Below are 55990 nucleotides of genomic sequence, written 5' to 3' on the forward strand. Positions count from 1 at the left end.
GCCGAGAAGGTCAGTAAGCACCGGCATCTTTTCTTCCAGCTCGCTGGCGCCGAATTTCTCGACGATGCGACCGTGCTCCATCACATAAAAGCGATCGGCCAGCGGCGCAGCAAAGCGGAAGTTCTGCTCGACCATGACCACCGTATAGCCACGCTCACGCAGCATGATGATCATGCGGGCCAGTGCCTGCACGATGACGGGTGCCAAGCCTTCCGAGATTTCGTCGAGCAGCAGCAGCTTGGCGCCGGTGCGCAGGATGCGCGCCACGGCCAGCATCTGCTGCTCGCCACCCGACAGGCGCGTGCCCTGGCTGTTGCGGCGCTCTGCCAGGTTGGGGAACATGGCGTAAATTTCATCGATCGACATGCCCTGCGCGTCGGTCTTGAGGACCGGTGGGAGCAGCAGGTTTTCTTCGCACGACAGACTGGCAAAAATACCGCGCTCTTCCGGGCAATAACCCACGCCCAGGTGCGCGATGCGGTGCGTTGGCATGTGGATGGTTTCCACACCATTGATCTTGACGGAGCCCTTGCGTGCGCCAGTGAGGCCCATGACGGCACGCATGGTGGTCGTGCGCCCGGCGCCGTTGCGCCCGAGCAAGGTCACCACTTCGCCGGGCTGCACCACGATGTCCACGCCGTGCAGCACATGCGACTCGCCATACCAGGCTTGCAGGTTGCGAATTTCCAGCGCGGGGGTTTTGGAGGCAGAGGTAGCCATGTCAGTGGGCTCCCTGCAGTTGGCCGTCGGTCGTGCCCATGTAGGCTTCCATCACTTGGGGGTTGTTCGATACTTCGGCGTAAGGCCCTTCGGCCAGCACGGCGCCACGCTGCAGCACGGTGATGCAATCGGCAATGGTGGATACCACTTTCATGTTGTGCTCCACCATCAGGATGGTCCGGCCGGCCGACACTTTCTTGATGAGCTGCGTGACACGGTCCACGTCCTCGTGGCCCATGCCCTGTGTAGGTTCGTCGAGCAGCATGAGCTCGGGCTCCATGGCCAGCGTGGTGGCAATTTCGAGGGCGCGCTTGCGGCCATAGGGCAGATTCACTGTGAGCTCGTCAGCCAGGTCTTCCAGACCCACTTCGGTGAGCAGCTCCATGGCCCGTGCATCGAGCTGGCGCAGGCTACGCTCGCTGCGCCAGAAGTGAAACGCCGTGCCCAGCTTGCGCTGCAGCCCGATGCGCACGTTTTCCAGCAGCGTCAGGTGCGGAAACACCGCCGAAATCTGGAACGAGCGGATCACGCCACGTCGTGCGATTTCTGCGGGCTTCTCGCGGGTGATGTCCTGGCCGTTGAAACGGATCGACCCCGAGGTCGGCTCCAAAAACTTGGTCAGCAAGTTGAAGCAAGTGGTTTTGCCGGCGCCATTGGGCCCGATCAGGGCGTGGATAGAGCCGCGGCGCACCGACAAGGTCACATTGCTGACCGCGGTGAAGCCTTTGAACTCTTTGGTCAGGCTTTGGGTTTCAAGAATGACGTCGCTCATTGCGCCTTGATCGCTCCATGGGGATGCTGAGGAAAGAGCCTTGCCACAAGGTCTCGGTGGGTGCGTTTTGTTGCAATGCATCGTAAGTGCCGCGATAGGGGCCAGATACTGGGACAAATGCCTATGTATAAATGCCTACGTAAGAACGATTCCTTTCTCGCTGCGCCACTGCGTCCGGCAAGTCGGAATGCGCGCAAGCCGACGGTGCATGCACTTCAGTGGACGCCTACACTGCCCTGATGACAAAAAACCACTCCCAGGCCGCGCAGGGCTCACCCCACTCGCTGACCGGTCTGCTTCTTTTTCTCAGGCCCTACCGCGCCCGCATTGCCTTGTCTGTTGTCTTTCTGGTGCTGGCCGCTGCGGCCACGCTGGCCTTTCCCCTGGCGTTACGCAATCTGATCGATGCTGGTCTGATGGCGTCCAATCAAGGTAGCCAGGCGATGGCACTGCGCGGGCATTTTCAGGCGCTGTTTGCCGTCGCCATTGCACTCGGGGGTTTTTCGGCAGCACGCTTTTATATGGTGAGCTGGCTGGGAGAGCGCGTTACTGCCGACCTGCGCAACGCCGTGTACTGCCATGTGCTGCAGCAAAGTCCGCAGTTTTTTGAAACCACGCAGACCGGCGAGGTTTTGTCACGCCTCACGGCAGACACCACCCTGGTACAGACGGTGGTGGGCTCATCGTTCTCCATGGGGCTGCGCAATGCGGTCATGGGCATCGGTGCCCTGGCCATGCTGGTGTGGACCAACCCCTATGTCATGGCGGTGGTGCTGCTTGCAGTGGTACTGGTGGTGGTGCCCACGATGTGGATTGGACGGCGCGTGCGGCGCCTCTCGCGCGACAGCCAGGACCGCGTGGCTGACTCGAGTGCCATTGCCGCCGAGGTGCTGAATGCCGTTCCAGTGGTGCAGAGCTATACGGCAGAGAAGCGGGAATCCCTGCGTTTCGCCCAGGCCACCGAAAGCGCTTTTCAGACCGCCGTGCGCCGCACGCGAGCGCGCGCGTTTCTCGTGGCGTTCATCATCAGTGCCAACGCCGGTTTGCTGCTGTGGGGGCTTTACCGGGGCACACAGGCGGTTCTGGCGGGCCAAATGACGGCGGGCCACCTGGGGCAGACCGTGGTGTATGTCATCTTGCTGGCGGGCGCAGTGGCGGTGCTGGGAGAGGTCTACGGCGACCTGTTGCGCGCCGCGGGCGCCACGGAGCGGCTGATGGAGCTGATCGCGGGCGAATCCCCCGTGAAAGAACCGGAGCACCCCAAGCCGCTGCCAACGGGCGACCAGGGCCTGAAGGTGGATTTTGAAGGGGTGAATTTTCACTATCCCTCCAGACCCGATCATTCGGCCCTGCACGACTTCACGCTCCACCTCGAACCGGGTGAAACGGTTGCCCTGGTAGGTGCCAGTGGAGCAGGAAAGACCACGGTGTTCCAGTTGCTCCAGCGCTTCTATGACATCGACCAGCGTCCCGACGCAGCAACGCGCGGCCGCATTGCAGTCAACGGCGTGGACATACGGCAACTGGCGCTCAAGGAATTGCGCGCCAATATTGGCACCGTGCCGCAGGACGCCGTGATCTTCTCGGCGTCGGCTTTGGACAATATCCGCTACGGCCGCCCCGATGCCACCAAAGAAGATGTGATCGCCGCAGCCCGGGCAGCCTTCGCCCACGACTTCATTGAAGCACTGCCCCAAGGGTATTTGACCTTTTTGGGAGAGAGCGGCGTTCGCCTATCTGGCGGACAGCGCCAACGCATCTCGATTGCACGCGCAATGCTGAAGAATCCGCCCTTGCTGCTACTGGACGAAGCCACGAGTGCACCGGATGCGGAGAGCGAGCGCATGGTGCAGGCCGCACTGGAGATAGCCATGCAGCGCCACACTGGCCGCAGAACCACCCTGGTCATTGCGCATCGACTGGCGACGGTGCAGAACGCAGACCGGATCGTGGTGCTGGAAAACGGACGTATCGTCGAACAGGGAACCCATGCCGTGCTGCTCACCCAGGGCGGCGTCTATGCCCGCCTGGCAGCATTGCAATTCACAGCATGACCGTTGCTGCGCATCGCCTGCCGCGCAGTCCACGTCACCTGCGCGGCGAGTCCAGCCGGGCACGTTGCTTACTGCAAGGTTTCCTTGGCTGCCTCGGGCAACAGAAGTGGCAGCACTGCAATGCCTTCGTCGAGCAACTGCATGGTTTCTTCAGCCGACGCCCGCCCTCGTATGGCCCGCTGCTCTGCCTCGCCATGGTGGATGCGCCTAGCTTCCTGAGCAAACTGTGGGCCCACGTCCTCTGTAGTGGCCAACACCTTGCGCGCCAGCGACAACCATGCTGCCTGCTGATCCACACCCGACGCTTGCGTTGTGCTGTTGACTGAAGGCAACGGCGCAACCGGTGCAGACGACTCTGAGGCGGGTTGCCGTGCACCCAGGTTCAACCGTGGCGCACTCAGTCTTTTGGAGATGTGGACGTCGGCGCACAAGGGGCATTGCACCAGCGCATCGCGCAACTGCCCCTGAAAATCGTCTTCCGAGGCGAACCATCCCTCAAATACATGGCCCTGCCGACAATGCAGGTCAAGCACCTTCATGACGGAAACCTCGGCAAAGCCACGTCAACCGTGGCGACGCAGCAGATAGCGGTAGACAAAACCCGGAAAAGCCAGCGTAAGGAACAAGGTGCCCGTGACAGCATAGAACTCCCAACCCTGTGGAGCAATTTGCCCGGCACGCCGCTCCAGCAGGAGCGCCATGGCCCCCACCAGCAGGTACAGCACTACCAGCTCCACGAGCCGAACCAACAGGGCCTTCTTTGGCTGGGCCAACGGACCAATGGCCATCAACCGATGGTTGATGAAGGGAAGATTGGCCGCAATAAACGCGGCCACGATGACGAGCCAGATCGACCCAGTTTGAGACACAGAAATATTTGGATGGAGTTCAGGTGGCCAGGGCTCGCACGATGGCATCTGCACACAGCGCCATCAAGCCACCGGGCAACAAACCCAACACCAGCACCAGCGCGCCATTGACGGTCAACACCACCCGGACATCCAGGGGCGCTGACACACTGGTTGCGGTCAGGGGGGCATCAAAATACATCACCTTCACCACGCGCAGATAGTAGAACGCACCGATCAGGGACATGATGACCGCAAACACGGCCAGTGCAATATAAAGCCCTTGTCCCGATGCCATCAAGGCCTGCAAAACCGACAGCTTGGCATAAAACCCTACCAGCGGCGGAATGCCGGCCAAGGAGAACAAGCAAACAGCCATCACGCCTGCATACAAAGGACTGCGCTGATTGAGACCTGCCAAATCGGCGATCTCTTCGCTTTCAAAGCCTTCGCGGGCCAGCAGCAAAATCACGCCAAACGCGGCCAGGGTGGTCAGGACATAGCTCACCACATAAAACATGGCAGAGCTGTAGGCGCTTTCCACCGCAGCGGCATCCACATTGCCGTTGATCACACCCGACAACAGGCCCAGCAAGACAAAACCCATTTGCGAAATGGTGGAATAAGCCAGCATGCGCTTGAGATTGGTCTGTGCAATGGCGGCCAGGTTACCCACCAGCAGCGAGCCAATGGCCAGCACTGCCAGCATCTGCTGCCAATCAATCGCCAGCGGCAACAAGCCATCCACCAGCAGACGAATGGTGATTGCAAATGCGGCGAGCTTGGGGGCGCCACCGATCATCAGCGTGACGGCCGTAGGTGCACCTTGGTAGACATCAGGAATCCACATGTGAAATGGCACCACGCCGAGCTTGAAAGCCAGGCCGGCGACCACAAACACCAGCCCGAACACCAGCACCTGGTGCCGGATCTGGCCAGAATTGACGGCCTTGAACACTTGCCCGATGTCCAGCGAACCCGTTGCACCGTACAACATCGACAGGCCATACAGCAAGAAACCGCTGGCCATGGCACCCAGCACGAAATACTTCATAGCGGCTTCCGTGGCCGTTGCGTTGTCGCGGCGCAAGGCCACCAGGGTGTAGCTGGACAAGGTCAGCAGCTCCAGGCCCAGGTAGAGCACCAGAAAATTGTTGCCGGAGATCATGATGAACATGCCCAACAACGCCAGCATCGACAGCGTGAACAACTCACCGCCCCGCAACATGCCGCGGTCGGCCGCATAAGGGCGCCCGTAAACCAGAGTGACCATCACGGCCACGGTAGCAAAGCATTTGAGCCAGTTGCCCATGGCATCACTGACCACCATGTTGCCAAAACCGTAGAACGTGTTTCCGCTGCTGGCATACACCCCCTGCAGCACAGCCACCACGCCCAGCGTGAGCATGGTGAGCACGTAGGTGCCGGTACGGCGCGGACTGTGGACCCCCAGGTCCACCAGCATGATCACGCAGGCCATGGCCAACAGCACGATCTCAGGGTAAATGGCAAGCCAGCTGATGTTGTCAATCATCTCGAATCTCTCAGTTCAGTCTGGTCAGTTCAGCTTGGACAGGGCCACATGCTTTAGTAACTCCGCCACGGAGGTGTCCATCACGTCGGTGAAGGGCCGCGGATAAAGACCCATGCCCAGCACGGCAATCGCCAGCAGCGACATCACGAGGAATTCACGGCTGTTGATGTCGGTGAGCGCCTTGACGTGGTCGTTGGCAACGGGGCCCAGATAGACGCGTTTGAACATCCACAGCGTGTAGGCGGCACCGAAGATCAAGGTCGTGGCAGTTGCGCCACCCACCCAAAAATTGGTCTTCACCGCACCCAGGATCACCATCCACTCACCGACAAATCCGGCGGTTCCCGGAAGCCCGAGGTTGGCCATGCAAAACAGCAAGGCAAATGCCGTGAAATTCGGCATGGTGTTGACCACGCCGCCATAGGCCGAAATTTCGCGCGAGTGCACCCGGTCGTACAACACACCAATGGACAGGAACATGGCACCCGAAACAAAGCCATGCGCGATCATTTGCACCAAGCCTCCCGAAACGCCCAGATCGTTGAAGATGAAGAAACCAAGCGTCACAAAACCCATGTGAGCGACGGAGGAGTAAGCCACCAGTTTTTTCATGTCCTTCTGGACGATGGCCACCAGGCCCACGTAAATCACGGCCACCAGTGACAGGGCAATCATGAGCCACGCCCACTCACGCGACGCATCCGGAGCAATCGGCAAAGAGAAACGCAGGAAACCGTAGGCCCCCAGTTTGAGCATGATGGCCGCCAGCACAGCGGAGCCACCTGTCGGGGCTTCCACGTGCACATCCGGCAACCAAGTGTGGACTGGCCACATCGGCACCTTGACGGCAAACGCCGCAAAAAAAGCAAAGAAAAGCAAGGTCTGGGCAGTGGAACTGAGCGGCAACTGGTGCCATGCCGCGATGTCGAAACTGCCGCCCGACTGGTTGTACAGGAAGATGAGCGCCACCAGCATCAGCAGGGAGCCGAGCAAGGTGTACAGGAAGAACTTGAACGCCGCATAGATCTTGTTGGGCCCACCCCAGATGCCGATGATGAGGTACATCGGAATCAGGGTGGCCTCAAAGAACACATAGAACAGCAGGCCGTCGAGGGCGCAGAACACACCGATCATCAACCCCGAAAGGATCAGAAAGGCGCCCATGTACTGGTTAACGCGCTCGGTGATCGACTCCCACGAGGCAATCACCACAATGACCGTGATGAACGCTGTCAGCGGCACAAACCAGAAAGAAATGCCGTCCACGCCCAGGTGGTAGTGCACATTGAAGCGCTCAATCCAGACGGACTTTTCAACAAACTGCATCGCCGCGGTACCCAGCTGGAAGCCATCGTACAGAGGCAGCGTTACCAACAAGCCGATGACGGCGCCAATCAGGGCGATCCAGCGGACAGCACGGGCATGCTCATCGCGCCCCACCGCCAGCAGCAAAACACCAAAGACGATCGGCGTCCAGATTGCAAGACTCAACAGACCCATTTTGTTCTTTTCCTTATTTGATGAGCTGCAGGAAATAGTCGCGCCAGACAAACCAGGTCATCAGCGCAAACACACCCAGAATCATCACCAGGGCGTAGTGGAAGACGAAACCCGTCTGCATCCAGCGCACGATGCCAGAGACCCAGCGCACCAGCTTCCATGATCCGTTGACCACTGCACCGTCAATGATGGCCTGGTCTCCCACCTTCCACAGACCGGTGCCAAGCGCCCGCGCCCCACGCGCCAGGATGTTTTCGTTGATCCAGTCGAGGTAGTACTTGTTTTCCAGCAGGGTGTAGATCGGCTGCACCCGTGCCTTGATCGCGGCAGGCAACGCAGGATTGACCATGTACATGTAATACGACACCGCAACACCCGCCAGCGCCAGCCAGAACGGTGCTGTCTGCAGCCCGTGCAGCGCCATGGCCATGGGGCCGTGGAAGATCTCGGCCAGTTGGGCCATGGCGGGATGCCGGGCTGCATCGACAAAGATCACGTCCTTGAAGAAGTCGCCAAACAGCATGGGCTGGATGAACATGAAGCCGACCACCACCGAAGGGATCGCCAGCAGCACCAGGGGCACCGTCACCACCCAGGGGGATTCGTGCGGTTTGGCAGCATGGCCATGGTGGTCATCCTGCGCGTGGTGGGGATCGCCATGGTGCGCATCCGGATTCTGGTCATAGCGTTCCTTGCCGTGGAACACCAGGAAATACATGCGGAACGAATAGAACGCCGTGACGAACACCCCTGCCAACACGGCAAAGTGGGCAAACCCTGCCGCGGGCAAATGGCTGAAGTGAACCGCCTCGATGATGCTGTCCTTGGAGTAGAAACCCGAGAACAGGGGCGTGCCGATCAGTGCCAGTGAACCGAGCAGCGAGGTGATCCAGGTAATGGGCATGTACTTGCGCACGCCACCCATCCAGCGGATGTCCTGGTTGTGGTGCATGCCCATGATGACCGAACCAGCACCGAGGAACAGCAAAGCCTTGAAGAACGCATGCGTCATCAGATGGAACACCGCCACCGAGTAGGCTGACGCACCCAGCGCCACCGTCATGTAGCCGAGCTGCGATAAGGTGGAATAGGCGACGACGCGCTTGATGTCATTCTGGATGATGCCCAGAAAGCCCATGAACAGGGCCGTGATCGCACCAATTACCAGGATGAAGTTGAGGGCGGTATCCGACAGCTCAAACAGCGGCGACATGCGAGCCACCATGAAGATGCCCGCCGTGACCATGGTTGCCGCGTGAATCAGCGCCGAGATGGGGGTGGGGCCTTCCATGGAATCGGGTAGCCACACATGCAGCGGGAACTGGGCCGACTTACCCATGGCGCCAATAAACAGGCAGATGCAGATGACCGTGATGAGCATCCAGTCGGTGCCCGGGAACGCCAGCCCGCCCAGCTCGGCCGTTTTGCCAAACACTTCGCCGTAATTGAGGGTCCCGGTGTATGCCGCAATCAGGCCGATGCCCAGAATGAAACCGAAGTCACCCACCCGGTTGACCAGGAATGCCTTCATGTTGGCGAAGATGGCCGACGGCTTGTTGAACCAGAAGCCGATCAGCAAATACGACACCAGCCCCACCGCTTCCCAGCCAAAGAAAAGCTGCAGCAGGTTGTTGCTCATGACCAGCATGAGCATGGAGAACGTGAACAGCGAAATGTAGGCAAAGAAGCGGTTGTAGCCGTCATCCTCCTCCATGTAGCCAATGGTGTAGATGTGCACCATGAGCGACACAAAGGTGACCACAACCATCATCATGGCGGTGAGACTGTCGATCAGGAAGCCCACTTCCATCTTCAGTCCACCCACCACCATCCAGGTGTAGAGCGTCTCGTTGAAGCGCGCGCCATCGAGGGCCACGCTCTTGAGCGTCATGGCCGACAGGATGAACGCGACCAGCACACCCAGGATGGTCAGCGTGTGGCTGAGGCGCCGGCCAATCCAGTTGCCGCCAAACGTGGTACCGAAGATACCGGCCAGCAAGGCGCCCGCCAGCGGCGCCAACGGAACCGCCAGAAGCGTTGAAGCAGAGAGGGTTTGACTCATTCTTGAGAACCTTGGGATGACGGGCGACTCAACCCTTGAGGGTGTTGAGTTCGTCCGCGTTGATGCTGGACTTGTTGCGGAACAACAGCACCAGAATGGCCAGACCGATGGCCGACTCGGCCGCCGCCACTGTCAGGATGAAAAACACGAACACCTGACCGTGCATGTCGCCCAGATAGTGCGAGAACGCCACGAAATTCATGTTGACCGCAAGCAGCATCAACTCGATCGCCATCAGCAGAACAATCAGATTCTTGCGATTGAGGAAAATGCCGATCACGGCGAGGGCGAACAACATCGCGCCCAGAGAAAGAAAGTGTCCCAGCGTCAATGTCATGCTTTTTTCTCCTCGCCCGCAGGCTCGCTGGCAACCTCGTGCCCAGGTTTCTGGGTTGCCGCAAGCTTCACGACCTGCAGACGATCGCGGGCCCGCACCCTGACCTGCGTCGAGGGGTCGATCGCCTTGGTGTCCTTGCGTTGTCGCAGCGTCAGTGCAATGGCGGCAATCATGGCCACGAGCAAAATGACGGCGGCAATTTCCACGGGGTACAGATATTCCGTGTAGAGCAATTTACCCAGAGCCTTGGCGTTGGAATAGGGAACCACCTGCCCCGCCGCATCCAGCACCACCGCTGCGACCTTGGGTTCATCCATGCCCCGGAATCCGCCCATGAGCACCGCCGCCATTTCCAGGGCAATCATGGCGCCCACGAAGGCGGCCAGCGGGAAATGCTTCCAGAACCCCTTGCGGATCGTGTCGATGTGGATGTCCAGCATCATCACCACGAACAGGAACAACACCATGACCGCGCCCAGATACACAAGGACCAGCACGATGGCCAGAAACTCCGCCTTGAGCAGCAACCAGATCGCAGCAGCCTGAGAAAAAGCCAGGATGAGGTGCAACACCGCATGCACGGGGTTGCGCGCGGTAATTACCCGGAAGGCTGCAAACAGCAGCACCACCGAGAAGAGATAGAAAAAACCAGTCTTGGCGTCCATGAATCGGTTCTTTGTAGAAAGTCTGGCCTAAGGAAGTCGCAGCAAGACCGCGTTAGCGGTACTTGGCGTCAGCGGCCTTGGCCGCAGCGATTTCACCTTCATAGCGGTCACCCACCGCCAGCAGCATGTCTTTGGTGAAATACAGGTCGCCCCGCTTTTCCCCGTGGTATTCGAGGATATGCGTCTCGACGATCGAGTCGACCGGGCAACTCTCTTCGCAAAAGCCGCAGAAGATGCACTTGGTCAGGTCGATGTCGTAGCGCGTGGTACGGCGAGACCCATCCTCACGCACATCCGATTCGATGGTGATGGCCATCGCAGGGCAGACAGCCTCGCACAGCTTGCAGGCAATGCAACGCTCTTCGCCGTTGTCATAGCGGCGCAATGCGTGCAACCCCCGAAAGCGAGGTGACAAGGGCGTTTTTTCCTCAGGGAACTGCACGGTCACCTTGCGGCGAAAGGCATAGCGGCCGGTCAGGGCCATGCCCTTGAGCAGCTCAACAAGCATGAAGCTCTTGAGAAAGTCTTTGAACGAAAAAGGTGCAGCAGCAGCAACAGCAGTCATTTGTGTCCCCGCTTATTTCCAGATATTCCACGGCGAGAGCAACCACCCGCCAACGATGAGCAGCCACACCAGCGTGACTGGAATAAAGATTTTCCAGCCCAGACGCATGATCTGGTCGTAACGGAAACGGGGGAAAGTCGCCCGGATCCAGATGAACATCGACACCACCACAAAGGTCTTCAGGCCCAGCCAGATCCAGCCTGGAACCCAGTTGAACAATGCGCTGTCAATTGGCGAGAGCCAGCCACCGAGAAACATCAGCGCAGCCAGGATGGACACCAACCACATGCTGGCGTATTCGGCCAGGAAGAAGATGGCGAAACCCATGCCCGAATATTCAACCATGTGACCCGCCACGATCTCGGCCTCGCCCTCGACCACGTCAAAGGGATGGCGGTTGGTTTCTGCCACGCCGGAAATCAGATAGACCAGGAAAATCGGCAGCAGCGGCAACCAGTTCCAGGACAGGAAGCCCAGGCCCATGTCGGCCGCCATGCCGCGCCCCTGCCCCATCACGATCTCGGTCAGGTTCATGCTGCCCGACACCATGATAACCACCAGGAAGCAGAACCCCATGGCGATTTCATAGCTGACCATTTGCGCAGAGGCACGCAGCGCACCCAGGAATGCATATTTGGAATTGGAAGCCCAGCCGGCGATGATCACGCCATAGACTTCGATGGACGTGATGGCCATCACCAGCAGCAAACCCGCATTCACATTGGCCAGGGCAACGTCCGGCCCGAAGGGAATCGCGACCCAGGCCGCCAGCGCAGGCATGATCGCCATGACAGGGCCCAGCACAAACAAGCCCTTGCTGGCTGCGGTCGGCTGGATGATTTCCTTGGTCAACAGTTTGAGTGCATCCGCAATGGGTTGCAGCAAACCCATCGGGCCGACACGATTGGGACCGTGGCGCACCTGCATGAAGCCAAGCAGCTTGCGCTCCCACAGCGTCAAATAGGCGACAGCCCCCATCAATGGCGCCAGGATCACCACAATCTTCAAAAGAATCCAGAGAACCGGCCAGACGATGGCAGTCCACCAGCCATAGCTCAACAGGTTCAGCCCCGCGTTGTGGATTGCATCAATCATGCCGCAGCTCCTTCCTGTGCACGACGGGCATCCGCCGTCAGTTGCAACGAAGTGGCCCGGCGCACCAGTCCATCGAGCTGGTAGATGGATGCCACGGCCGGCTCTCCCACCGCAGGCCCTTCAGCCTGGGGAAGCATGGCCTGGGCGTTACTCAACTGCGCGGACGAAACCGCTGCAACGCCGCCCGCCGGGGTGTTGGTAGCCCGTGCCAGCACGTCCTGGGAGGTCTCGAAATCAATGCCCGGCACGTTCAGCAGATTGGCCAGGACCCGCAGCACCTTCCAGGCAGGACGGGTTTCACCCAATGGCCGGACGACGGCATGGAAACTCTGCAAACGGCCTTCGGCGTTCACGAAGCTGCCCGACGTTTCGGTGAATGGCGCGATCGGCAGCAAGACATCGCTGAAAGCCATGTTAGCCTTGAACGGGCTCAGTGTGACGACCATGTCGGTGCCGGCCAGCGCCTGGCAGGCCGCCTCGCCACCGGCCGCGTCAAAGGCCGGCTCTGTGTTCAGCAAGAGGGCTGCTTTCAGACTACCACCGAGCATCTGGCCGGCATTCAGGCCGCCATTGCCGGGCATGGCACCGGCAAACTGCGCCCCCACCGTGTTGGCAGCCTCCGTGAGGTAACCCACCGTGGCCCCCGTCTGCTCTCCGATCCACTGTGCCAGCGCCAGAATGCGACTGGCATGCGCATGGTGGGCGGCAGCGTTGCCCAGCAAGATGGCCTTGCGCTCGCCTCCCAACAGGGAGCGGGCAATGGCCAGCGCGGAATCACTCACCTGAACCGAGCCATCGGGGACCTGAACGCCTTTTTCCTGGGCAATCGCGGCCGCCACGCTGGCCAAGGCTTGTTCCCAAGCGCTGGGCGGTTGCACCAGCGCCTGCACCACAGGCATGGCCCAGTCATAGACTTCTGAATTGATAGCACTCACCGCACAGCCATGGCGGGCTGCCTGGCGAATTCGCTGGGCAAACAGCGGATGGTCCTTGCGCAGGTTGGAGCCCACCACCAGAACGCGTTGCAAGGTGGACAAGGAAGCAATGGAAGTTCCCAGCCAGCGAATCCCGGATGGAGCAGCGAATTCGGCGTTGCGCAGCCGGTAGTCGATATTTTCACTGCCCAGGCCACGCACCAGCGCGCCGGCCAGATACAGCTCTTCCAGCGTGCTGTGCGGGCTGACCAAGGCACCGATGGCAGCAGCGCCATGGTCATTCTTGATGTTCTTGAGGCCGTTCGCGACGTATTCCAGCGCAGTCTGCCAGTCCACCTCTTGCCATGTTCCGCCCTGCTTGAGCATGGGCCGGGTCAGGCGCTCGTCGCTGTTGAGTGCTTCGTACGAAAAGCGGTCGCGGTCAGCGATCCAGCACTCATTGACTTCTTCGTTCTCCAAAGGCACGACACGCATGACCTTGTGATTTTTCACCTGAACGATGAGGTTGGCACCGGTGGAATCGTGCGGGCTGACCGACTTGCGGCGCGACAGCTCCCAAGTGCGGGCGCTGTAGCGGAAAGGCTTGCTCGTGAGCGCACCGACCGGACAGATGTCGATCATGTTGCCCGAGAGCTCGGAGTCGATCGTGTCGCCCGTCACGGTGGTGATCTCGGAGTGCTCGCCCCGGTGAATCATGCCCAGTTCCATCACGCCAGCCACTTCCTGGCCGAAGCGCACGCAGCGGGTGCAGTGGATGCAACGGCTCATCTCTTCCATCGAGATCAACGGGCCCACATCCTTGTGGAAGACCACGCGTTTTTCTTCTTCGTAGCGCGACGACGACGCGCCATAGCCCACGGCCAAGTCCTGCAACTGGCACTCACCGCCCTGGTCGCAAATGGGGCAATCGAGCGGATGGTTGATGAGCAGGAACTCCATCACCGACTGTTGGGCTTTGATGGCCTTGTCGGTCTTGGTGCGCACGATCATGCCCTGCGTGACCGGCGTGGCACATGCAGGCATGGGCTTGGGAGCCTTCTCGACATCGACCAGACACATGCGGCAATTGGCCGCAATCGAGAGCTTCTTGTGGTAACAGAAGTGAGGAATGTAGGTGCCGGCCTTTTCGGCAGCATGCATCACCATGGAACCCTCGGTGACTTCTACCTTCTGACCGTCCAGTTCAATTTCAACCATATGCTTTTCTCGCGATCAGGCAGAGGGCGCGGCCTGAGGGGTCTTGTTCCGGATCAACGCGTCGAACTCGGGGCGGAAGTGCTTGATCATGGCGCGCACGGGCATTGCGGCGGCGTCGCCCAGCGCGCAGATGGTGCGGCCCATGATGTTGCCGGCCACGGAGTCGAGCACCTCCATATCGGCAGGACGCCCTTCGCCGCGGTGGATGCGGTCCACCAGGCGCCAGAGCCAGCCGGTGCCTTCACGGCACGGGGTGCACTGCCCACACGATTCATGCATGTAGAAATACGACAGACGCTTGAGCGACTCGACCATACAGCGCGAATCGTCCATGACGATGACCGCACCGGAGCCCAGCATGGAGCCGGCCTTGGCAATGGAGTCGTAGTCCATGGTGCATTCCATGATGATGGATGCCGGCAACACGGGCGACGACGATCCACCCGGAATCACCGCCTTGAGCTGGCGCCCGGTGCGCACACCGCCAGCCAATTCAAGGAGCTTGGCAAACGGCGTGCCCATAGGCACTTCATAGTTTCCGGGCCGTTCCACATCGCCGCTGACCGAAAAGATCTTGGTGCCACCGTTGTTGGGCTTGCCGCAGGCCAGGTAGGCAGCGCCGCCATTGCGGATGATCCACGGCACCGCAGCGAAGGTTTCGGTGTTGTTGATGGTGGTGGGCTTGCCATAGAGGCCAAAGCTGGCCGGAAATGGCGGCTTGAAGCGGGGCTGGCCCTTCTTGCCCTCCAGCGATTCGAGCAAGGCGGTTTCCTCGCCGCAGATATAGGCACCAAAACCATGGTGCGCATGCAACTGGAAACTGAAACCGCTGCCCAGGATGCCGTCGCCCAGATAGCCCGCGGCACGCGCCTCTTCCAGCGCGGTCTCGAAGCGTTCATAGACCTGGAAGATTTCGCCGTGGATGTAGTTGTAGCCCACGCTGATGCCCATCGCGTAGGCAGCAATGATCATGCCCTCGATCACGATGTGCGGGTTGTACATCAGGATGTCGCGGTCCTTGCACGTACCTGGCTCGCCCTCGTCCGAGTTGCACACCAGGTACTTCTGCCCGGGAAACTGGCGCGGCATGAAGCTCCACTTCAGGCCCGTCGGAAAGCCCGCGCCACCACGGCCCCGAAGGCCGGATTCCTTGACGGTCGCGATCACCTGGTCCTGCGTCAGCCCCTCGCCGCCATCCTTGCCCAGGATGGTGCGCAGCGCCTGGTAGCCGCCGCGCGCTTCATATTCCTGGAGGCTCCAGTTGGAGCCATTCAGGTCGGCGTAAATCTGGGGCGTGATGTGCCGGTCGTGAAAGCAGGTTTCGACCCCTGCCGCCTGGAATTGTGCAAGCACCTGGGCTGCCGTGGTCATTGCTTGGCCTCCGCGGCACGCAGGCTGTCAACCAGTTGGTCGAGCTTGTCGTTGCCCATGAAACTGCACATGTGGCGGTCGTTCACCAGCATCACGGGCGCATCGGCGCAGGCACCGAGGCACTCGCTCTGCTGCAGGGTGAACATGCCGTCCGGCGTGGTTTCGCCCATGGCGATACCCAGCTTGTGCTCCAGATGCTCCAGCGCCTTGCCGCCATCGCGCAACAGGCATGGCAGGTTGGTGCAGACGTTGAGCTTGTATTTGCCCACCGCTTGCTGGTTGTACATGTTGTAGAAGGTGGTGACTTCGTGCACGGCGATCTGCGGCATGCCCAGGTACTCGGCAATGACCGCCTCGCTGGCTTCGCTCACAAATCCCTGCTCCTGCTGCACGATGGACAGGCAGGCCATCACGGCCGATTGCTTTTGCTCCGCCGGGTACTTGGCCACTTCACGCGCAAACCGCGCCTTGGTCGCTTCGGTAATCATCGATCAATCTCTCCGAACACGATATCCATGGTTCCAATGATGGCCACGGCATCCGCAATCATGTGGCCCCGGGCCATCTCATCCAGCGTGGCCAGATGCGCGAAACCGGGGGCGCGGATCTTCAGGCGATACGGCTTGTTGGCACCGTCGCTCACCAGGTAGATACCAAACTCTCCCTTGGGATGCTCGACCGCCGCATAGGCCTCACCCTCGGGCACATGGAAACCTTCAGTGAACAGCTTGAAATGGTGGATCAGCTCTTCCATGTTGGACTTCATGGATTCGCGATCGGGCGGGGCAATTTTGTGGTTGTCCGTGATCACCGGGCCCGGATTGGCGCGCAGCCAGTCCACACACTGCTTGATGATGCGGTTGGACTCGCGCATTTCCTGCATGCGGACCAGATAACGGTCGTAGCAGTCGCCGGTCTTGCCAACCGGCACATCGAAGTCCATGCGGTCGTACACGTCGTAGGGCTGGGTCTTGCGCAAATCCCACGCAATGCCGGAGCCGCGCAGCATGGGGCCGGTCATGCCCAGATTCAGCGCTCGCTCGGGCTGCACCACACCAATGCCCACAGTGCGCTGCTTCCAGATGCGGTTGTCGGTGAGCAGGGTTTCGTACTCATCCATGCAGCCAGGAAAGCGCTGCGTGAAGTCGTCGATGAAATCAAGCAATGAACCCTTGCGGTTCTGGTTCATGGCCTCCAGGGCCTTGGCATTCTTGATCTTGCTGACCTTGTACTGCGGCATGCTGTCCGGCAGGTCGCGGTATACACCGCCTGGACGGAAATAGGCCGCATGCATGCGCGCGCCGGAGACGGCTTCGTACATGTCGAACAGGTCTTCGCGCTCGCGGAAGGTGTAGATCAGGATGGTGGAGCTGCCGCAATCGTTGCCGTGCGAGCCGAGCCACATCAGGTGATTCAGCAAACGCGTGATTTCGGCAAACATCACGCGGATGTATTGCGCACGCAGCGGCACCTCGATGCCCAGCAGCTTTTCAATCGCCAGGCAGTAGGCGTGCTCGTTGCACATCATCGAGACGTAATCGAGCCGGTCCATGTAGGGCAGCGACTGGATGTAGGTCTTGTGCTCGGCCAGTTTTTCGGTGGCGCGGTGCAGCAGTCCGATGTGCGGGTCGGCGCGTTGCACGACTTCGCCGTCCAGCTCCAGCACCAGACGCAACACACCGTGCGCGGCCGGGTGCTGCGGACCAAAGTTCAGGGAATAGTTCTTGATTTCCGCCATGATGGATCACATGAGACGCCCAGCGGCTCAGTGCAGGCCTCCGTACTTGTCTTCGCGAATGATGCGGGGCGTGATTTCGCGCGGCTCGATGGACACGGGCTCATAGACCACGCGCCGTTGCTCGGCGTCATAGCGCATTTCCACATGCCCGGACAGCGGGAAATCCTTGCGGAAGGGGTGACCGATAAAGCCGTAGTCGGTCAGGATGCGGCGCAGGTCGTTATGGCCGTCAAACAAGATACCAAACAGATCGAACGCCTCGCGCTCGTACCAGTTGGCAGAATTCCACAGATCGGACACCGAGGCCACCACCGGGAAATCATCGTCAGGGCAGAACACCTTGACGCGCACGCGCTGGTTCAGGCTGACGGACAGCAAGTGCGACACCACGCAGTAGCGGGCGCCTTCGTTCACAGCGTCGGCATATGCGGAATAGTCGACACCGCACAGATCGATCAGCTGCTCGAAGCGGCAGCCCTCGGCATCGCGCAACACGCGCATCGCGTCCAGGTAGTCGGCAGCGGCAACCACCACCGTCACCTCGTCCAGAGCCACCGTGATCTGACGCACCTTGGCGCCCAAGGCCGCAGCAATGTTGTCTTGGAGTTTTTCAGGCCGAATGGCAACAGCAGTCATCATCAACCCTTCAGGCACGAGCAATGGTGTTGGTGCGGCGAATTTTCTGCTGCAGCTGGATGATGCCGTAGATCAGCGCTTCGGCCGTGGGCGGACAGCCCGGCACATACACATCGACCGGCACGATGCGGTCACAGCCACGCACGACGGAATAGCTGTAGTGGTAGTAACCACCACCATTGGCGCACGACCCCATCGACAGCACCCAGCGGGGTTCGGACATCTGGTCATACACCTTGCGCAAAGCGGGGGCCATCTTGTTGCACAAGGTGCCCGCCACAATCATCAGATCGGACTGGCGCGGACTGGCGCGAAACACCTCGGCACCAAAACGCCCGATGTCGTAGCGCGCAGCGGCGGCATGCATCATTTCGACCGCACAGCAAGCCAGACCAAAGGTCATGGGCCACAGGGATCCGGTCTTGGCCCAGTTCACCACAGAGTCGTAACTCGTGGTGATGAAGCCTTCCTTCATCACGCCTTCAATCATTGCTTACGTCCTTATTGAAGCCCGCTCATTCCCAGTTCAGGGCGCCTTTTTTCCATTCGTAGGCAAAGCCCACGACAAGGATGGCCAGAAAGATCACCACGGCGACAAAGCCGGTCACACCCACGTCCTGCAGCGTCACCGCCCACGGGAAGAGGAAGGCGATTTCCAGATCGAACAGGATGAAAAGAATGGCCACGAGGTAATAGCGCACATCGAACTTCATGCGCGCATCTTCGAAAGCCTCGAAGCCACATTCGTAAGGGGAGTTTTTGGCGGCGTCCGGGCGATTGGGGCCCAACACATACCCCAGAGCCAGGGGCACGACACCTACGGCGATGCCAACCAGGATAAACAAGAGGACGGGGAGGTACTGATCGAGATTCATCTGGAGGATGTGCTCACCGCTGCAGCTCTGCCCGCGACAACCCGGGGCGGGTCATGCAGGCAGGCCTATGTTTTGGTGCCGTCGGCGAGACTCGAACTCGCACAGCTTTCGCCACTACCCCCTCAAGATAGCGTGTCTACCAATTTCACCACGACGGCTGATTTTCTTATCTGGATGGCATGAGGCGCCTTGCGGCTTTTGCTTTCCAGACAGTCTTAAATTCTACTCCGGAAAAACCCTTCCCCGGAGGGAGAAGCCCAATTAAGTGCGCTTTATTTCGTCGGAATCTGCCCCGCACCCGAAGCGGCCGGCGCAGGCACCGGAACCGCCGCGCTCGAACCCGCAGGGACGGCATCCACCGGCGCTGCCGGAACCACTGCCGCCGGCGTTTCCAGCACACTGCCCGAACCGGCCGGGCGCACATTACCGAAATAAGCCAGTGCCAGCGTGGCCACAAAGAACACCGTGGCCAGCACGCCCGTGGTGCGCGAGAGGAAGTTGGCACTGCCGCTGGCGCCAAACAGGCTGCCCGAACTGCCGCCGCCAAATGCAGCACCCATGTCTGCCCCCTTGCCATGCTGGACCAGGATCAGGCCAATCATGCCCAGCGCCGTCAGCATCTGCACACCCAAAATCACATTCACAAGCACATTCATTCTCAATTTACTCCTGATTTAATAGCTTCAAGTGCAAGCCCTTATTGGGCTGCAGCAATAATTTGCAAAAAGTCCTGGGCTTTCAGCGCCGCGCCACCCACCAGGCCACCGTCGATATCGGGTTGCGCCAACAACTGGGCGGCGTTGGCAGCGTTCATGCTGCCGCCGTACAGCAGGCGAATGCGGTCTGCGTGCTCACTGGCCGCAGCCAGTTGTGCCCGCAGCACGGCGTGCACTTGCTGGGCCTGCTCGGGCGAAGCCGTGCGGCCGGTGCCAATGGCCCAGACAGGCTCATAGGCGACCACGATTTCACTGATGCAATGGCCGTTGAGATGGATCACGGCCGCCAGCTGGCGCTTCACCACCACCTCGGTTTGACCGGCTTCCCGCTCGGCCAGGGTTTCGCCCACACACACAATGGGCGTGATGCCTGCCGCCAGCGCCCGTTGCGCCTTGACGGCCACCAGGGTGTCGCTCTCGCCGTGGTACTGGCGCCGCTCCGAGTGCCCCACCAGCACATAGCGCACGCCAAACTCCTTGAGCATGGCGGCCGAGGTTTCGCCCGTGTAGGCGCCCGCTTCATGCACCGAGACATCCTGCGCGGCCAGCGCCAGCACCGATCCTGCAGCGATGCTCTGCACCTGGGCCAGATAGGGCGCCGGCACCGCCACCGCCACATCACAAGCGGGCTGACCCATGCCGCTGATCAGGGCACGCACCAGCGCTTCGTTGGCAGCCAGGCTGCCATTCATCTTCCAGTTGCCTGCGATGAGTTTCTTTTTCATGATGACCACGTCAAAACAATCTTGCCAGTGTGCTGGTTGGATTCCATCAGCGCATGGGCCTGCGCCGCATCCGCCGCCGCGAACGTGCGGTAAATGACCGGGCGCACCGTGCCCGCAGCCATCAGCGGCCAGACATGCTCGCGCAGCGCGCGCGCAATGGTGCCCTTGAACGCCACCGGGCGCGGGCGCAAGGTCGAGCCCGTGATGGTCAGCCGGCGCCGCAGCACCAGGCCCGCATTGAAGTTGCTCTTGACCCCGCCCTGCACGGCGATGATGACCAGGCGGCCATCTTCAGCCAGGCATTCCACCTCGCGCGCCACATAGTCGCCGGCGACCATGTCCAGCACCACATCCACGCCCTTGCCGGCGGTGATGCGCTTGGCTTCCTCAACAAAATCCTGTGTCTTGTAGTTGATGGCATGGTGCGCGCCCAAAGCCAGGCAGGCAGCACATTTTTCGTCACTGCCCGCAGTCACGATCACCGTGGCACCAAAGGCGCGCGCCAGCTGGATGGCCGTGACGCCAATGCCGCTGGTGCCGCCCTGCACCAGCAGGGTTTCGCCCGCCTGCAGGCGGCCCCGGTCGAACACATTGCTCCACACCGTGAAGAAGGTTTCGGGCAAGGATGCCGCCTCGATGTCACTGAGCCCCGCAGGCACTGGCAGGCACTGCTCGACCGGCGCCACGCACCACTCGGCATAACCGCCGCCAGCCACCAGCGCGCAAACGCGGTCGCCCACGCTCAGACCGGCCCGCGCCAGGGCAGCAGCATCGCCGCTTTCCACCACACCCGCCACCTCCAGCCCCGGCAGATCGGAAGTGCCCGGGGGCGGTGCGTAATGGCCCAGACGCTGCAACACGTCAGGCCGATTGATGCCACTCGCACTGACACGGATCAGCAACTCGCCCTCGCCCGCCTGGGGCATGGGGCGCTCGCCCAGGCGCAACACCTCGGGGGCGCCAAAGGCAGTGATTTCTACAGCGCGCATACAGGAACCCTTCGCTCGTCCATCCGAATGATTTTGGCCGCTAGCGCTTGATGGACAAGCGCCAGCAGCTCTTATATCAATAGCAGATCAATCAGCCGTTCAGCTGGCCCGCGTTGCCTTCGGAAGGCGCGGCTTGCTGCTGTTGCTGCTGCTGATCGACGGGCTGGCGATCACGACCGCCATCGCGGCGCTCGCCACCACGGTCGCCGCGCTCACCACGCTCGGCCGGGGCCGGACGATCGCTGCCGCCGGCTGGGCGCTCAGTCAGGGCCTTCAGGGACAGCTTGACACGGCCCTTTTCGTCGGTTTCCATGACCTTGACCTTGACGATCTGGCCTTCGGTCAGGTAGTCGCCCACGCGCTCGACACGCTCGTGCGCGATCTGGCTGATGTGCAGCAGGCCGTCCTTGCCGGGCAGCAGGTTGATGAGGGCGCCGAAGTCCAGGATCTTGGTGACCGGGCCTTCGTAGATCTTGCCGATTTCGACTTCGGCCGTGATCTGCTCGATGCGGCGCTTGGCTTCGTCAGCCTTGGCGTTGTCGGTGGCGGCGATGGTGATGGTGCCGTCTTCCTCGATGTTGATCTGGCAACCGGTTTCCTCGGTCAGCGCACGGATCACGGCGCCGCCCTTGCCGATCACGTCACGGATCTTCTCGGGGTTGATCTTCATGGTGTAGAGCTTGGGCGCGAAGTTGCTCACTTCGGTCTTGGCTTCGCCCATGGCTTCCTGCATCTTGCCCAGGATGTGAATGCGCGCTTCCTTGGCCTGGGCCAGTGCCACCTGCATGATTTCCTTGGTGATGCCCTGGATCTTGATGTCCATCTGCAGCGCCGTGATGCCGGCAGTGGTGCCGGCCACCTTGAAGTCCATGTCGCCCAGGTGATCTTCATCGCCCAGGATGTCGGTCAGCACGGCAAAACGGTTGTCTTCCTTGATCAGGCCCATGGCGATACCGGCCACATGCGCCTTCATGGGCACGCCGGCATCCATCATCGACAGGCAGCCGCCGCAGACCGAAGCCATCGACGAAGAACCATTGGACTCGGTGATTTCCGACACCACACGCATGGTGTAGGGGAACTCTTCCTTGCTTGGCAGCACCGCCACCAGCGCACGCTTGGCCAGGCGGCCGTGGCCGATTTCGCGGCGCTTGGTGCTGCCCATGCGGCCCACTTCGCCGGTGGCAAAGGGAGGCATGTTGTAGTGCATCATGAAGCGGTCTTCGTACTCGCCGGCCAGCGCGTCGATGCGCTGCGCATCGCGCTCGGTGCCCAGCGTGGTCACCACCAGCGCCTGGGTTTCGCCACGCGTGAACAGCGACGAGCCGTGCGCGCGGGGCAGCACGCTGCTGCGGATCTCGATGGGGCGCACGGTGCGCGTGTCGCGGCCGTCGATGCGGGGCTCGCCCGCCAGAATCTGGCTGCGCACGATGCGCGCCTCGATGTCGAACAACATGCCTTCGACCTTGACGCTGTCGAAGGCAATGCCTTCTTCCTTCAGGTCGGCCATGACCACGGCATAGGCCTCGCGACAGGCGTGCGTGCGGGCCTGCTTGTTGCGGATCTGGTAGGCCGCGCGCAGCTTGGCCTCGGCCAGGGCCGTCACCTTGGCGATGAGCGGCTCATCCTTGGCGGGCGCCTTCCAGTCCCACACGGGCTTGCCGGCTTCGCGCACCAGATCATGGATGGCGTTGATGGCCACATTGCCCTGCTGGTGACCAAACACCACGGCACCCAGCATGATTTCTTCGGACAGTTGCTGCGCCTCGGATTCGACCATCAGCACGGCCGCTTCGGTGCCTGCCACGACCAGGTCCATCTGCGAGCTCTTGCGCGCCGTCTGGCCGGGGTTGAGCACGTATTCGCCGTTGATGTAGCCCACGCGTGCAGCGCCAATCGGGCCATTGAACGGAATGCCCGAGATGGCCAGCGCAGCGCTGGTGGCAATCAGGGCGGCGATGTCGGCATCGACTTCGGGGTTCAGCGACACGGTGTGGATGACCACATGCACGTCGTTGAAAAAGCCCTCGGGAAACAGCGGGCGGATCGGGCGGTCGATCAGGCGGCTGGTCAGGGTTTCGTGCTCGCTGGGCTTGGCTTCGCGCTTGAAGAAGCTGCCGGGGATCTTGCCCGCAGCGTAGGTCTTCTCGATGTAATCCACCGTCAGCGGGAAAAAGTCTTGCCCCGCCTTGGCCACCTTAGAGGCCACCACGGTGGCCAGCACCACGGTGTCGTCGATGTTTACCAGCACGGCGCCGCCGGCCTGGCGGGCGATTTCGCCGGTTTCCATGATGACGGTCTTGTCACCCCATTGGAAAGACTTGGTTACTTTGTTGAAAATGCTCATGTTCAGCTCCTGTTTTAATAGCTGGCAGCGCTTTGCCAGATTGGGCCGGATAGCAATTCAGAACACGATGCCATTCCAGTGAACCTGCCCGCCACCTGCGTGGATCAAGGCCATTGGAATGACACAGCTTCGCTCTGTTTTGCGGCTCCGAAGTAAAAAACGCCTGAGCTAGCGGACTAACCCAGGCGTTTTGGCATGCAAATCAGATTACTTGCGCAGACCCAGCTTGGCGATCAGCGCGGTGTAACGGTCGGCGTCCTTGGCCTTGAGATAGTCCAGCAGCTTGCGACGACGGCTCACCATGCGCAGCAGGCCACGGCGACCGTGGTGGTCTTTGGCGTGCGTCTTGAAGTGAGGGGTCAGTTCGTTGATGCGGGCCGTCAGCAGGGCCACTTGCACTTCTGGGCTACCCGTGTCGTTGGCAGCGCGTGCATTGGCCTTGACAACTTCGGCCTTGATAGAGGATGCGATCATTGATTTTTCCTTGATGGAGACCTGCAGCAATGCCGCAGGTCAATAGTTTTTACTTGCGCCAGCGGCTGGAACGGCTATTGGCGTGCGTCTTGCACCGTGCAAAACCCGCGAATTATAACCCGGGCCAGTTTTTAAGCCGCCCCACCCCCTGCACCAGGCGCTGTGGATCTTTGGACGCAAAACACCAGCGCAGCCAGCCCTGCGCCTCCTCGCCAAAGGCATTGCCAGGCGCCAGGCCCAGCCCCGCCTCGGCCACCAGGCGCTTGGCGGTGGCCAGCGAATCGCCATGCCCCGGCAGGCGAAAGAACACATACATACCGCCGCGCGCACTGGCCACCTCCACGCCGGGCAGCGCCTGCAAAAGTGGCACCAAGGTGTCGCGGCACTGCCGCAGGTGCGCAACCACACGCGGCGTGATCTCGTCCGCATGCTGCAGTGCGGCAATGCCGGCCCGCTGCGTGAAAACACTGGTGCACGAGGTATTGAACTCGACCAGCTTACCCATGTGGTGCGTCATCGACGGCGGCATCACCAGCCAGCCCAGGCGCCAGCCCGTCATCAAAAAGCTTTTGGAAAAGCTGTGCGCCACCACCAGGCGGTCTTCGGGCTCGGCCAGGTCCAGAAAACTGGGGGCACAGCCATGGGCGGTGGGCTCGTAATACAGGCGTTCATACACCTCATCGGCCAAGATCCAGGTGCCCGTGGCACGGCAATGCGCCAGGATGGCTTGCTGCTCCTGCGCCGTCAAGGTCCAGCCCGTGGGGTTATTGGGCGCATTCACCACCAGCAACCGCGTGGCCGGGGTGATAGCAGCCAGCAGCTCCTGCATGTCCAGCGCCCAGGCGCCGCCCGGCTGGGGGCGCAGCGACACGCAGCGCAACGTCGCCCCCATGATCAGGGGCTGCGCCGTCAGGTTGGGCCACACAGGCGTGACGGCAACCACCTCATCGCCCGCATCCACCAGCGCCTGCACCGCCAGCATCAGCGCATTGACGCCGCCCGACGTGATGGCAATGCGGTCAGCGCCCACAGGCCGGTGCAGCCGGCTGGTGTAAGCCGCCACTTCGGCACGCAACTCCGGCAGGCCCAGGTTGTGCGCATAAAACGTTTCACCGCGCTGCAGCGAATCAATGGCCGCCTGGCGCACCACATCGGGCGTGCCCTCATCGCTCTCGCCAAACCAGAAGGCCAGCACATCGCTGCGCCCCATGCCAGCGTTGGCGACTTCACGGATACGGGATTCTTCGAGATTCAGCAAAGCTTGGCGCATGGCAGGATGGGCGTGGAAAATGACAACGCCGCATCGTAAAGGATGCCGACAGCAGACCGCCCGACCAACCTGCCAGCCATGGAGCACTCATGCATAGCAACAATTGCGACAAAAGCCTGCACAACCCACGCACTCAAGGCACAGGCGGTACAGGCGCCGCCGCCATCCTGTGTGCCTGCATGGCACTGGGCCTGCTGGCGCCCTCCCCCAGCGCGCAGGCCGCGCCCCAAAAGAGTGCCGCCGAAACAGGGGCCAGCACCCCCACCAAAAAGAAGGGCTCCGTCAAAGTCAAGCACCAGCGCAGCCCATCGGAAGAAAGCACCGCCGAGCGTGACCGGCGCCTGTACAGGGAATGCAAAGGGTTGCCAAATGCGGGGGCGTGCCTGGGGTACACGCGGCGTTAACAAAGCCCGGGCGCTATCGAGACCAAAGCACCTATTGATCCGACAGGGTTTTGTTCGCAAACCCCGTTCTGGCCGAGCCCCGCCCCCAAGCCTGGCGTTGCGCTGTGCGGTGGCGACAAAGCGAACGCCAGCGACAGGCCTGGCTGAAATTGGGTGGCGCTCATAGACATGTCACACCCCTTGGACTACCTGTGCACGGGCAACCTACTGGTTGGAGGCACGGCTTTGGCAACGAGTTCAGAGGTGGTCTAAGACCAGTCGCCAATCAAGCCATTTTCATTTACAGACAGGTCGGCTTGCGCCGACGGCTGATTGTCCGCTTACACAAAATTCTGCCCCCCTCCGAGGCAAATAATCCATGACTGCAGCAAAGCATGTCTGAGGTTTTCCACCACAGTCAAAGTTACTGAGCCCAAATCATTCATCAGCGCCAGCACATCTCGACTGTAGCTCCAGTTCCGGTCACAGTCCGCTGCCCTACGCTGTTAATCCGTAACGTTCCACACTTGTCATTTGACATAGCTCCACCAGAACGAGGCACTGCCTGAAGCACAAAAGCCGTTGCAGTCGGTGAACCAGTCGCAAAGCCGATGTCGTAAACCTGCGCACCTGATGGCGCCCCTTTGGGGGACACCTGAATAGCAGCGGGCAGTGCTACAGCAACCGGCGTGGCCGCATTGGTCTGGTCATAGCGATCATTCTGCGAATAGAACCGCTGCATATATTGCACGGCATCCATCAATTGCGCACGAGCTTCCGCACGCCGGGACTTATTGATCGAGTCGCGGTAACTGGGATACGCTACCGCCGCCAAGATTGACACAATGGCTACAACGATCATCAATTCCATCAGGGTAAAACCACGGTAGCGCATTATTATCCTTACGATTTTTCAAAAAATAAATATTTCATCAATTAGGAGGGCTGATAATCTGGCGCCAGTACCGCTTGCTGACACCAAGCACACCCTGACTAATCGGATTGCTATTGGTGCGCGCCTGAGTAAGCCGGTACCTGTTCTTGCCAGCTTCTCGCACCATAGTTGCTGGACCACTCCCGCTCAACATCGCGGCCACTGCAAGCTTCTTGTCGCCTGAGCTAAACACCGCATCGCCATTCGTGTCGAAGGTTGGCTGCTCAATAGCCTTCATGAACGGATCCAGCAAAAAGCCAAAGCGCGTGACACTGGAAACCGTGCAGCCCGCCAGCGCTGCCGTTGGGGTCATGGTTTGCATGAAGACCAGTCCACCGGCCATTTCCGGATCATCCACCAGCCGCTGACCCGAACCGATCGTAAGAGGCAGGCGCCAACCCCGTTTGGTTGCGTAATCTACAGGTGTCACCGTCAGGCCATAAAAGGTTCCGGTCGTATCGGTTAACGCCGACGAAGTGAGCGCCTGAGCAACAATGGTTGCTGCATCGGTCACTCGGTCCGCCGCAGTCGTAGATGTCGCACCGAGCAAGACCTTGTCCCAAACCCCATACAACGCCCTCTGTGCCGTCACGCCGTCATCGCCTATTTCGTGTGACTTCCCTGATCCAAACAGCACCATGACCCCACCGCTTGGATGAAAGGTGTAAGTGGGCGCAGCAGTGATGGGCTCTGCGGTGGCAGTTTTGTAAAGCGGGTTACGCGCCGTACCCGTGGTACCAAATGCGACCTGCCAATTGGACGGCTGATCACTGGAAAAATCAAATTTCCAGAGATTACCCATCAAATCCCCTGCATAAGCAGCCACAATTTGCCTTTGTGCATTGCGCACCACTCGCACTCCACCCAAACCATTGGGGCTGGTGGTTGAACCAACCCCCGTGTCCAAGGCTTTAATTAACTCCCCCGTCACGGCATTGACCAAAAATAACTGCGCCTTACCACTGGCGCTCTCATAGCCATTGCCCACAATCACCACCCAGCTCCCATCTTTCATGACTCCGTGCTCAGGCGCTTGAAGCACATAGCCTAGCTCGGCGAACCCTGTGGTTGTGCTAGAGATGCTCCAGAGAATATCTGTAGCACTTGGCGCAGACTCTGAGGCCGTCAACGCCGCTGGCGGTGTAGTTGCAGTCTTTGCATACGCGGGCACAGGTACATTGATGGCAAAAAGACTCTTGGCCCCCGCCCCGGTGCCACCCACTACGAGATTGCGCCATTTGGAATTCGTGGTGTCATACACATCAGCCTCGGTCATGGGACCATCAACAAAATATTCATGCGAATAATTGAGGGTTGCCAGATTCTTGACCTTCCCTAATAGGGAATCCGGTATGAACGCAAAGGTTTCCGCACCGTTTGCGTCGCTGAAGGCGTGCAGCATACCGTCATTAGCACCCACAAACAGTTGAGCTTGGCGCAGCTTCTTGGCAGCTTGAAACCGCCAATAGGTATCTTTTCCTACTGATCCTGCGGGAAGAAACCCGTATTGTCCATCTACTTGGTCCTTCACCAGGATGGGCGTGGAATTCACGATGTCGCCAAGGGCCGACGTGCGCGGCCTATAAGTCCCGGTCTCACCTGTTCGATCTCCACGAAGATAGTTCACCAGACCCTCTCCACCTGTTGTGGAGCCATACAGGGTCGTGCGCATTGAATCCGTCAAGTTAGCCCAGGTAAACGCCACACCCTTGGTGCCGGTTGCATCTTTGTTGTATGTGATGATGTTGCGCGATCCATGCGCAGGCATATTAGCCACTGCAGTCCATGCCGTGCCACTGTCATTACCAGCCGCAGTCAGATTAATGGCCTTGACATCGCCACTCCAGTTGCTGGACGAAAATTCCGCCTCATACTTACGGGTGGCTGTGGCTGCAGACACGGTGCGCGCAGAAACACCCACACCTGCCTCACTACCATTCACTGCAGCTATATCATCGATAATACTCTTGAGTGCACCGGAATATTCTGTAGTGTTGCTGGCACTTATATATTTCCCCCGACTGTTCACAGCCGCATGCCAAAGATCATCGATATTTTCATTTTTATCAGCACCAGGTTCTGGCCAGGTCTTGGCACCACTCGTCAACGCCGGCAAGTCATTGGCTGGATCAAGTGTGCCAAGCACACCAAAGCTGATGGTGTAATTGACCATATGTTGCCAAAAAGCCGGATTCAAAGAAGATGCCTTGACCCCGTTTTCAAGCGTCGGGTGCAAATCACTTTTCCAGTAATACATGGCCACATCAGCCAAGGTATTTGAATAACTATCCTTATATGGCCGCGAAGCCGTGTAACTATAACTTTGGGATCCAGGACCGGTGATGGCGGATCCATTTTCGTTATCCACGTTACTTGTTGCGGCAGATGTGGCAGCGGCATCGCCATTCCACATGCCGTCCGTCATCAACATGTGGAATGACCGACGACAGGCCAATTGTGGCGTAGTATCTTCCGTCCCAGGATTAGCACCCCACGGCCCCCTATTAGCCGTGTAGGAATAATACTGCCCCACGGCATCCATGGCGCGCCGCAACGGAGTCCCCCCCGAGCGTGGCTGCTGTTGAAATAACCAAGTATAAAAACTGTCTTTATTACCCAAAGAACCAGAAACAAAAGGGCGAACACCTTTTTCAACCGTAGAAATATTGGATGAACCGTCTATACTCTCTGCCGTACTTTTATTAATCCGTCCGTAGCCTACGCGATAGGTGGCAGGCACGGAGTAAAACGCCTCTGCAGTTCCTGCAATGGCCACCCGCATTCTTGAACGGTGGTAGGAATACCAGTTAGAAAAGTTCTGCAACTCTTCTGCATAGGTACATACATTTGCCGTACTGGTGCAATCTGTTCTGGTCACTGCCTTGGGGTAGCTGCCTCCCGATTGAATCAACACCTGAGTGTAACTACTGACATTATTGACATCCGATCCAGTTTTATTGAAATACTGGGCAAGGTAAACACTCTGAGTTTCATCCACGCAACTGTTAGATGATGTGCACCAATTTCTTCTAATATTAATTGGAGTTACCAAATTTATAACATCGGTCGAACCAGAGATCTCAGGGAAATCACGAGCCGCCGTTCCCGGATAAGAGGGATAGCGCGTACCATCGGCTTTAAGCCAAGGGAAATAACGCACTGCTGGATTATAATAAAGCGGATTGACTGCCGCTGAACGCAGCTTGCGATTAAATATATATGGCGTCACTGTCGAAGTAGTGACCGCAGGTCCATATTCCAAACACCGCCACGACCATGGCGACCACTCCCATCTAATACACTCTCCCCCCGTAGTCGTTGTTACCGTTTTATCGTAAGTGGCAACACCATATTTCCAGTCGCCAATGCTATCCGGCATCGTACCCACGCGTCGACCATCACGCCCACTCCCAATGCATAAATCATCGGGCAGACATTCAAAACCCATCGAACCGGAGTCGTCCAGAGTGAACATCACATTGGGTGGCACCACCCCTGCGGTGGCTTGCAGCGGTGTTTGCAGCATGGCGGCCCAGCCAGCCTGCACCATCCACAAAGTTGCCATCAGCGCCAGGCTGGTTTTTAATGATTTTTTCATGATAATCCTTCCGTCATGGCCGAAAAATAGATTGCAACCATACTTCCCCCCCGGCAACGGCTGCGCCACTGGAATTCACCTGGTAATCGGGGGTATATCCTATAGCAGTAATTAATACCGGTTGCGACATGGTTTTATCCTCCCCCATAAAGGGAAGCTGATAACGTTCCACCATACACCGCGGCGCAGGAATCGGACGCATATTGGCATCGGTTATCAATTCCACAGGAATCTGATTGGCCGTTTTTGCACTACCGGTCACCACCCAGTTAGCGCGCGTGCTCCATTGATTTGGCAAATCAGCGTCCATTGATTCTGGCACATCAAGAATCGTGAAAGCTACCGCAGACGTACCCGTACCCAGCGTGCTTTGAGAGGTACGCACAGCGTCCTCACAAATACGCAAGGCAGTTTCTGCGGCTTGAGTGGCTACTGCGTTGGTACGCAGGTTTTTGGAGACTTGTTCACCCGTTATGGTCCCGCGCAAGGTGTAAATTGCCACAAGAGAAACCACTGTAAGCAAAATCAACGCCAAGGCCAGCACCACGCCTTTTTGCCGTGGTCGCACCGGTTTGCGGGGGCAATGATATGTCATGGTTAAAATGTGCTAAAAAAAGTCTGCGCGATTGCGCAGTGCGAAAACCGATGTAAAAGAACGGCGAATAAAACCATTGGGTGAGGCGACTGAATTTCCTGCACAGTCAATGTAGTTGCCCCCACCATTTTGGTCGCGCGTCTCACTGCGCAAGACTAGACACAATTTGACACTAACAACGCGTGACCAGAGTTCGTCCGTGGATCCAGGTGTAATGGCATCGAGTTGAGTTTGGGTTACGTAACGCACCACATTGCCCCCCAAGTTATCTTCTGCAATACCATAAGAAAGCACCATATTTTCAACAAATTGCATCAGGGGTTGGCGAGTAAAAGGTGCCGCACCACCCGAACCTGCGCAATACAACTCGGGCGTACCGTTGCTAGCACTGGTACCCACTGAAAACCTTGATTCAACCAATTTATATTCAATATTTTCATCGTAGGCTGACTCAGCGTTCGGTGTTGTTATCCCACTGGTCAGACAATCGGAAGGATTACCAGAAACGGGAATGGTATTAAATGCATCTCCCTCGTAGCGCACAACGAAGGCCGCCGGCCCCGGACTGCTGGCGGGATTGCAAGTAATCAAATCAAACGCAACATTGTCTGCGCTACTAAAACCAAAATCACAACCACGAATCGCAGGCCCCACATAATGTCTATCTGGCACCGTCACCTTGACTCCATTCACTACGGCACTGCCCGGCGAAAAAAGTGCACGCGGCGGGCTATATCCGGCCATTCGCAGATTATTGCCCAGCATGGCCATGGCAATGGCAGCATCTTCGTTGATGCGGTTAATGGCGCTTGATTGGCGACTGGTCGCTGTGGTGCCCAGATACACCACAAACACAGCCCCAATAACAACCAAACCAATGGAGATGCTGATCATCAGCTCCAACAATGTACGCCCCTGCTGGCGCACCACAGAAATGCAATAGTTAGAGTTTTTCATAGACTCACCCGAAAATACATGCACCGCGGCACCGGCACGGTAGAAGGCAACCCCACCAGAGAAGCAGCCGGGCACTGATCTCCGCCAGTCCCTGTGGCAGATAGATTACTGGTGCCAAAAGTAAGATTAGGTTCAGCCCACATCACCCAAATGTTGGCCGCCAAAACGTTGGTTGCATCATGTGTGACATAAGCTCCACCACCCGGCAGGCGATGCCTCAAGGCATTCGTCCATTCAGCAATGTCAATGGCTGCCATTTCAGCTGGTGTACAACGTTCGGCCACCACACAGGAGGGGATGGAGACTGCGCCTGAAGCCCCAGAATATGCCGTTGTGAGGTTGTAGTTTTCTGCGCGAAACCCAGCTACATTGCCACGCATGCGATCGCCATAATCAGCGGCCAACTGAGCGCCAATTGTTTGGAATTGGGAAATTTTGGAATATTGCAAAGATGAAGCCGTCAATCCAGCCAATGCCAATAGGCCGAAAGACATGATCAACATGGTTATCAAAATTTCCAACAGGGAAGAACCTTTTTGATAATTATTCCCTTGACCGATCATCCGAAAAAAAGTGCTCGGCATATTCATTAATCGCATGTGTCCGTTGAATTGTTGATTACCCGTGTTCGTCCTGCCATGGTCAGGCACACCCGTCGCTGCTGGGCGGATGTCAATGATTTGGAATTAAAGGTAATCTGCGATGCGCCGGTGCTCATGAGTCCGGTTGGACGAAATACCAACTTGCGGAATGCGTTTTGCTCTATGCCACCGGAATCGGTGATGGCCCCCTGCACGCGCAGCAACACATCACTGCTGCCGGAGGTCCAATTCATCTGCTCGTTGGTGTTCCGATCAGCAAACACAATCCATCCCGACTCCCAACCAGTACCAGACGAAGCACAGGTGGGCGTACTACTTGTCTCTGCGTTGGCACTGCGGCACACCACGACCGGGATGCCGCGCTTGATGGCTTCCGAACGCGCCAACTGCACGGCGCCAACAAAACTATTGACGTGGCCCGCCACCGCATTACGCTCAATCAAATTGCGCATCATGGGCACCCCCAGAGTCATCAGAATCGCACCGATGGAGATAGTCACCATCAATTCGATCAGGGTGAAACCGCGGCAAAGTGATCGTTTAAACATGTGTTTATCGTAACCATTGTGCGCACAAGGAAAAATTGAATCGGATGAACGCACGCTTTGACGCGATCAACGGTCAAGGCCAGTTGCCAGGTGCAACAAGGCTTCGTGGACAATTTGCCCAACATGTCTGATTTATCGTTGGCACCTATCCAAGCTTGTCTCTCGCTCGCCGCCCAGGCGCTTTTTCTTTCCAACCCCAACCCGCGCGTGGGCTGCGTGCTGGTGGCGCCCGATGGCCGGGTGATCGGCCAGGGTTTTACCCAGCAGGCCGGCGGCCCGCACGCCGAAGTGGTGGCGCTGCGCGATGCGGCTGCTGCGGGCCACGATGTGCGCGGTGCCACGGCCTATGTCACGCTGGAGCCCTGCGCGCACCAGGGGCGCACGGGGCCGTGCTGCGATGCGCTGGTGGCGGCGGGCATTGGCCGCGTGGTGGCCTCCATTGCCGACCCCAACCCGCTGGTGGCCGGCCAGGGCTTTGCGCGGCTGCGGGCGGCGGGCGTGGCGGTAGAGGTGGGCCCGGGCGCGGCCGAATCACGCGAACTCAATATCGGCTTTTTCAGCCGCATGGTGCGCGGCACGCCGTGGGTGCGCCTCAAGGCTGCGGCGTCGCTGGATGGCACCACGGCCTTGGCCAATGGCGCCAGCCAGTGGATCACATCGCCCGCTGCGCGCGCCGATGGCCACGCCTGGCGCGCGCGCGCCTGCGCGGTGCTGACCGGCATTGGCACGGTGCTGGACGACGACCCGCGCCTGGATGTGCGCGAGGTGCCCACCCCGCGCCAGCCGCATGTGGTGGTGGTCGATAGCCAGTTGCAAACGCCGCTGGATGCTCGCCTTTTCATAGCTGACCGCGCTTGCTACATATACGCTGCAGCCCAAAATGATGCCAAAAAGGCAGCGCTGGAAGCGCGTGGCGCCACCGTGATCTATCTGCCCAATGCACAGGGCAAAGTGAGCCTGCCAGACATGCTGCGCGACCTGGCCCAGCGCGGCGTGAACGAGCTGCATGTGGAGGCTGGCAACAAGCTCAATGGCTCGTTCGTGCGCGAGGGGCTGGTGGATGAAATGCTGGTGTATCTGGCGCCCACTTTGCTGGGGCCGGGCCTGGGCATGGCAAGTGTTGGGCCCCTTGAAACGCTTGCCCAAGGGCTGGCGCTGGACTTCACTTCGGTGGACCGGGTGGGGCCAGATGTTCGCCTGGTGGCACGGGTGCGCGGGCGCGACGCGTTTTGATGATTGGGCAGGCTTTATAGGCGCACTTGACGACGATGGTTGGCGCCCCCACACTGGATTGCGCATTACACTGATTTATGTGTTGCAAGCATCAAAGGATCCAGCATGGCCACCAATGTCAATTTCACGGGTTCCGTGGATCGCGACCTGCTCAAGCGCGCGAAGGTGATCGCGGCCAAGGCGGACACGTCGATCAATGCACTTTTTAATACCGAACTGCGCTACCTGGTCGAGACATTTGAAGCAGCCGAAAGCAGCGGCAATCAAAACTTCAAAACCCTGCTGGATTTTTCGCTGGGGCGCATTGGCGATGGTGAAGCGCTTGCCGCCTTGGGCATAGACAGCCAGGAAGACCTTTTCTTGCTGATGGCGCAGGCCCATTTGCCCATGCCGCGCATTGCAGACGCCGAGACACAGCACATGGTGGACAGCCTGCACGCACTGGCGCCTTGATCGGCAGGCCGAATGACGACGCACTCAGACATTGTTTTGCTGCCCGACGCAGGGCCGTTGATTACCCTCGCCTACGCCGACGCGCTGGATGTGCTTTTCAGGCCGGGCTGGGCGGTGGCGCTGGTGGATATGGTGCTGCTGGAGGTGACGCGCAACCAGACCCCTACCAGCGAGAAGCTGGCGCATTGGTCACAAGCCAACCATGTGCCCGTTCTCTCCACCCGGATTCATGAACGCTATCAACAAAGCCTGTCCAGCGGTGCTGCGCCACCCCGCAAATCGAATCTGGGTGAACTGGCAATTCAGGAGTCGATGAATCACTTCGCTGTGGAGCAGCCGCCGAAAACCGGTGTTTTTCTTTTTGAAGACCACAAAATAGCGCGCGCCAGCTTTGTCGTGCCAGACAACTGCCGCAAGGTCAGCACCCGGGCTTTCTTGTTGTTTCTGGAACAAAAGGGGTGGCTGGCGTCTGCCGCAGAAGTCGAGCGCAAAGCGGTTCACGCCGGGCGGGCGTTTTCCAACTTGCGCTTTCCCCCGTAACAGTCCGCCCTGCTCAGCCGCAAACCAGCTGACTGCCCTGCCCTGGCTCCCGCGCCTGCATGGCACCGATGGCGGCAGCTGCGGCAAAGCCGGCTTGCGCAAATGTGCCCAGCACGCTGGCCAGCGCATCGGGGCTGCAGCTCACCAGCAGGCCGCCGCTGGTTTGCGGGTCGGTCAGCAGGTGGCGCTGCCATTCGGGCGCACCGGGCGCCCAGGCCACGTCGGCGCCATAGGCGGCCCAGTTGCGTGCGGATGCACCCGTGACCACGCCATCGGCCGCAAACTTGGCTGCAGCTTCAATGACCGGCACCTGGGCCAGATTCACCTGGGCCGAAAGCTCCGAGCCCCGGCACACCTCTAGCAGATGGCCGGCCAGGCCGAAGCCGGTGACGTCGGTCATGGCGTGCACGCCATCGAGCGCGCCCAGCGCAATGCCCACGCGGTTGAGTTGCGTGGTGTAGCGCAGCATGTCGGCATAACCCGCGGCGTCCAGAATGCCTTTTTTGAGCGCGGCCGACAAAATGCCCACGCCCAGCGGCTTGCCCAGCACCAGCACATCGCCCGCCTGCGCATCGGCGTTGCGGCGCACGCGCTGCGGGTGCACCAGGCCCAGGCCCACCAGGCCGTAGATGGGCTCCAGCACGTCAATCGAATGCCCGCCCGCAATGGGGATGCCGGCCTCGCGGCACACGGCGGCGCCGCCTTCGAGCACCCGGCCAATCACTTCGGGTGGCAGCTGGGCAATGGGCATGCCCACCAGCGCCAACGCCATGATGGGCGTGCCGCCCATGGCATAAATGTCTGACAGCGCATTGGTGGCGGCAATGCGGCCAAAGTCGTAGGGGTCGTCCACGATGGGGGTGAAAAAATCGGTGGTGGCCACCAGAGCCTGGCTGTCGTTGAGGCGGTAAACGGCGGCATCGTCACTGGTTTCGTTGCCCACCAGCAGCTCGGGCGGCACGATGCCCTGCGGTGCGCGTGCCAAAATCTCGTGCAGCAGGCCCGGCGCTATCTTGCAACCGCAACCGCCGCCGTGCGACAACTGGGTAAGACGAATGGGTTTGGAATCAACAGTCATGGTGCGCGCGATTGTGCCAGCCGACCGCCGGGCAGCGCGGGGCAAGGGCTTGGCACCATGAGCCACCGCGGCCCCGTGCGCGTGGCAGACCGCCATGCGTTTCACACCCTGATCGATGCGCGTTCGCCCGCCGAATTCGCGCTGGACCACATCCCCGGCGCCATCAACTGCCCGGTGCTCGACGACGACGAGCGCCGCATTGTGGGCACCATTTACAAGCAGCAAGGCGCCTTTGAGGCACGGCGCGTGGGCGGTGCCATGGTGGCCGCCAACCTGGCGCGGCATTTGCGCGAGCGGTTTGCCGACCAGCCCGCCAGCTGGAAGCCCCTGGTTTATTGCTGGCGCGGCGGCATGCGCAGCGGCTCGATGGTGACCTGGCTGCGCCTGGTGGGCTGGGATGCGCAGCAACTGGCCGGCGGCTACAAGGCCTGGCGCCGCCACGTCATCGACCGGCTGGCCGAACTGGCGCCACAGCTGCCCCTGCGCGTGGTGTGCGGCCCCACCGGCAGCGCCAAGACGCGCGTGCTGCAGGCCCTGGCGGCGCGCGGCGCGCAGGTGCTCGACCTGGAGGCCTGCGCCCGCCACCGGGGCTCGGTGCTGGGCGCCTGGCCGGGCGTGGAGCAGCCCTCGCAAACCGCCTTCGAAACGGCCCTGCTGCATGCGCTGGAACCGCTGGACTTGCAGCGCACCATCTATGTCGAGGCCGAAAGCAGCAAGATCGGCCGCCTGGCGGTGCCCCAGCCGCTGGTGCAGCGGCTGCGCGCCAGCCCCTGCATCGAGATCGCGGCCAGTGTGCCGGCCCGGCTGGAGTTTTTGCTGCGCGACTATGCCAACCTGGGCGACGACCCGGCCCTGCTGGCCCGGCAACTGGGCGTTTTGAAAGAGCTGCACGGCAAGCAGGTGATTGCGCGCTGGCAAGAGTGGGCCCAGGCGGGTGCGTTGGCCCCGCTGTTTGCCGAGCTGGTGGCCTTGCACTACGACCCGCTTTATGCCCGCTCGCAAAGCACGCACCTGCACCAGTGGGCCACGCGGCACACCCTGGCCAGCGACGATCTTTCGGCGGCGGGCATTGATGCCCTGGCCGCCCAGGTGCTGGCGCTGGGTTGAGCCTGGCACCGGGCTGGTTCATGCGTGGAAAAGCTATTAAATACATAGCTTGTGGCGCTTATAGGAAAAGGGCTAGAGCCGTTTTTTACCCAATTTTTCGGAATGCCTCCGATGCATGGCTCTTCCATCCGTTCGGGCTGAGCTTGGCCTGACCTGGCCGGCTCAGGGCGGGCGGGGTTGATTGGAGACAAATCACCGGGCCGTGTCCGTTATCTCGGCGCCACGTCTGACATGCACACAGAGCGCAGCCCACTACCCTGTGGCGCATGATGGCGTGGTCCGGTGCTGTCCAGACCCGCCTGACACGCCGGCACCCCAACCCGCTGGCAATGCCCCGCCGCCAGTTCACGCCGCCGATTTTTGCCACTGCGCCCGCCCATGACACTCGCCCTTGTTTCCGGTTTTCTCACCCCGCTGCTGCGCCGGCACCCGCTGCTGTGGGCGGCGCTGCTCGTTCCCCTGCTGGGGGCTTGTGCCGAATTGCCCCAGAACGTGCAGCGCCCCGTGTCAACGGCACTCGAAACCGTTGCCGGCACACCGCTGGCCACGCTGGTGGACGAGCGCCGCGCGGCGGCGAATGCGCGCTTTGCATCGGGTTTTTTGCTGCTGGCCGGCCCCCAGGCGGCCTATGGCAGCCGCCTGGCCCTGGTGGAGGCGGCGCAGAAAACGCTGGACCTGCAGTACTACGCCATCCACGCCGATGCCAGCGCCGAGCGCCTGCTGCTCGGCGTGGTGGCCGCCGCCCGGCGCGGCGTGCGCGTGCGCGTGCTGCTGGACGACTTTCACAGCGCGGGCAAAGACGCGCAGGTGATGCGCCTGGCGTTTGAGCCCAACATCGAAATGCGCATGTTCAACCCGGTGGCGGGCGCCCGCGGTTCGGCCTTCTGGCGCATGGTCAGCGCGCTCAGCGATTTCTCGCGCGTGCAGCAGCGCATGCACAACAAGCTGTTCATCGCCGACAACGCCATGGGCATTGCCGGCGGGCGCAACCTGGGCGACGCCTATTTCGGCCACGACGCATCGGGCAACTTTGTCGATCTGGACGTGCTGGCGGTCGGCCCCATCGTGCAGGATCTGTCGCGCAGCTTTGACAGCTATTGGAACAACGAGCGCGCCTATCCGGTGCAGTCGCTGATCACCCAAAAAGAGCTGGACGCCCAGCGCGCGTCGCTTGCCGCCGCCGAAGAGGAACAAGGCGCGCGCACCGAGCCTTCGCCTGCACCCCCAGCCGCCTCTGCCCCTGCGGCAACGGCATCTGCCCCCATGGCGCCAGACGCCGACGCGGCCCAGCGCAGCCGCGTGTGGGACCGCAAGCCGCTCGATCTGACAACCGCCCGCTTTGTGTGGGCGCCCGCCGTGGTGCTGGTGGACAAGCCCGCCAAGATTCCGGCGGAATCTTCTGCCACCACCGAGCCGCTGGCACCCCAGCCCGACACGCCCTCGCCGCGTGCGGCAGTGGCGGCGCAGGGTGCGCCGGCGGCCCACCTGGAGGACAACGAAGACACCGTGGTGGATGGCCTGCTGCAGCTGATGGGCCAGGCGCGGCGCGATCTGCTCATCGTCTCGCCCTATTTCGTGCCGGGGCGCGAGATCACCGCGGCCTTTGCCCAGGCGCGTGCCCGGGGCGTGCGAGTACGCGTGCTGACCAATTCGCTGGCGTCGAACGACGCGCCCATTGCCCACGCCGGCTACGCGCGCCACCGCAAGGAGCTGCTGGGCATGGGCGTCGATCTGTACGAGATGCACAGCGAGGCCACCGGGGTGCGCCGGGCCTTCAGCGCCACGGGCAGCGGCAGCGCCACCGGCTCCTCGCGCGCAATGCTCCACTCCAAACTGGTGATCATGGACCACCGGCTGCTGGCCGTGGGCTCGATGAACCTGGACATGCGCTCGCAAAAACAGAACACCGAAATCGCGCTGCTGATCCGCAGCACCGACCTGGCCCGCCGGGCCGGCAGCAGCATCGAGCAGGCGCTGCGCGACGCGGCCTGGCATGTGGAGCTGCAGGCTGGCGGCGGCCTGGTCTGGCGAGCGCCCCAGGGCAGCAACCTGCAGGACGCCACCAGCGAGCCCGGTGCCAGCGTGCCGCTGCAGCTGTTGCTGCTGCTACTGGGGCCGCTGGCGCCCGATCATCTTCTGTAGCGCCAGCCCCGCAGGGGTGCGGCCACCCACTTTCAAGACTGCAAGGCAGCCACCCAAGCGGTGATGGCGCGCTGATCGGTCATGGTGCGCACATGCTGGAATGCCAACTCGGCCTCGGGATAACGGCGGCGCAGCAGGTTGAGCCATTGCTTGAGCCGGCCAGCGCGCTGGCGCGGCTCCAGGTCGTTGCACACCAGCTGCCAGAACGCGGCCAACTGCGGCAGCAATGCGGGCCATTCCACCCGGTCCGTGCCCGGCTGGCCCTGGTCGGCAGCGCGGATGGCGCGGGCCAACCCGGGGTCGGCCACCATGCCACGGCCCAGCATGAGGGCGTCGCAGCCCGACACCGCGCGGCAGCGCTGCGCGTCGGCCACGGTCCATATCTCGCCATTGGCCACCACCGGAATGCGCACGGCCGCGCGGATGGCCGGAATCTGCTCCCAATAGGCCGGCGGGCGGTAGCCATCGGCCTTGGTGCGGGCGTGCACCACCAGTTCGCTGGCGCCGCCAGCTTCCATGGCCTGCGCACACTCGCGCGCCAGGCTGGCGTCGTTGAAGCCCAGGCGCATCTTGGCCGACACGGGCAGATGCGCTGGCACGGCGCGGCGCACTGCGGCCACCAGCGTGGCAATGCGCTCGGGCTCTTGCAGCAGCGCCGCGCCGCCGCCGTGGCGGTTGACCACCTTGGCGGGGCAGCCAAAGTTCAGGTCGATGCCCTCGGGGCCCAGCGCCGCCAGGGCGGCCGCGTTCTCGGCCATGCACACCGGGTCGGAGCCGAGCAGCTGCGCGCGCACCGGCACGCCCGCCAGCGTGCGCCCGCCGTGGCGCAGCTCGGGCAGGTAGCGCAGGAACACCTTGTCAGGCAGCACGGTGCCGGTGACGCGGATGAACTCGGACACGCAGCGGTCCACGCCGCCCACGCGGGTCAGCACGTCACGCAGCACAAAATCCAGAAGCCCCTCCATGGGGGCGAGCAGCAAGGTCATGGTGCGTTCCACACGCCAAGGGCGGCGGTGGATGTCGAAAGAAAATTTACAAGAAAACAGGCAAAAGCGCTTATGCAGCAAGCGCGAGCAGCTACAAAACAAATAGCAAATCAGAACCCGATCTGCTGCCACCGGCAGCGCCCGCCATTGTGCGGCAGCCTGGCGGGCGGGCTGCAGTGCCGGCACGGGCTGCACGGCGGCGTGCCGTGCAGGTCATCACAGCGTCATCGCGCGGTGCTGCAATGCAGGCCATTCCTTTCCGTGATCCGTGCGTCCATGTTGCTCCAACGAACCGATAAAGCCCGCCGCGAACTCTCGCCTGGCGTTCGCACCCTGAGCCTGCGCGAACGCTCGTTGCTGCTGCTGGCCGACGGCAAGCCACTGTCTGAACTGCAGGCCATGTACAACGGCACCGGCGCCCAGATGGTGGAACACCTTGTGCGCGAGGGCTACCTTGCCCAACTGACCACCACGCAAGCCGCAGCCGAACCCGTTGCCGCGACCGAACCCGTTACGGCACCAGCGCCCGAACCCATTGCCGCACCGCAAACGCCCCCCGCTCCCAGCGAAGCCCTGCGCTCCCTGGCGAGCACCCGCATGTACCTGTTCGACCTGAGCGAGCGCCTGTTTGCCCGCCGCAACCCCGATCTGGCCCGCAGCTACCACGCGTCCCTGCGCGAAGCGCGCGACCGCGAGAGCATGCTGGCAGTGGGCGAAGCCCTGATTGCCGAGGTGGCCAAGGTGGCTGGCGATGAGCGCGCCCTGGGCATTCGCGAGCGCCTGGAGCAGTTGCAGCCGCCAGACCGGGCGCTGTCTGCCGCCATGAGCGACTGAGAGGCTGAGCGCGCAACGCAGCCCGGCGCAGCGCGCCCTCACCGTCTTAGCAGGAAATGGGATGGGCGCGCATCAGGCCGCAGCCAGGCGCCACAGCGATGTGACTTCCGCCGCGCGGGCGGCGTGCAGGGCATCGCCCGCATCGGCCGCCTTGGCGTGGCGCGGGCGAATGTCCGCGCGGCCCAGCACCTGAAGGCCCGCGTCGGCAATCCAGCCCATGAGCTGCTCGCGGGTGCGCAAACCCAGGTGCTCGGCCAGGTCCGACAAGATGAGCCAGCCTTCGCCGCCGGGCTCCAGGTGCGCGGCCAGCCCGGCCAGAAAGCCCCGCAGCATGCGGCTGCCCTCGTCGTACACGGCGTGCTCGATCGGCGAGCTGGGACGGGCCGGCACCCAGGGCGGATTGCACACCACCAGCGGCGCGCGCCCGGCGGGAAAGAGGTCCACCGACTGCAGCTCGACCTGCGCCAGCGCGCCCAGGCGCTGCAGGTTGTCACGGGCGCAGGCCAGCGCGCGCGGGTCTTGCTCGGTGGCCACCACGCGCTGCACGCCACGGCGCACCAGCAGGGCCGACAGCACGCCGGTGCCCACGCCGATGTCAAAGGCCAGCGCTTTCGATGGCAGGGCGGCCGCTGCCACCAGGTCCACATATTCGCCGCGCACGGGCGAGAACACGCCGTAATACGGATGGATGCGGTTGTTCGGCGCGGCGCCCAGGGCGGGCACTTCGACGCCCTTCTTGCGCCACTCGTGCGCGCCCACCAGGCCCAGCAGCTCGCGCAGCGAGGCCACCGAGCGCTCGCCCGTGGCCGGGCCCCAGGCTTCGGTGCAGGCCTGGCGCAGGTCGGGGGCGCGGCGCAGGTCAATGCCGTAATCGCCTTCCAAAGGAATCAGCAAGGCCGACAGCACGCGGGCGCGCTGGGCCTGCGCCTGGCGGTGCAGGTGAAACGCCTCGGCCGGCGTGGCCGCCGCAATTTTTTCGGCGGCCTTGGCTGCTGCCTTGGGCGGCTTGCGGTCCACCCGCCGCATGAGGGCCTGCAGCAGCAGGCGGGCGTTTTGAAAGTCGCCCTGCCACAGCAGGCCGGTGCCTGCGCAGGCGAGCCGGTAGGCCGTGTCGGCAGACAGCGTGTCGTCGGCCACCACCACGCGGCGCGGCGCAGTGGCCCCGCTTTCGGAGCGCCAGCGGGCTTCATGGGCTTGGCCCGAGTCGCTCCAGGAGATCATGGGATGGCCTTAGTTGATGGGGCGCTTGAGGCGCACTTCTTCAATCTTCACGCCACCCACCACGGCCGTCTTGGCGGTGGAGAGTTCGCGCTTGAAGCCGGCCATTTCGTGGAAGCGGATGGCGCGCTCGTTGCGCAAGGGCACCCACGCGGTCACGTTGGTGCAGCCTTCTTCGTGCAGGCCGTCGCGGGCGGCGTCCCACAGGGCCAGGCCTACGCCCTGGTTCCAATGGGTGGGCGCGGCGTAGATGGCCCAGATTTCACCGGTGGTGGGGCGGGATTTTTCATCGCGCGAGCGGTCGTAGCCGACGAAGCCGACGATTTTTTCGCCATCGATGGCGACCTGCACCTGCGGCTCGCAATACTCGATGGCCTCGCGCCAGTAGGCTTGGCGCTTTTCGACCGACATGGATTTCAACTGCTCGTCTGGCACCAGACCTTTGTAAGCCTCTTGGGCGGAAACGGTATGGATCTGGGCAATGGCTTTGGCATCGCGAAGTGTGGCGGGACGAACCTGGATACTGGACATGGAAAAACCGAACGAAAACAGGGGGTGAAAAAACAAAAAGGACCGGCATTGTCGCCGCAAACGCTTTTTCACCCCGTGCGGCTGGTTAATCCGCGGGCCTGCCCAGGCCCCTGAAACCGTCCTCAGGCCATTGCCAACGCAGCCTTTTCGTCGCCCGTTGCCGCGCCCTGCGCACGGGCGCGCTTGTTGCGCGGACGGGGCACTTTCACCGCCGGAGGCACCCCGTTGATGGCACCCAGGCCCAGCACCAGCGTCACGCTGTGCGAAGCGTCCTCGCGTTCATCAGGCGCGTAGGGGCGATAGCTGCCGTTGCCGGCGCCATGGCTGCGCTGCACGGCATGCAACACCACGCGCGCGCCATCGCGGCTGGCGCCCGTGCACAGCACGCGCAGACGTGCGTCGCGATCAAGTGCCAGGCCCATGTGGCCGGGCCGGTTGATGAGGTCGGTGCGAATGGCGCGCCAGGTCTGCCCGTCGTCCAGCGAAAACTGCCAGGTGCCCGCCTGCGTATCCAGGTATTCAATGACCACGCCGGCCGATGCCTGCAGCTCGGCGCAGTTTTCCTGCAGCAGATGGGCCACGGTGTTGCCCCCCACGCCCGTCCCTGCGCCATTGGCCATGGAACGCGGGCCGGCAGTGTGTGGACGGTGGGCGGAAAATCCGGCGGCAGAATGGAAAGCGAAAGCACTGGCACTCATGAGGAAACCTCTTTGCAGATAACCAAGTCAGGATCAGTTGCGCAATGCGGTCTAACCACAGACCACCACAACGCCTTGAACAAAGTCTAGGAAACGCACGCCCGCGCGTCCATCGCACAAATGGACTAGACCCGCAGCCCGGCGTTGTGCGCAATACTCGCCCCATGCCCGCCAGTCTGCTGCTTGTTGACGACCACACCCTGTTTCGCACCGGGCTGCGCCTGATCGTGCAGGACCACCCGGCGGTGGACTCCATTTCCGAGGCCGGCACCGTGGCCGAAGCCTGTGCGCTGCAGCTGGACGCGGTGGATCTGGTGCTGCTCGATATCCAGATGCCCGGCATGAGCGGCCTGGACGGCCTGCGCCTGTTGCGCCAGGCCTGCCCCCGGGCGCGCATCGTGCTGGTGTCTGCCAGCGTGGCGCCCGACGCTGTTTACGAGGCGCGCATGCGCGGTGCCGACGGCTTTTTGCCCAAGTCGGCCAGTGGCGAGGACATTCTGGAAGCCATCACCTGCGCGCTGTCTGGCGCGCCCTGCTTTCCCCCCAACAGCGGCAACACCGCCACCACGCGCGGACCGGCAGCGCCCTCGCTGACGGCCCGCCAGCTCGACGTGCTCTCGCTGCTGTGCACCGGCAAGCCCAACAAGGTGATTGCGCGCGATCTGGGGCTGAGCGAGAACACCGTGCGCGTGCATGTGGCCGCCATCTTTGCGCAGCTGGGCGTCAACAGCCGCAGCGCTGCCTTGCTGGCGGCCCAGCGGCTGGGCCTGTCGCTGCCGCCGCTGCACGATGCCGCCTGAAACGCCAGGGGTCGCTGCGCGCTGGCGGTGGCCCTGGCCGTCGCTGCGCTGGGAGCGCGACGAGGTGCTGCGCGAGCAGGTCGCACTGCTGCGCCAGAACTTTCCCATGACCCTGCTGGCCTCGCTGGCCACGGCGCTGGGCACGATGTGGGTGATGGACGGCGTGGCCGACGCGCAGGCCATGACCGCATGGCTGATCGCGCATGTGCTGGTGGTGGCGGTGGTCTATCTCGCGCTGCGCAGCATGGACCCCCACGCCGCCCCCGCCCGCCAATCGGCCTACAAGCTGATGGCCTGCATGGCCGGCATGGGGCTGAGCTGGGGCAGTCTGGGCCTGGTGGTGATGCACTGGGGCAACGCCGCCAGCGTGATCTATGCGATTGGCATCGTCAGCACGGTGTCATCGGGCGCCCTGGGGCTGGGAGCGCCGCTGTACCGCGCCTACCTGACCTACCTGGGCTGCGCCATCGGCGGCGTGCTGCTGGCCGTTGCCCTGGCAGGCGGGCCGGTGCTGTGGCCCGCGCTGTTCCTCGTGCTGGTGTATTTCAGCCTGACCTGCATGCAGGCCAGCACCGCCGACAAGGCCACCCGCCGCAGCATTGGCCTGAAACTGGAAAACCAGCGCCTGGTGGGAGAGCTGCGCGCCGAGTCCCAGCGCGCCCAGGCGGCCCAGCAGATTGCCGAAAAAGCCGACCGCGACAAATCGCGCTTCCTGGCGGCGGCCAGCCACAACCTGCGCCAGCCCCTGCATGCCATGGGGCTGTTTCTGGAGAGCCTGCAGCGCAGCCCCCTGAACGAGCGCCAGCAGACGGTGCTGGACCATGCGCACGCCGCATCCAGCGCCGCAGCCGAAATGCTCACCACCTTGCTCGACTACTCGCGGCTGGAGGCCGGCGTGGTCAAGGTGCGCCCGGCGGCCTTTGCCGTGCAGCCGCTGCTCACGGCGCTGGAGCAGGAGTTTGGCGTGCAGGCCGACAACGCGCGCCTTGTGTACCGCACCCGCGAGACCTCATTGGCCGCGCATGCCGACCGCGCGCTGGTGGGCCTGGTGATGCGCAACTTCATCTCCAATGCGCTGCGCTACACCGCCCGGGGCGGCGTGCTGATAGCGTGCCGCCGGCGCGGCCAGCGCGTGGCCCTGGAGGTGTGGGACACCGGGGTCGGCATTCCCCAGCACCTGTGGGACGACATTTTTCAGGAGTTCCTGCAGCTCGACAACCCGGAGCGCGACCGGCGCAAGGGCCTGGGCCTGGGGCTGGCCATCGTGCACCGGCTGGTCAACGAGATGGGGGGCACCACCGTCGAGCTGCGCTCAAAGCCAGGCCGGGGCTCGGTGTTTCGCCTCTGGATGGATGCGTGGGACGGCGCACTGGAGGATGACGCCGCGCCGCTCCCCGAAGACCGCAGCCTGGAGGGCCTGCATGTGCTGGCCATCGACGACGACGAGGCGGTGCGCCTGGGCATGCAGTCGCTGCTGCAAAGCTGGGGCTGCCTGTGTACCGTGGCCGACTCGGGCGCGGACGCACTCGAACGCCTGGGCGACGACACCCCCGACCTCATCATCACGGACTTCCGGCTGCGCCACGAGGAAACCGGCAAGCAGGTGCTGCAGGCGCTGCGCACGCACCTGGGCACTGCGGTGCCGGCCATCATCATGACGGGCGACACCTCGCCCCAGCGCCTGCGCGATGCGCAAAGCACGTCGGCCCTGCTGCTGCACAAGCCCGTGTCCACCAGCCAGCTGCGCGAAGCCATGGTGCAGCTCATCACCCAGCCGCAGTCCACCAAAGCGGCAGGCTCCGCGCGGGGGCAGGACGACAAGAGCGCGGCTACAGCCAGCGACGCAGCAGGCCCATGATGCAGTCGAAGCGCGCACCATACGGCGGATAGAGCAGCGCGCCCATGGCCCAGCGCGACTGCACCAGCACCGACTTCTGGTGGCAAAAGCGCAGAAAACCCTGCTCGCCATGGTAGGCACCCCAGCCGCTGTCGCCCACACCGCCAAAGGGCAGGTTGTCGTGGGCGATGTGCATGAGCGTGTCGTTCACCGTGACGCCGCCGCTGACGGTGCGGCGCAGCACATCGTCCCGCACGGCTTCGCTGCGGCCAAACCAGTACAGCGCCAGCGGGCGGGGCCCCGCGTTGATGTGGGCGATGGCGTCGTCGAGCCGGTCATACGAAATCACGGGCAGGATGGGGCCAAAAATTTCCTCCTGCATCAGGCCCATGCCCGACGTGGCGCCAAACACCAGCGAGGGCGCCATCTGGCGGCTGACCCCGTCGCCCAGCGTGCCCACGGTGGTGGTCGCGGGCTTGCCCCTGGCGGGATCGATGGTGTGCACCTCGGCGCCCTGCGTCTGGGCCTGCTGCAGCAGGGTGCGCAGCCGCGCATAGTGGCGCGGCGTGATGATGGAGGCGTAATCGGGGTTGCCCTCGATGCGGGGAAACAGGCGCGCCACCGCCGCCTCGTAGGCCTGTGCAAACTCGGCCTCGCGCCCGCGCGGCAGCAGCACGTAATCGGGGGCAATGCAGGTCTGGCCGGCATTGAGCAGCTTGCCGTGGGCAATCTTGAGCGCGGCGTCCTGCATGTCGCCATCGGCGTCCACGATGCACGGCGACTTGCCGCCCAGCTCCAGCGTGGTGGGCGTGAGGTGCTGCGCGGCCGCCTGCGCCACCTTGCGCCCCACGGCGGTGGAGCCGGTAAACACCAGGTGGTCAAACGGCAGCGACGCCACCAGCGCCGCCGTGGCCGCGTCGCCCTGCACCACGCAAAACTCATCTGCCGCAAAGAACTGCGCCACCAGCAGGGCCAGCTGCGCCGAAGTGTGGGGCGTGAGCTCGCTGGGCTTGAGCATGACGCGGTTGCCCGCCGCCAGCGCCGTGATGGCGGGGGCCAGCGCCAGCTGCACGGGGTAGTTCCACGGCGAAATCACGCCCACCACGCCCAAGGGCTGGCGCGCGATCCAGCCGCGCGCAGGCTGCAAGAAGAGCGGCGTGCGCACCTTCTGGGGCTTCATCCAGCGCGCCAGATGGCGCAGGGTGTGCGCCAGCAAGGTGCGCAGCACAAAAAAATCGGCCACCTCGGTCAGGCGCGGCGAGCGCATGCCGAAATCGGCCTGCACAGCGGCGGCCAGCACGGGCCCGTGCTCATCGAGCATCTTTTGCACCCGCAGCAGGCGCTCACGGCGCACCAGCAGGGGCACGTCAATGTGGGCCCGGCTGGCCTGGTGCTGAAGATGAAAGTGGGCGCGGATGTCGTCAGGGGTCATGGCGGTCATCATAGAAGGCCGCCCAGCGCCTGAAACGTAAGAACTGTTTCTTACCCACTTCCGGCTTTACCGCCGTTCGCGCGGTTCCACATCCACCACATCATCAGCGCCGGGCAGCACGCCCGCGCGGCGTGCGGGCGTGTCGGCGGCAGGCGGGGGACGCGCCGCCGACCAGCGCTCGGTGGATCGGTACACCGTGCGCCAGCCCGTGCGCGGATCGACGCGCAGGGTCCAGGGCATGACGGGCCGGCCGGTGAGGCGTGCCCACAACGCACGCAACCCCCAGGCCAGCGCCAGCACCAGCATGGCAGCCAGCAAACTCAGAAACATCACCAGCCCGGCCACCACCAACACGGCCCGGATGAACCAGCGGGCCAGGCCCGTCAAAAAATCATTCAAACAACCTCCTTGGCCATCACGCCGACACGGGTGTGCCGAAGTGGAAAACGCCGGGCTCCAGCACCGGATCGACACCAACCGGGATCACGCTCTTGGGCGGGAAGCGCCCTTCCAGCAGCAGCTTGGACAGCGGGTTCTCGATGCGCTGCTGGATGGCCCGCTTGAGCGGCCGCGCACCAAACACCGGGTCGAACCCCACCTTGGCCAATTCTGCCAAGGCCGCGTCCGACACCTGCAATTCCAAATCCATCTTCGCCAGCCGGGTTTGCAGCAGCTGCAGCTGGATCTTGGCGATCTTGGCGATGTGCTGCGCGTCCAGCGCGTGGAACACCACGGTCTCGTCGATGCGGTTCAAAAACTCGGGCCGGAAATGGTTCTTGAGCTCACCCCACACCGCTTCCTTGATGTCCTCGCTGTCCTGCCCCACCATGGCCTGGATCAGGTGCGAGCCGATGTTGCTCGTCATCACGATCACGGTGTTCTTGAAGTCCACGGTGCGGCCCTGGCCGTCCGTCAGGCGGCCGTCGTCCAGCACCTGCAAGAGCACGTTGAACACGTCCGGGTGGGCCTTTTCCACCTCGTCGAGCAGCAGCACGCTGTAGGGCTTGCGGCGCACGGCCTCGGTGAGGTAGCCGCCCTCTTCATAGCCCACATAGCCCGGAGGCGCGCCAATCAAGCGCGCAACGCTATGCTTTTCCATGAACTCGCTCATGTCGATGCGGATCAGGTGGTCTTCGCTGTCAAACAAAAAGCCCGCCAGCGCCTTGCACAGCTCGGTCTTGCCCACGCCCGTGGGGCCGAGGAACAAAAAGCTGCCCGTGGGGCGGTTCGGGTCCGACAGGCCCGAGCGCGAGCGGCGAATCGCGTTGGCCACGGCGGCAATCGCCTCGTTCTGGCCCACCACGCGCTCGTGCAGCCGGGTTTCCATCTGCAAGAGCTTGTCTTTTTCGCCCTGCATCATCTTGGCCACGGGAATGCCGGTGGCGCGGCTCACCACCTCGGCGATTTCCTCGGCGCCCACCTGGGTGCGCAGCAGGCGGTTGGGCTGGGCCGCACCATCTTTGCCTTCTTCCTTGGCCTGGGCTTCCTTGAGCTGCTTTTCCAGCTCGGGCAGCTTGCCGTATTGCAGCTCTGCCACCTTGTTGAAGTCGCCCTTGCGCTTGAGTTCCTCGATCTGCTGCTTGACCTGCTCGACCTGCTCGCGCACATGCTGGCTGCCCTGGGCTTGGGCCTTCTCGGACTGCCAGATTTCGTCAAGGTCGGCAATTTCCTTTTGCAGGGATGCAATCTCTTCCTCGATCAGGCCAAAGCGCTTTTGCGAGGCTTCGTCCTTCTCGCGGCGCACGGCCTCGCGCTCGATCTGCAGCTGGATCAGCCGGCGGTCGAGCTTGTCCATCACCTCGGGCTTGGAGTCGATCTCGATCTTGATCTTGGAAGCCGCCTCGTCGATAAGGTCAATGGCCTTGTCGGGCAGGAAGCGGTCGGTGATGTAGCGATGGCTGAGCTCGGCCGCGGCCACGATGGCCGGGTCGGTGATCTCCACGCCATGGTGCAGCTCGTATTTTTCCTGCAGGCCGCGCAGGATGGCAATCGTCGCCTCCACCGTGGGCTCGCCCACCAGGATCTTCTGAAAGCGCCGCTCCAGCGCCGCGTCTTTTTCGATGTATTTGCGGTATTCGTCGAGCGTGGTGGCGCCCACGCAGTGCAGCTCGCCACGCGCCAGCGCGGGCTTGAGCATGTTGCCCGCGTCCATCGCGCCCTCGGCCTTGCCGGCGCCCACCATGGTGTGCAGTTCGTCGATGAAAACGATGGTCTGCCCTTCGTCCTGCGCCAATTCCTTGAGCACGGTTTTCAGGCGCTCCTCGAACTCGCCACGGTACTTGGCCCCGGCCAGCAGCGCCGCCATGTCCAGGCTCAGCACACGCTTGCCCTTGAGCGACTCGGGCACCTCGCCGGCCACGATGCGCTGGGCCAGGCCTTCAACAATGGCCGTCTTGCCCACGCCGGGCTCGCCGATCAGCACCGGGTTGTTCTTGGTGCGCCGCTGCAGCACCTGGATGGCGCGGCGGATCTCATCGTCGCGGCCGATCACCGGGTCGAGCTTGCCCATTCGGGCGCGCTCGGTCAGGTCAATGCAGTATTTCTTGAGGGCTTCGCGCTGGCCCTCGGCCTCGGCGCTGTCCATCTTCTGGCCGCCGCGCACGGCGTCAATGGCGGCTTCCAGACTTTTGCGCGTGAGGCCGTTTTCCTTGGCGATGCGCGCGGCCTCGCCCTTGCTGTCGATCACGGCCAGCAAAAACAGCTCGCTGGCAATGAACTGATCGCCGCGCTTGATGGCTTCTTTTTCAGTGGCCTGCAGCACGCGGCCCAGCTCGGGCCCGCCCTGCACCTGGTCGTTGCCTTGCACCTGCGGCAGCCGCTTGACGGCCGCCTCGGCTGCCGCCAGCAGGCCGGGCACATTGACCCCGGCACGTTGCAGCAGCGCCTTGGGGCCGTCGTCCTGTTGCAGCATGGCCTGCAGCACATGCACAGGCTCGATGTAGGCGTGGTCATTGCCCAGCGCAATGCTTTGCGCGTCGCTCAGGGCTTCCTGGAACTTGGTGGTGAATTTGTCGAGACGCATGGTCCATATCCTCCGAATTGCAGAGCACTTGAGGCAGTGTGTGCCTGATTTCAAGACAGTGCCGCGGCGGCAGGATTGACCTGCATCAGTGAATCATCCAGGCGCCATCGCCGTCGAAACTACTGTTTTGATAGCTACCAGCGCTTTACCAACAAGCGCTTGCGGGCAATTTCATCCAAATTTTCAGTTCGGGGCAGCGATACGGGCTTCAGGCATTGCTCGCCGTGATGCCCCAGCGCGCCAGCGCGGCGTCGTCGCTCACGCGCGCGTCCACCCAGCGGGCGCCCTGCGCGGTCTGCTCTTTCTTCCAGAACGGCGCCTGGGTCTTGAGGTAGTCCATCAAGAACTCGCAGGCCTGAAAGCTCTGGCCCCGGTGGGCGCTGGTCACCGCCACCAGCACGATCTGGTCGAGCGGCTGCAGCAGCCCCACGCGGTGGATCACGCGGGCGCCAAAGATGTCAAAGCGCCCAAAGGCCTCGTCCACCATGGCTTCGATGGATTTTTCGGTCATGCCGGGGTAATGCTCCAGCTCCATCGAGGCCACGGCGTCGCCCTCGTTGCGGTCGCGCACCGTGCCCACAAAGCTGCAGACCGCCCCCACGCCCTTGTCACCACGCCGCAGGGCGTTGAGTTCGGCAGACACATCAAAGTCTTGCGTCTGGATGGATACACGGGGCAGGTTCATGGCAGGCTCAACAACGGGCGAAATCATGGGCGGGACGATCGCATCAGCCATCACGGCGAACGGTGCAGGCGCGGTGCGGCAAGCAGCGCACGCTCTTCCTCCACCACCTGCTGCAGCTGCTGCAGCGCGGGCGATGGCGGCAGCTGGGCCAACAGCCCCTGCAAGCGCGTAACGTCGCCCACGCTGGGTGCCACCTTGATCTGCGCCGAAGCCGCCGCCAGGTTGCCGCTGCGCACCAGCGCCATCACCTTGGCGGGCCATTCACTCTTGGTTCGTGCCATGGGAAGGTTTTTTGAAGGGAAAAGGGATTGTCTGTAGCATTCGCCCGCACTGTAACCCCAACCCGCCCATGGCCACGCAAACCATCACCACCGCCAGCTACAAGCTGTTTCCGTCACCCCGCAACCAGCACCGCAACGCCGTCTTCGAGCACGAAGTGTTTGTGCCCCACCCCTATGCACTGATCGATCTGCCCAGCATGCACCTGGCCGGCAAATACACCCTGTTTGCGGCCTGCCGGCTGTCGGACATGAAGATGGGGCAGTTGGTGACGTTCGAGCTGGCGGCCGATGGGGTGAAATTCGAGCGGCTGTTCACCCCCGACTGAGCATTGCCCATGGACGACGACAACCAGATCCACGTCCCGCCCTCCTTCATGGCGGTGTACAGCGACGCCCGCGGGCGGCTGACTGAAAAGGCCAATGGGGTGCGCACCCGCTATGAGCTGTGCGAAGACCTGGCAGGCCACCTGGTAGAGCACGCACAGACGCTGTACCACGTACAGGCGCCGTCCGAGGCCGAGATTTTGCGGCGCATCCATGCCGGCCTGTGCACGGCCGAATCGGGCGTATCGGCGCCCGAAGCCACCTGGATCGTCACGCGGCTGGCCGAGTTGCTGGCGTGGCCCTGCCCGGAACTGCGGGCGCCGCAGCCAGAGCCGGCAGCAGACGCGCCCCTGCAGCCACCGGCGCGCTAAAACAGATTGCTGTCAGCCGCCCGTCACCGGCGGAAAGAAGGCGACTTCGGCCCCGTCGGCCAGGGCAGCCGACTCGTCGCTGAGTACCTGGTTGAGCGCCAGGCGCACGGCCTTGCCGCGGGCCAGGCTGGCGGCATGGGCACCGCCACGGGCGATGAGTTCGTCGCGCAGCGCGCCCAGCGTGGCGGCAGAGGTATCGACCGCCTCGCTGCCTTGGCCAATGGCCTCGCGGATCGAGGCAAAATAACGCACGGTAACCTTCATGACAGCAGCTCCGAAAACGCGATGAACCGCACGGTGTCACCGGCGGCAATCGTCTGGCCGGCCGGGTTGTCCACCACGCCATCGCCCCAGGCGGCCGAGGTGAGCACGCCCGAGCTCTGGTTGTTGAACAGGTCGAGCCCGCCCGCCGCGTTGTGCCGCACGCGCAAAAATTCGCGGCGTTTATCGGCCTTAGCCCAGGTGAAATCAGCACGGGCAGCTATGGTTTGAGGAGCAACGCTGTGCACGCCCTGCAGCCGCAACACAAACGGCCGCACCAGCAGCGCAAAAGTCAGAAAGCTCGACACCGGGTTGCCCGGCAGGCCCATGAAATGCGCGCGGCCGTTGTCGCGCGGAATCTGGCCGTAGGCAAACGGCTTGCCGGGTTTCATGGCGATCTGCCACAAATCGAGCGTGCCCAGCGTTTCCACAGCGGGCTTGATGTGGTCTTCCTCGCCCACGCTCACGCCGCCACTCGTCAGGATCAGGTCGTGCACGTTGCTGGCCTGGCGCAGGGCGTCGATGGTGGTGTCGCGCCGGTCGGGCACGATGCCGAAGTCCGTCACCTCGCAGCCCAGGCGCAGCAGCATGGCGCGCAGAAAAAACCGGTTGCTGTTGTAGATGGCGCCAGGGCGCATCTGCGCGGGCGGCACATCGCCGGGCATGACCAGTTCGTCGCCGGTGGAGAACAGCGCCACGCGCGGGCGGCGGGCCACCTGCAGCTGGTGCATTCCGATGCTGGCGGCCAGGCCCAGCTCGGCGGGCGTCAGGCGCGTGCCGGCCTGCAGCACCACGGCGCCGCGCGTGATGTCTTCGCCAGCGCGGCGAATCCACTGGCCCGGCCGCGGCACGGCGTTGATGCGCACGCGGCCATCTTCCAGTGCATTGCAGTCTTCTTGCATCAGGATGGCGTCGGCGCCCGCCGGCACGGGGGCGCCGGTGAAGATGCGCGCGGCCGTGCCGGGCTGCAGGGGCTCGCCCGCGCTGCCCGCTGCAATGCGCTGCGACACGGGCAGTTCCACGCCCACAGCCGCCACATCGGCGCAGCGCACGGCGTAACCGTCCATCGCGCTGTTGTCCTGCGGCGGCACCTGCAGCACCGAGGTGCAGTCCTGCGCCAGCACGCGGCCGTCGGCATCGAAGGTGGTGACGGTGTCGGCGCCGGCCAGCGGCGTGGCATGGCCGAGCAGATCGGCCAGTGCGTCATCAAGCGGTTTGAGCGGCTTCATTGGGGGGCGCATGGCAACAGGTCTCCGTGCAGGTCCCACTGGTAGTCAAAGCGGTCGGCGTGCTGCAGCAGCCAGTCCACCACCTGCGCGGGCGCGTTGAGGTCGAGCACGGGCCGCTGGGTGGGCACGGGCAGCTGCCCGGGGGCGTCGGTGGCCACGGCCACGATGAAGCAGTCGTTGGGGTAGCGCACCGGCCGGGCCACCTGGCCGGGCTCGGGGGCCCGCCAGACCTCGATCTTGGGCAGATCGCTTTCCTTGAAGCCTTCGACCAGCACCCAGTCCACCCCCTGGTAGAGCTCGGCCAGCAACTGGTGCACGCTGAGCTGGGCGGGTTGCTCGAACTCGCGGATCAGGGCCAGGCGCCGGTCTGACGCCGCCACCACCTCGAAGGCGCCCGCCTCGCGGTGGCGGTAAGTGTCCTTGCCCGCATGGTCGATGTCGAAACTGTGGTGCGCATGTTTGACCACCGACACGCGCAGCCCGCGCAGCCGCAGCTCGGGGATGACCTGCTCGACCAGCGTGGTCTTGCCGCTGCCGGAGAAACCGGCAAAGCCTACAACCTTCATCCAATGCTCCTCTGAATAGCTATGCTATTTATAGCTGCCTGCGCTTTACAGACAAGCGCTAGGGGCATTTTTCATTCAAATCCATGGTGGCCGCTGCACGCTTGCCCGCCGCTCACTGGCAATGCCGTTCGATATACGCCTTGACCAGCAGCACATCGGCCGGCATGACCTGCACGCGCTTGGGCAACGCCTCGATGCCGGCAAACTTTTCGGGCCGCTCGGGCGCATGGCCCAGGGCCTCCTGGATGGTCTCGGCAAACTTGATGGGCAGGGCCGTTTCCAGCACGATCATCGGCACCGCCGGGTTGCCCCGGTGCTCACGCGCCACCTTCACGCCATCGGCGGTGTGGGTGTCGATGGTCACGCCAAAGCGGCTGTAGGTGTCGCGGATGGTGGCCAGGCGATCGGCGTGCGTGCTCTTGCCGCTTTCAAAGCCGTATTTGGCCGCAGCGTCGGCAAACAGCGGGTCGGCGCTCAGATCGAACCGGCCATAGGTTTGCAAGGCGGCACTGAACAAGGCCTTGGTGCGCTGGCCATTGCGCCCGAGCAGATCAAAAATGAAGCGCTCGAAGTTGCTGGCCTTGCTGATGTCCATCGAGGGGCTCGATGTTTCGTGCGTGTCGGCGCTGCTGCGCACGCGGTACACGCCGGTGCGAAAGAACTCGTCGAGCACGTCGTTTTCGTTGGTGGCCACCACCAGCTTGTCGATGGGCAGGCCCATGCTGCGCGCCACATGGCCGGCGCAGATGTTGCCAAAGTTGCCGCTGGGCACGGTGAAGCTGACCTTCTGGTCGTTGGTTTCCGTAGCTTGCAGATAGCCCGCGAAGTAGTACACCACCTGCGCCAACAGGCGCGCCCAGTTGATGGAGTTGACGGTGCCAATCTTGTATTGGCGCTTGAAGTTCAGGTCGTTGCTGACGGCCTTGACGATGTCCTGGCAGTCGTCGAACACGCCTTCGATGGCGATGTTGTGGATGTTCTCGTCCTGCAGGCTGAACATCTGCGCCTGCTGAAAGGCGCTCATGCGGCCGTGCGGGCTGGTCATGAAGACGCGCACGCCCTCTTTTCCGCGCATGGCGTATTCGGCGGCGCTGCCGGTGTCGCCGCTGGTGGCGCCCAGGATGTTGAGCTGCTCGCCACGGCGCTTCAATTCGTACTCGAACAGGTTACCCAGCAACTGCATGGCCATGTCCTTGAAAGCCAGCGTGGGGCCGTTGGACAGGGCTTCGAGCCACAGGCCGTCTTCGAGGTGTCGCAGCGGCACGATCTCGCCGGTGCCAAACACTTCAGCGGTGTACGTTTTGGCGCACAGGGCTTTCA

At 62.3% G+C, this 55990-nt stretch carries 56 protein-coding genes and 1 tRNA gene (2 of these 57 running past the window's edge); 12 read left to right on the forward strand and 45 right to left on the reverse strand.

All coding sequences use genetic code 11. From position 1 onward, the window contains the following. Positions 1–720, reverse strand: partial view of an ABC transporter ATP-binding protein gene (locus J8G26_RS06355; protein ID WP_210568321.1) — the 5' portion only. 6 nt of this gene lie to the left of the window's left edge; 720 of the gene's 726 nt are visible here — the first part of the coding sequence; its start codon is at positions 718–720; the stop codon falls past the left edge of the window. 1 nt (position 721) lies between these two features. Continuing rightward, positions 722–1492, reverse strand: coding sequence for an ABC transporter ATP-binding protein (locus J8G26_RS06360; protein WP_086912966.1), 771 nt, complete (start codon positions 1490–1492; stop codon positions 722–724). A 239-nt stretch (positions 1493–1731) separates the two neighbouring features. Here J8G26_RS06360 and J8G26_RS06365 point away from each other — a divergent pair, with 239 nt between their 5' ends. Further along, positions 1732–3546, forward strand: a complete 1815-nt coding sequence (locus J8G26_RS06365; RefSeq protein WP_210568322.1) for an ABC transporter transmembrane domain-containing protein — start codon at positions 1732–1734, stop codon at positions 3544–3546. Between the two features lie 68 nt (positions 3547–3614). Here J8G26_RS06365 and J8G26_RS06370 read toward each other — a convergent pair whose 3' ends face one another. The 23 genes from J8G26_RS06370 to J8G26_RS06480 all read right to left on the reverse strand — a co-directional run bounded on the left by J8G26_RS06370 (position 3615) and on the right by J8G26_RS06480 (position 25425). Beyond that, complete coding sequence (locus J8G26_RS06370) at positions 3615–4085, reverse strand: DUF1178 family protein (protein WP_087744499.1); 471 nt, start codon at positions 4083–4085, stop codon at positions 3615–3617. A 24-nt stretch (positions 4086–4109) separates the two neighbouring features. Beyond that, on the reverse strand, positions 4110–4415 hold the full coding sequence (locus J8G26_RS06375) for a DUF2818 family protein (protein ID WP_087744497.1): 306 nt from the start codon (positions 4413–4415) through the stop codon (positions 4110–4112). A 19-nt stretch (positions 4416–4434) separates the two neighbouring features. After that, positions 4435–5928: an NADH-quinone oxidoreductase subunit NuoN gene (gene nuoN, locus J8G26_RS06380; protein ID WP_210568323.1), complete on the reverse strand. Its 1494-nt coding sequence runs from the start codon at positions 5926–5928 to the stop codon at positions 4435–4437. A 24-nt stretch (positions 5929–5952) separates the two neighbouring features. After that, complete coding sequence (locus tag J8G26_RS06385; protein WP_210568324.1) at positions 5953–7428, reverse strand: NADH-quinone oxidoreductase subunit M; 1476 nt, start codon at positions 7426–7428, stop codon at positions 5953–5955. A 13-nt stretch (positions 7429–7441) separates the two neighbouring features. Next, positions 7442–9490, reverse strand: coding sequence for an NADH-quinone oxidoreductase subunit L (gene nuoL / locus J8G26_RS06390; protein ID WP_210568325.1), 2049 nt, complete (start codon positions 9488–9490; stop codon positions 7442–7444). A 28-nt stretch (positions 9491–9518) separates the two neighbouring features. Then, positions 9519–9827, reverse strand: a complete 309-nt coding sequence (nuoK, locus tag J8G26_RS06395; protein WP_086912973.1) for an NADH-quinone oxidoreductase subunit NuoK — start codon at positions 9825–9827, stop codon at positions 9519–9521. Next, on the reverse strand, positions 9824–10492 hold the full coding sequence (locus J8G26_RS06400) for an NADH-quinone oxidoreductase subunit J (RefSeq protein ID WP_087744488.1): 669 nt from the start codon (positions 10490–10492) through the stop codon (positions 9824–9826). Before J8G26_RS06400 ends, nuoK begins: the two co-directional genes overlap by 4 nt. Before the next feature lie 52 nt (positions 10493–10544). After that, positions 10545–11057: an NADH-quinone oxidoreductase subunit NuoI gene (nuoI, locus tag J8G26_RS06405; RefSeq protein WP_087744486.1), complete on the reverse strand. Its 513-nt coding sequence runs from the start codon at positions 11055–11057 to the stop codon at positions 10545–10547. 12 nt (positions 11058–11069) lie between these two features. Further along, positions 11070–12152, reverse strand: a complete 1083-nt coding sequence (gene nuoH, locus J8G26_RS06410; RefSeq protein WP_087744485.1) for an NADH-quinone oxidoreductase subunit NuoH — start codon at positions 12150–12152, stop codon at positions 11070–11072. Further along, positions 12149–14284: an NADH-quinone oxidoreductase subunit NuoG gene (gene nuoG, locus J8G26_RS06415; protein ID WP_087744482.1), complete on the reverse strand. Its 2136-nt coding sequence runs from the start codon at positions 14282–14284 to the stop codon at positions 12149–12151. Before nuoG ends, nuoH begins: the two co-directional genes overlap by 4 nt. 15 nt (positions 14285–14299) lie before the next feature. Beyond that, the gene (gene nuoF / locus J8G26_RS06420) at positions 14300–15655 is read right to left on the reverse strand and encodes an NADH-quinone oxidoreductase subunit NuoF (protein ID WP_210568326.1); all 1356 of its coding nucleotides are present in this window, start codon (positions 15653–15655) and stop codon (positions 14300–14302) included. Continuing rightward, complete coding sequence (gene nuoE / locus J8G26_RS06425; protein WP_210568327.1) at positions 15652–16143, reverse strand: NADH-quinone oxidoreductase subunit NuoE; 492 nt, start codon at positions 16141–16143, stop codon at positions 15652–15654. Before nuoE ends, nuoF begins: the two co-directional genes overlap by 4 nt. Further along, positions 16140–17393 carry an NADH-quinone oxidoreductase subunit D gene (locus tag J8G26_RS06430; RefSeq protein ID WP_210568328.1) on the reverse strand — a complete coding sequence of 418 codons (1254 nt, stop codon included), beginning with the start codon at positions 17391–17393 and terminating at the stop codon, positions 16140–16142. The genes nuoE and J8G26_RS06430 overlap by 4 nt, the downstream gene beginning before the upstream one ends. 27 nt (positions 17394–17420) lie before the next feature. Further along, positions 17421–18029: an NADH-quinone oxidoreductase subunit C gene (locus J8G26_RS06435; protein ID WP_087748196.1), complete on the reverse strand. Its 609-nt coding sequence runs from the start codon at positions 18027–18029 to the stop codon at positions 17421–17423. A 10-nt stretch (positions 18030–18039) separates the two neighbouring features. After that, a complete protein-coding gene (locus tag J8G26_RS06440; protein ID WP_005793239.1) occupies positions 18040–18519 on the reverse strand; it encodes an NADH-quinone oxidoreductase subunit B in 480 nt (159 codons plus the stop codon). Positions 18520–18544: 25 nt separating this feature from the next. Next, on the reverse strand, positions 18545–18904 hold the full coding sequence (locus tag J8G26_RS06445) for an NADH-quinone oxidoreductase subunit A (RefSeq protein ID WP_087744474.1): 360 nt from the start codon (positions 18902–18904) through the stop codon (positions 18545–18547). A gap of 73 nt (positions 18905–18977) precedes the next feature. Continuing rightward, positions 18978–19062, reverse strand: a tRNA-Leu gene (locus tag J8G26_RS06450). A 114-nt stretch (positions 19063–19176) separates the two neighbouring features. Then, the gene (secG, locus tag J8G26_RS06455) at positions 19177–19560 is read right to left on the reverse strand and encodes a preprotein translocase subunit SecG (protein WP_210568329.1); all 384 of its coding nucleotides are present in this window, start codon (positions 19558–19560) and stop codon (positions 19177–19179) included. Positions 19561–19601: 41 nt separating this feature from the next. Continuing rightward, positions 19602–20345, reverse strand: coding sequence for a triose-phosphate isomerase (tpiA, locus tag J8G26_RS06460; RefSeq protein WP_087744471.1), 744 nt, complete (start codon positions 20343–20345; stop codon positions 19602–19604). Continuing rightward, positions 20342–21334, reverse strand: a complete 993-nt coding sequence (locus J8G26_RS06465) for an NAD(P)H-quinone oxidoreductase (RefSeq protein ID WP_210568330.1) — start codon at positions 21332–21334, stop codon at positions 20342–20344. The genes tpiA and J8G26_RS06465 overlap by 4 nt, the downstream gene beginning before the upstream one ends. Before the next feature lie 91 nt (positions 21335–21425). Then, the gene (gene pnp, locus J8G26_RS06470; RefSeq protein ID WP_210568331.1) at positions 21426–23681 is read right to left on the reverse strand and encodes a polyribonucleotide nucleotidyltransferase; all 2256 of its coding nucleotides are present in this window, start codon (positions 23679–23681) and stop codon (positions 21426–21428) included. 207 nt (positions 23682–23888) lie between these two features. Further along, the gene (gene rpsO, locus J8G26_RS06475; RefSeq protein WP_005793232.1) at positions 23889–24155 is read right to left on the reverse strand and encodes a 30S ribosomal protein S15; all 267 of its coding nucleotides are present in this window, start codon (positions 24153–24155) and stop codon (positions 23889–23891) included. Between the two features lie 112 nt (positions 24156–24267). After that, complete coding sequence (locus J8G26_RS06480; RefSeq protein WP_210568332.1) at positions 24268–25425, reverse strand: pyridoxal phosphate-dependent aminotransferase; 1158 nt, start codon at positions 25423–25425, stop codon at positions 24268–24270. Positions 25426–25514: 89 nt separating this feature from the next. On the opposite strand from J8G26_RS06480, the gene J8G26_RS06485 reads away from it, so the two are divergent. Further along, a complete protein-coding gene (locus tag J8G26_RS06485) occupies positions 25515–25829 on the forward strand; it encodes a hypothetical protein (RefSeq protein WP_246881266.1) in 315 nt (104 codons plus the stop codon). A 424-nt stretch (positions 25830–26253) separates the two neighbouring features. Here J8G26_RS06485 and J8G26_RS06490 read toward each other — a convergent pair whose 3' ends face one another. Genes J8G26_RS06490 through J8G26_RS06515 form a run of 6 tightly spaced genes read right to left on the reverse strand, consistent with a single transcriptional unit; the run spans position 26254 to position 33042 of the window. Further along, complete coding sequence (locus J8G26_RS06490; RefSeq protein ID WP_282598134.1) at positions 26254–26703, reverse strand: type IV pilin protein; 450 nt, start codon at positions 26701–26703, stop codon at positions 26254–26256. 37 nt (positions 26704–26740) lie between these two features. Beyond that, on the reverse strand, positions 26741–30340 hold the full coding sequence (locus tag J8G26_RS06495; protein ID WP_210568333.1) for a PilC/PilY family type IV pilus protein: 3600 nt from the start codon (positions 30338–30340) through the stop codon (positions 26741–26743). Between the two features lie 13 nt (positions 30341–30353). Continuing rightward, positions 30354–30935, reverse strand: a complete 582-nt coding sequence (locus J8G26_RS06500) for a PilX N-terminal domain-containing pilus assembly protein (protein WP_210568334.1) — start codon at positions 30933–30935, stop codon at positions 30354–30356. A 12-nt stretch (positions 30936–30947) separates the two neighbouring features. Beyond that, positions 30948–31892 carry a PilW family protein gene (locus tag J8G26_RS06505; RefSeq protein WP_210568480.1) on the reverse strand — a complete coding sequence of 315 codons (945 nt, stop codon included), beginning with the start codon at positions 31890–31892 and terminating at the stop codon, positions 30948–30950. Next, positions 31889–32491 (reverse strand): type IV pilus modification protein PilV, encoded by a 603-nt coding sequence (gene pilV / locus J8G26_RS06510; RefSeq protein ID WP_210568335.1) that lies wholly within the window; start codon positions 32489–32491, stop codon positions 31889–31891. The genes J8G26_RS06505 and pilV overlap by 4 nt, the downstream gene beginning before the upstream one ends. Continuing rightward, positions 32482–33042: a GspH/FimT family pseudopilin gene (locus tag J8G26_RS06515; protein ID WP_210568481.1), complete on the reverse strand. Its 561-nt coding sequence runs from the start codon at positions 33040–33042 to the stop codon at positions 32482–32484. The genes pilV and J8G26_RS06515 overlap by 10 nt, the downstream gene beginning before the upstream one ends. Before the next feature lie 123 nt (positions 33043–33165). On the opposite strand from J8G26_RS06515, the gene ribD reads away from it, so the two are divergent. The 3 genes from ribD (at position 33166) to J8G26_RS06530 (ending at position 35268) form a co-directional block, all read left to right on the forward strand. Further along, positions 33166–34275 carry a bifunctional diaminohydroxyphosphoribosylaminopyrimidine deaminase/5-amino-6-(5-phosphoribosylamino)uracil reductase RibD gene (gene ribD, locus J8G26_RS06520; protein WP_210568336.1) on the forward strand — a complete coding sequence of 370 codons (1110 nt, stop codon included), beginning with the start codon at positions 33166–33168 and terminating at the stop codon, positions 34273–34275. Between the two features lie 105 nt (positions 34276–34380). Beyond that, positions 34381–34728 (forward strand): hypothetical protein, encoded by a 348-nt coding sequence (locus J8G26_RS06525; protein ID WP_087744451.1) that lies wholly within the window; start codon positions 34381–34383, stop codon positions 34726–34728. A gap of 36 nt (positions 34729–34764) precedes the next feature. Beyond that, the gene (locus J8G26_RS06530; protein WP_143218345.1) at positions 34765–35268 is read left to right on the forward strand and encodes a hypothetical protein; all 504 of its coding nucleotides are present in this window, start codon (positions 34765–34767) and stop codon (positions 35266–35268) included. Positions 35269–35281: 13 nt separating this feature from the next. On the opposite strand, the gene selD is transcribed toward J8G26_RS06530, so the two are convergent. Then, positions 35282–36346 (reverse strand): selenide, water dikinase SelD, encoded by a 1065-nt coding sequence (selD, locus tag J8G26_RS06535; RefSeq protein ID WP_210568337.1) that lies wholly within the window; start codon positions 36344–36346, stop codon positions 35282–35284. 57 nt (positions 36347–36403) lie between these two features. Between selD and mnmH the strand changes: the two genes are divergently transcribed. Together mnmH and J8G26_RS06545 are read left to right on the forward strand one after the other, a co-directional pair. Then, entirely contained in the window at positions 36404–37453 is a 1050-nt protein-coding gene (gene mnmH / locus J8G26_RS06540; protein WP_210568338.1) for a tRNA 2-selenouridine(34) synthase MnmH, read from the forward strand. 378 nt (positions 37454–37831) lie between these two features. Beyond that, the gene (locus tag J8G26_RS06545; protein WP_210568339.1) at positions 37832–39595 is read left to right on the forward strand and encodes a phospholipase D family protein; all 1764 of its coding nucleotides are present in this window, start codon (positions 37832–37834) and stop codon (positions 39593–39595) included. 32 nt (positions 39596–39627) lie between these two features. On the opposite strand, the gene J8G26_RS06550 is transcribed toward J8G26_RS06545, so the two are convergent. Next, positions 39628–40581 (reverse strand): tRNA-dihydrouridine synthase, encoded by a 954-nt coding sequence (locus tag J8G26_RS06550; RefSeq protein WP_210568340.1) that lies wholly within the window; start codon positions 40579–40581, stop codon positions 39628–39630. A gap of 276 nt (positions 40582–40857) precedes the next feature. Here J8G26_RS06550 and J8G26_RS06555 point away from each other — a divergent pair, with 276 nt between their 5' ends. After that, the gene (locus tag J8G26_RS06555; RefSeq protein WP_210568341.1) at positions 40858–41415 is read left to right on the forward strand and encodes a hypothetical protein; all 558 of its coding nucleotides are present in this window, start codon (positions 40858–40860) and stop codon (positions 41413–41415) included. Between the two features lie 72 nt (positions 41416–41487). Here J8G26_RS06555 and J8G26_RS06560 read toward each other — a convergent pair whose 3' ends face one another. The 3 genes from J8G26_RS06560 to J8G26_RS06570 all read right to left on the reverse strand — a co-directional run bounded on the left by J8G26_RS06560 (position 41488) and on the right by J8G26_RS06570 (position 43862). Then, positions 41488–42636, reverse strand: a complete 1149-nt coding sequence (locus tag J8G26_RS06560) for a class I SAM-dependent methyltransferase (RefSeq protein WP_210568342.1) — start codon at positions 42634–42636, stop codon at positions 41488–41490. A gap of 9 nt (positions 42637–42645) precedes the next feature. Further along, on the reverse strand, positions 42646–43164 hold the full coding sequence (locus tag J8G26_RS06565; RefSeq protein ID WP_024814453.1) for a GNAT family N-acetyltransferase: 519 nt from the start codon (positions 43162–43164) through the stop codon (positions 42646–42648). Positions 43165–43286: 122 nt separating this feature from the next. Beyond that, positions 43287–43862, reverse strand: a complete 576-nt coding sequence (locus J8G26_RS06570; protein WP_246881267.1) for a hypothetical protein — start codon at positions 43860–43862, stop codon at positions 43287–43289. A 164-nt stretch (positions 43863–44026) separates the two neighbouring features. On the opposite strand from J8G26_RS06570, the gene J8G26_RS06575 reads away from it, so the two are divergent. Then, positions 44027–44662 (forward strand): response regulator transcription factor, encoded by a 636-nt coding sequence (locus tag J8G26_RS06575; protein WP_087744437.1) that lies wholly within the window; start codon positions 44027–44029, stop codon positions 44660–44662. Next, positions 44652–46520 carry a hybrid sensor histidine kinase/response regulator gene (locus J8G26_RS06580; RefSeq protein ID WP_210568343.1) on the forward strand — a complete coding sequence of 623 codons (1869 nt, stop codon included), beginning with the start codon at positions 44652–44654 and terminating at the stop codon, positions 46518–46520. The genes J8G26_RS06575 and J8G26_RS06580 overlap by 11 nt, the downstream gene beginning before the upstream one ends. Here the strand turns inward: J8G26_RS06580 and J8G26_RS06585 are convergent. The 5 genes from J8G26_RS06585 to J8G26_RS06605 form a co-directional block, all read right to left on the reverse strand. Further along, entirely contained in the window at positions 46492–47931 is a 1440-nt protein-coding gene (locus tag J8G26_RS06585; RefSeq protein ID WP_210568344.1) for a coniferyl aldehyde dehydrogenase, read from the reverse strand. The two genes, J8G26_RS06580 and J8G26_RS06585, sit on opposite strands and share 29 nt — an antisense overlap. Positions 47932–47997: 66 nt before the next feature. Next, positions 47998–48330, reverse strand: coding sequence for a hypothetical protein (locus J8G26_RS06590; protein WP_087744431.1), 333 nt, complete (start codon positions 48328–48330; stop codon positions 47998–48000). Between the two features lie 16 nt (positions 48331–48346). Further along, complete coding sequence (gene clpB / locus J8G26_RS06595) at positions 48347–50953, reverse strand: ATP-dependent chaperone ClpB (RefSeq protein ID WP_087744429.1); 2607 nt, start codon at positions 50951–50953, stop codon at positions 48347–48349. 208 nt (positions 50954–51161) lie between these two features. Beyond that, complete coding sequence (locus J8G26_RS06600) at positions 51162–51638, reverse strand: molybdenum cofactor biosynthesis protein MoaE (protein ID WP_198314764.1); 477 nt, start codon at positions 51636–51638, stop codon at positions 51162–51164. A gap of 50 nt (positions 51639–51688) precedes the next feature. Beyond that, positions 51689–51919 carry a hypothetical protein gene (locus J8G26_RS06605; protein WP_086913003.1) on the reverse strand — a complete coding sequence of 77 codons (231 nt, stop codon included), beginning with the start codon at positions 51917–51919 and terminating at the stop codon, positions 51689–51691. A gap of 68 nt (positions 51920–51987) precedes the next feature. Between J8G26_RS06605 and J8G26_RS06610 the strand changes: the two genes are divergently transcribed. Together J8G26_RS06610 and J8G26_RS06615 are read left to right on the forward strand one after the other, a co-directional pair. Then, positions 51988–52245: a hypothetical protein gene (locus J8G26_RS06610; RefSeq protein WP_086913004.1), complete on the forward strand. Its 258-nt coding sequence runs from the start codon at positions 51988–51990 to the stop codon at positions 52243–52245. A gap of 9 nt (positions 52246–52254) precedes the next feature. After that, positions 52255–52614: a hypothetical protein gene (locus J8G26_RS06615; protein ID WP_087744428.1), complete on the forward strand. Its 360-nt coding sequence runs from the start codon at positions 52255–52257 to the stop codon at positions 52612–52614. A gap of 12 nt (positions 52615–52626) precedes the next feature. On the opposite strand, the gene moaD is transcribed toward J8G26_RS06615, so the two are convergent. The 4 genes from moaD to thrC form a co-directional block, all read right to left on the reverse strand. Then, positions 52627–52878, reverse strand: coding sequence for a molybdopterin converting factor subunit 1 (gene moaD / locus J8G26_RS06620; RefSeq protein WP_087744426.1), 252 nt, complete (start codon positions 52876–52878; stop codon positions 52627–52629). Next, positions 52875–54116, reverse strand: a complete 1242-nt coding sequence (gene glp / locus J8G26_RS06625) for a gephyrin-like molybdotransferase Glp (protein WP_210568345.1) — start codon at positions 54114–54116, stop codon at positions 52875–52877. The genes moaD and glp overlap by 4 nt, the downstream gene beginning before the upstream one ends. Continuing rightward, positions 54101–54670, reverse strand: coding sequence for a molybdopterin-guanine dinucleotide biosynthesis protein B (gene mobB, locus J8G26_RS06630; protein ID WP_087744422.1), 570 nt, complete (start codon positions 54668–54670; stop codon positions 54101–54103). The genes glp and mobB overlap by 16 nt, the downstream gene beginning before the upstream one ends. Positions 54671–54782: 112 nt before the next feature. Further along, positions 54783–55990 carry the 3' portion of a threonine synthase gene (thrC, locus tag J8G26_RS06635; protein WP_210568346.1) on the reverse strand. The gene runs 223 nt beyond the window's last position, so the window shows 1208 of its 1431 coding nt (coding positions 224–1431); the start codon falls outside the window, past its right edge; the stop codon is at positions 54783–54785.

The organism is Acidovorax sp. JG5, assembly GCF_017939685.1.
Lineage (GTDB): Bacteria > Pseudomonadota > Gammaproteobacteria > Burkholderiales > Burkholderiaceae_C > Acidovorax.

Bases quoted from the DNA above. Each gene is read 5' to 3' on its own strand.
- J8G26_RS06600 (WP_198314764.1), bottom strand. From the start codon at position 51,638: ATGAACCTGCCCCGTGTATCCATCCAGACGCAAGACTTTGATGTGTCT.
- J8G26_RS06435 (WP_087748196.1), bottom strand. From the start codon at position 18,029: ATGACTGCTGTTGCCATTCGGCCTGAAAAACTCCAAGACAACATTGCT.
- J8G26_RS06555 (WP_210568341.1), top strand. From the start codon at position 40,858: ATGTTGCTCCAACGAACCGATAAAGCCCGCCGCGAACTCTCGCCTGGC.
- J8G26_RS06360 (WP_086912966.1), bottom strand. From the start codon at position 1,492: ATGAGCGACGTCATTCTTGAAACCCAAAGCCTGACCAAAGAGTTCAAA.
- J8G26_RS06385 (WP_210568324.1), bottom strand. From the start codon at position 7,428: ATGGGTCTGTTGAGTCTTGCAATCTGGACGCCGATCGTCTTTGGTGTT.
- J8G26_RS06490 (WP_282598134.1), bottom strand. From the start codon at position 26,703: ATGCGCTACCGTGGTTTTACCCTGATGGAATTGATGATCGTTGTAGCC.
- J8G26_RS06515 (WP_210568481.1), bottom strand. From the start codon at position 33,042: ATGTTTAAACGATCACTTTGCCGCGGTTTCACCCTGATCGAATTGATG.
- J8G26_RS06400 (WP_087744488.1), bottom strand. From the start codon at position 10,492: ATGGACGCCAAGACTGGTTTTTTCTATCTCTTCTCGGTGGTGCTGCTG.
- J8G26_RS06365 (WP_210568322.1), top strand. From the start codon at position 1,732: ATGACAAAAAACCACTCCCAGGCCGCGCAGGGCTCACCCCACTCGCTG.
- pnp (WP_210568331.1), bottom strand. From the start codon at position 23,681: ATGAGCATTTTCAACAAAGTAACCAAGTCTTTCCAATGGGGTGACAAG.
- J8G26_RS06495 (WP_210568333.1), bottom strand. From the start codon at position 30,340: ATGAAAAAATCATTAAAAACCAGCCTGGCGCTGATGGCAACTTTGTGG.
- nuoG (WP_087744482.1), bottom strand. From the start codon at position 14,284: ATGGTTGAAATTGAACTGGACGGTCAGAAGGTAGAAGTCACCGAGGGT.
- J8G26_RS06485 (WP_246881266.1), top strand. From the start codon at position 25,515: ATGCATAGCAACAATTGCGACAAAAGCCTGCACAACCCACGCACTCAA.
- pilV (WP_210568335.1), bottom strand. From the start codon at position 32,491: ATGCGATTAATGAATATGCCGAGCACTTTTTTTCGGATGATCGGTCAA.
- nuoH (WP_087744485.1), bottom strand. From the start codon at position 12,152: ATGATTGATGCAATCCACAACGCGGGGCTGAACCTGTTGAGCTATGGC.
- J8G26_RS06505 (WP_210568480.1), bottom strand. From the start codon at position 31,892: ATGAAAAACTCTAACTATTGCATTTCTGTGGTGCGCCAGCAGGGGCGT.
- J8G26_RS06480 (WP_210568332.1), bottom strand. From the start codon at position 25,425: ATGCGCCAAGCTTTGCTGAATCTCGAAGAATCCCGTATCCGTGAAGTC.
- clpB (WP_087744429.1), bottom strand. From the start codon at position 50,953: ATGCGTCTCGACAAATTCACCACCAAGTTCCAGGAAGCCCTGAGCGAC.
- nuoL (WP_210568325.1), bottom strand. From the start codon at position 9,490: ATGAGTCAAACCCTCTCTGCTTCAACGCTTCTGGCGGTTCCGTTGGCG.
- J8G26_RS06440 (WP_005793239.1), bottom strand. From the start codon at position 18,519: ATGATTGAAGGCGTGATGAAGGAAGGCTTCATCACCACGAGTTACGAC.
- J8G26_RS06545 (WP_210568339.1), top strand. From the start codon at position 37,832: ATGACACTCGCCCTTGTTTCCGGTTTTCTCACCCCGCTGCTGCGCCGG.
- J8G26_RS06585 (WP_210568344.1), bottom strand. From the start codon at position 47,931: ATGACCCCTGACGACATCCGCGCCCACTTTCATCTTCAGCACCAGGCC.
- J8G26_RS06575 (WP_087744437.1), top strand. From the start codon at position 44,027: ATGCCCGCCAGTCTGCTGCTTGTTGACGACCACACCCTGTTTCGCACC.
- J8G26_RS06465 (WP_210568330.1), bottom strand. From the start codon at position 21,334: ATGCGCGCTGTAGAAATCACTGCCTTTGGCGCCCCCGAGGTGTTGCGC.
- nuoE (WP_210568327.1), bottom strand. From the start codon at position 16,143: ATGATTACCGAAGCGACCAAGGCGCGGTTTGCGCGTGAAGTGGCCAAG.
- J8G26_RS06605 (WP_086913003.1), bottom strand. From the start codon at position 51,919: ATGGCACGAACCAAGAGTGAATGGCCCGCCAAGGTGATGGCGCTGGTG.
- rpsO (WP_005793232.1), bottom strand. From the start codon at position 24,155: ATGATCGCATCCTCTATCAAGGCCGAAGTTGTCAAGGCCAATGCACGC.
- J8G26_RS06445 (WP_087744474.1), bottom strand. From the start codon at position 18,904: ATGAATCTCGATCAGTACCTCCCCGTCCTCTTGTTTATCCTGGTTGGC.
- nuoN (WP_210568323.1), bottom strand. From the start codon at position 5,928: ATGATTGACAACATCAGCTGGCTTGCCATTTACCCTGAGATCGTGCTG.
- mnmH (WP_210568338.1), top strand. From the start codon at position 36,404: ATGAGCCACCGCGGCCCCGTGCGCGTGGCAGACCGCCATGCGTTTCAC.
- ribD (WP_210568336.1), top strand. From the start codon at position 33,166: ATGTCTGATTTATCGTTGGCACCTATCCAAGCTTGTCTCTCGCTCGCC.
- selD (WP_210568337.1), bottom strand. From the start codon at position 36,346: ATGACTGTTGATTCCAAACCCATTCGTCTTACCCAGTTGTCGCACGGC.
- nuoF (WP_210568326.1), bottom strand. From the start codon at position 15,655: ATGACCACGGCAGCCCAGGTGCTTGCACAATTCCAGGCGGCAGGGGTC.
- J8G26_RS06610 (WP_086913004.1), top strand. From the start codon at position 51,988: ATGGCCACGCAAACCATCACCACCGCCAGCTACAAGCTGTTTCCGTCA.
- J8G26_RS06370 (WP_087744499.1), bottom strand. From the start codon at position 4,085: ATGAAGGTGCTTGACCTGCATTGTCGGCAGGGCCATGTATTTGAGGGA.
- J8G26_RS06500 (WP_210568334.1), bottom strand. From the start codon at position 30,935: ATGACATATCATTGCCCCCGCAAACCGGTGCGACCACGGCAAAAAGGC.
- J8G26_RS06615 (WP_087744428.1), top strand. From the start codon at position 52,255: ATGGACGACGACAACCAGATCCACGTCCCGCCCTCCTTCATGGCGGTG.
- J8G26_RS06565 (WP_024814453.1), bottom strand. From the start codon at position 43,164: ATGTCCAGTATCCAGGTTCGTCCCGCCACACTTCGCGATGCCAAAGCC.
- glp (WP_210568345.1), bottom strand. From the start codon at position 54,116: ATGCGCCCCCCAATGAAGCCGCTCAAACCGCTTGATGACGCACTGGCC.
- tpiA (WP_087744471.1), bottom strand. From the start codon at position 20,345: ATGAAAAAGAAACTCATCGCAGGCAACTGGAAGATGAATGGCAGCCTG.
- J8G26_RS06560 (WP_210568342.1), bottom strand. From the start codon at position 42,636: ATGATCTCCTGGAGCGACTCGGGCCAAGCCCATGAAGCCCGCTGGCGC.
- J8G26_RS06430 (WP_210568328.1), bottom strand. From the start codon at position 17,393: ATGGCGGAAATCAAGAACTATTCCCTGAACTTTGGTCCGCAGCACCCG.
- nuoK (WP_086912973.1), bottom strand. From the start codon at position 9,827: ATGACATTGACGCTGGGACACTTTCTTTCTCTGGGCGCGATGTTGTTC.
- nuoI (WP_087744486.1), bottom strand. From the start codon at position 11,057: ATGACTGCTGTTGCTGCTGCTGCACCTTTTTCGTTCAAAGACTTTCTC.
- mobB (WP_087744422.1), bottom strand. From the start codon at position 54,670: ATGAAGGTTGTAGGCTTTGCCGGTTTCTCCGGCAGCGGCAAGACCACG.
- J8G26_RS06525 (WP_087744451.1), top strand. From the start codon at position 34,381: ATGGCCACCAATGTCAATTTCACGGGTTCCGTGGATCGCGACCTGCTC.
- J8G26_RS06570 (WP_246881267.1), bottom strand. From the start codon at position 43,862: ATGAGTGCCAGTGCTTTCGCTTTCCATTCTGCCGCCGGATTTTCCGCC.
- J8G26_RS06550 (WP_210568340.1), bottom strand. From the start codon at position 40,581: ATGACCTTGCTGCTCGCCCCCATGGAGGGGCTTCTGGATTTTGTGCTG.
- moaD (WP_087744426.1), bottom strand. From the start codon at position 52,878: ATGAAGGTTACCGTGCGTTATTTTGCCTCGATCCGCGAGGCCATTGGC.
- secG (WP_210568329.1), bottom strand. From the start codon at position 19,560: ATGAATGTGCTTGTGAATGTGATTTTGGGTGTGCAGATGCTGACGGCG.
- J8G26_RS06580 (WP_210568343.1), top strand. From the start codon at position 44,652: ATGCCGCCTGAAACGCCAGGGGTCGCTGCGCGCTGGCGGTGGCCCTGG.